General features: G+C 67.8%; 56 protein-coding genes and 1 riboswitch (2 of these 57 running past the window's edge). Of the genes, 18 read left to right on the top strand and 38 right to left on the bottom strand.

Annotated features, from left to right (window positions below; all coding sequences use genetic code 11):
• The 5 genes from ung to ACU5AX_RS10765 form a co-directional block, all read left to right on the top strand.
• Positions 1–137 carry the end of a uracil-DNA glycosylase gene (ung, locus tag ACU5AX_RS10785; protein ID WP_198353892.1) on the top strand. The gene continues 580 nt to the left of window position 1, outside the view, so the window shows 137 of its 717 coding nt (coding positions 581–717); its start codon lies off the left edge, out of view; it ends in the stop codon at positions 135–137.
• On the top strand, positions 134–436 hold the full coding sequence (locus ACU5AX_RS10780; RefSeq protein ID WP_446690881.1) for an alkylphosphonate utilization protein: 303 nt from the start codon (positions 134–136) through the stop codon (positions 434–436). Before ung ends, ACU5AX_RS10780 begins: the two co-directional genes overlap by 4 nt.
• Positions 437–475: 39 nt before the next feature.
• On the top strand, positions 476–730 hold the full coding sequence (locus tag ACU5AX_RS10775; protein ID WP_446690880.1) for a type II toxin-antitoxin system Phd/YefM family antitoxin: 255 nt from the start codon (positions 476–478) through the stop codon (positions 728–730).
• Complete coding sequence (locus tag ACU5AX_RS10770) at positions 727–993, top strand: Txe/YoeB family addiction module toxin (protein WP_446690879.1); 267 nt, start codon at positions 727–729, stop codon at positions 991–993. The genes ACU5AX_RS10775 and ACU5AX_RS10770 overlap by 4 nt, the downstream gene beginning before the upstream one ends.
• Before the next feature lie 468 nt (positions 994–1461).
• Positions 1462–1902 (top strand): hypothetical protein, encoded by a 441-nt coding sequence (locus tag ACU5AX_RS10765; protein WP_446690878.1) that lies wholly within the window; start codon positions 1462–1464, stop codon positions 1900–1902.
• A gap of 6 nt (positions 1903–1908) precedes the next feature.
• On the opposite strand, the gene thiC is transcribed toward ACU5AX_RS10765, so the two are convergent.
• The 9 genes from thiC to ACU5AX_RS10720 all read right to left on the bottom strand — a co-directional run bounded on the left by thiC (position 1909) and on the right by ACU5AX_RS10720 (position 10195).
• Positions 1909–3756: a phosphomethylpyrimidine synthase ThiC gene (gene thiC / locus ACU5AX_RS10760; RefSeq protein ID WP_446690877.1), complete on the bottom strand. Its 1848-nt coding sequence runs from the start codon at positions 3754–3756 to the stop codon at positions 1909–1911.
• A 63-nt stretch (positions 3757–3819) separates the two neighbouring features.
• Positions 3820–3927, bottom strand: a riboswitch (TPP riboswitch).
• A 90-nt stretch (positions 3928–4017) separates the two neighbouring features.
• On the bottom strand, positions 4018–4995 hold the full coding sequence (locus ACU5AX_RS10755; RefSeq protein ID WP_446690876.1) for a ferritin-like domain-containing protein: 978 nt from the start codon (positions 4993–4995) through the stop codon (positions 4018–4020).
• Positions 4996–5020: 25 nt separating this feature from the next.
• Complete coding sequence (locus ACU5AX_RS10750; RefSeq protein ID WP_446690875.1) at positions 5021–6046, bottom strand: ferritin-like domain-containing protein; 1026 nt, start codon at positions 6044–6046, stop codon at positions 5021–5023.
• Positions 6047–6436: 390 nt separating this feature from the next.
• Positions 6437–7321 carry a MipA/OmpV family protein gene (locus tag ACU5AX_RS10745; RefSeq protein WP_446690874.1) on the bottom strand — a complete coding sequence of 295 codons (885 nt, stop codon included), beginning with the start codon at positions 7319–7321 and terminating at the stop codon, positions 6437–6439.
• A gap of 67 nt (positions 7322–7388) precedes the next feature.
• A complete protein-coding gene (locus ACU5AX_RS10740; protein WP_198353885.1) occupies positions 7389–7814 on the bottom strand; it encodes a DUF2141 domain-containing protein in 426 nt (141 codons plus the stop codon).
• Complete coding sequence (locus ACU5AX_RS10735; protein ID WP_446690873.1) at positions 7744–8571, bottom strand: sterol desaturase family protein; 828 nt, start codon at positions 8569–8571, stop codon at positions 7744–7746. The genes ACU5AX_RS10740 and ACU5AX_RS10735 overlap by 71 nt, the downstream gene beginning before the upstream one ends.
• A 98-nt stretch (positions 8572–8669) precedes the next feature.
• Positions 8670–9182: a GNAT family N-acetyltransferase gene (locus tag ACU5AX_RS10730; protein WP_198353883.1), complete on the bottom strand. Its 513-nt coding sequence runs from the start codon at positions 9180–9182 to the stop codon at positions 8670–8672.
• Positions 9183–9296: 114 nt separating this feature from the next.
• Positions 9297–9641 carry a DNA-directed RNA polymerase subunit omega gene (gene rpoZ / locus ACU5AX_RS10725; protein WP_198353882.1) on the bottom strand — a complete coding sequence of 115 codons (345 nt, stop codon included), beginning with the start codon at positions 9639–9641 and terminating at the stop codon, positions 9297–9299.
• Between the two features lie 80 nt (positions 9642–9721).
• A complete protein-coding gene (locus ACU5AX_RS10720) occupies positions 9722–10195 on the bottom strand; it encodes a hypothetical protein (protein ID WP_446690872.1) in 474 nt (157 codons plus the stop codon).
• Between the two features lie 38 nt (positions 10196–10233).
• On the opposite strand from ACU5AX_RS10720, the gene ACU5AX_RS10715 reads away from it, so the two are divergent.
• On the top strand, positions 10234–11415 hold the full coding sequence (locus ACU5AX_RS10715) for a phospholipase D-like domain-containing protein (protein ID WP_446690871.1): 1182 nt from the start codon (positions 10234–10236) through the stop codon (positions 11413–11415).
• 6 nt (positions 11416–11421) lie between these two features.
• Here the strand turns inward: ACU5AX_RS10715 and ACU5AX_RS10710 are convergent, their stop codons facing one another.
• Together ACU5AX_RS10710 and ACU5AX_RS10705 are read right to left on the bottom strand one after the other, a co-directional pair.
• Positions 11422–11907 (bottom strand): MarR family winged helix-turn-helix transcriptional regulator, encoded by a 486-nt coding sequence (locus tag ACU5AX_RS10710; protein WP_446690870.1) that lies wholly within the window; start codon positions 11905–11907, stop codon positions 11422–11424.
• Between the two features lie 67 nt (positions 11908–11974).
• Positions 11975–12589 carry a class I SAM-dependent methyltransferase gene (locus ACU5AX_RS10705; protein ID WP_446690869.1) on the bottom strand — a complete coding sequence of 205 codons (615 nt, stop codon included), beginning with the start codon at positions 12587–12589 and terminating at the stop codon, positions 11975–11977.
• Positions 12590–12723: 134 nt separating this feature from the next.
• Here ACU5AX_RS10705 and ACU5AX_RS10700 point away from each other — a divergent pair, with 134 nt between their 5' ends.
• A complete protein-coding gene (locus ACU5AX_RS10700; RefSeq protein WP_446690868.1) occupies positions 12724–13092 on the top strand; it encodes an antibiotic biosynthesis monooxygenase family protein in 369 nt (122 codons plus the stop codon).
• Here ACU5AX_RS10700 and ACU5AX_RS10695 read toward each other — a convergent pair.
• Complete coding sequence (locus ACU5AX_RS10695) at positions 13089–15362, bottom strand: CDC48 family AAA ATPase (protein ID WP_446690867.1); 2274 nt, start codon at positions 15360–15362, stop codon at positions 13089–13091. The genes ACU5AX_RS10700 and ACU5AX_RS10695 overlap by 4 nt on opposite strands.
• A gap of 299 nt (positions 15363–15661) precedes the next feature.
• Here ACU5AX_RS10695 and ACU5AX_RS10690 point away from each other — a divergent pair, with 299 nt between their 5' ends.
• Positions 15662–16546 carry a LysR substrate-binding domain-containing protein gene (locus ACU5AX_RS10690; protein ID WP_198353876.1) on the top strand — a complete coding sequence of 295 codons (885 nt, stop codon included), beginning with the start codon at positions 15662–15664 and terminating at the stop codon, positions 16544–16546.
• Between the two features lie 60 nt (positions 16547–16606).
• Here the strand turns inward: ACU5AX_RS10690 and ACU5AX_RS10685 are convergent, their stop codons facing one another.
• On the bottom strand, positions 16607–17068 hold the full coding sequence (locus ACU5AX_RS10685) for a peptidylprolyl isomerase (RefSeq protein ID WP_446690866.1): 462 nt from the start codon (positions 17066–17068) through the stop codon (positions 16607–16609).
• A 109-nt stretch (positions 17069–17177) separates the two neighbouring features.
• Here ACU5AX_RS10685 and mgtE point away from each other — a divergent pair, with 109 nt between their 5' ends.
• A complete protein-coding gene (mgtE, locus tag ACU5AX_RS10680) occupies positions 17178–18584 on the top strand; it encodes a magnesium transporter (protein WP_446690865.1) in 1407 nt (468 codons plus the stop codon).
• An 81-nt stretch (positions 18585–18665) separates the two neighbouring features.
• Positions 18666–19070, top strand: a complete 405-nt coding sequence (locus ACU5AX_RS10675; RefSeq protein ID WP_446690864.1) for a DUF1489 family protein — start codon at positions 18666–18668, stop codon at positions 19068–19070.
• Between the two features lie 28 nt (positions 19071–19098).
• On the opposite strand, the gene ACU5AX_RS10670 is transcribed toward ACU5AX_RS10675, so the two are convergent.
• The 7 genes from ACU5AX_RS10670 to ACU5AX_RS10640 form a co-directional block, all read right to left on the bottom strand.
• Entirely contained in the window at positions 19099–19797 is a 699-nt protein-coding gene (locus tag ACU5AX_RS10670) for a GIN domain-containing protein (protein ID WP_446690863.1), read from the bottom strand.
• A 43-nt stretch (positions 19798–19840) separates the two neighbouring features.
• Positions 19841–20563, bottom strand: coding sequence for a head GIN domain-containing protein (locus ACU5AX_RS10665; RefSeq protein WP_446690862.1), 723 nt, complete (start codon positions 20561–20563; stop codon positions 19841–19843).
• Between the two features lie 64 nt (positions 20564–20627).
• Positions 20628–21359 carry a head GIN domain-containing protein gene (locus tag ACU5AX_RS10660; protein ID WP_446690861.1) on the bottom strand — a complete coding sequence of 244 codons (732 nt, stop codon included), beginning with the start codon at positions 21357–21359 and terminating at the stop codon, positions 20628–20630.
• 127 nt (positions 21360–21486) lie between these two features.
• Positions 21487–22020 (bottom strand): CarD family transcriptional regulator, encoded by a 534-nt coding sequence (locus ACU5AX_RS10655; RefSeq protein ID WP_198353870.1) that lies wholly within the window; start codon positions 22018–22020, stop codon positions 21487–21489.
• Between the two features lie 250 nt (positions 22021–22270).
• Positions 22271–22612: a ferredoxin FdxA gene (gene fdxA / locus ACU5AX_RS10650; RefSeq protein ID WP_198353869.1), complete on the bottom strand. Its 342-nt coding sequence runs from the start codon at positions 22610–22612 to the stop codon at positions 22271–22273.
• Positions 22613–22690: 78 nt separating this feature from the next.
• Positions 22691–23041 carry an RNA-binding S4 domain-containing protein gene (locus tag ACU5AX_RS10645; RefSeq protein ID WP_446690860.1) on the bottom strand — a complete coding sequence of 117 codons (351 nt, stop codon included), beginning with the start codon at positions 23039–23041 and terminating at the stop codon, positions 22691–22693.
• The gene (locus ACU5AX_RS10640; protein WP_446690859.1) at positions 23034–25508 is read right to left on the bottom strand and encodes a helicase-related protein; all 2475 of its coding nucleotides are present in this window, start codon (positions 25506–25508) and stop codon (positions 23034–23036) included. The genes ACU5AX_RS10645 and ACU5AX_RS10640 overlap by 8 nt, the downstream gene beginning before the upstream one ends.
• Positions 25509–25759: 251 nt before the next feature.
• Between ACU5AX_RS10640 and ACU5AX_RS10635 the strand changes: the two genes are divergently transcribed.
• A complete protein-coding gene (locus tag ACU5AX_RS10635; protein ID WP_446690858.1) occupies positions 25760–27253 on the top strand; it encodes a M23 family metallopeptidase in 1494 nt (497 codons plus the stop codon).
• Positions 27254–27516: 263 nt separating this feature from the next.
• On the opposite strand, the gene ACU5AX_RS10630 is transcribed toward ACU5AX_RS10635, so the two are convergent.
• From ACU5AX_RS10630 to ACU5AX_RS10615, 4 genes are all read right to left on the bottom strand, one after another.
• The gene (locus ACU5AX_RS10630) at positions 27517–29193 is read right to left on the bottom strand and encodes an ATP-binding protein (RefSeq protein ID WP_446690857.1); all 1677 of its coding nucleotides are present in this window, start codon (positions 29191–29193) and stop codon (positions 27517–27519) included.
• Positions 29194–29266: 73 nt separating this feature from the next.
• Positions 29267–30037, bottom strand: coding sequence for a TIGR02186 family protein (locus ACU5AX_RS10625; RefSeq protein WP_446690856.1), 771 nt, complete (start codon positions 30035–30037; stop codon positions 29267–29269).
• Positions 30034–30948 (bottom strand): sulfite exporter TauE/SafE family protein, encoded by a 915-nt coding sequence (locus ACU5AX_RS10620; RefSeq protein WP_198353863.1) that lies wholly within the window; start codon positions 30946–30948, stop codon positions 30034–30036. The genes ACU5AX_RS10625 and ACU5AX_RS10620 overlap by 4 nt, the downstream gene beginning before the upstream one ends.
• Positions 30949–32076: 1128 nt before the next feature.
• Positions 32077–33453, bottom strand: a complete 1377-nt coding sequence (locus ACU5AX_RS10615) for a glycosyl transferase family protein (protein WP_446690855.1) — start codon at positions 33451–33453, stop codon at positions 32077–32079.
• A 121-nt stretch (positions 33454–33574) separates the two neighbouring features.
• Between ACU5AX_RS10615 and ACU5AX_RS10610 the strand changes: the two genes are divergently transcribed.
• Complete coding sequence (locus ACU5AX_RS10610) at positions 33575–34369, top strand: DUF72 domain-containing protein (protein ID WP_446690854.1); 795 nt, start codon at positions 33575–33577, stop codon at positions 34367–34369.
• A 16-nt stretch (positions 34370–34385) separates the two neighbouring features.
• On the opposite strand, the gene ACU5AX_RS10605 is transcribed toward ACU5AX_RS10610, so the two are convergent.
• Genes ACU5AX_RS10605 through ACU5AX_RS10580 form a run of 6 tightly spaced genes read right to left on the bottom strand, consistent with a single transcriptional unit; the run spans position 34386 to position 40096 of the window.
• On the bottom strand, positions 34386–35297 hold the full coding sequence (locus ACU5AX_RS10605) for a ParB/RepB/Spo0J family partition protein (protein WP_446690853.1): 912 nt from the start codon (positions 35295–35297) through the stop codon (positions 34386–34388).
• Positions 35294–36073 (bottom strand): ParA family protein, encoded by a 780-nt coding sequence (locus ACU5AX_RS10600; protein ID WP_332837966.1) that lies wholly within the window; start codon positions 36071–36073, stop codon positions 35294–35296. The genes ACU5AX_RS10605 and ACU5AX_RS10600 overlap by 4 nt, the downstream gene beginning before the upstream one ends.
• Positions 36070–36675, bottom strand: a complete 606-nt coding sequence (rsmG, locus tag ACU5AX_RS10595; RefSeq protein ID WP_446690852.1) for a 16S rRNA (guanine(527)-N(7))-methyltransferase RsmG — start codon at positions 36673–36675, stop codon at positions 36070–36072. The genes ACU5AX_RS10600 and rsmG overlap by 4 nt, the downstream gene beginning before the upstream one ends.
• Positions 36672–38510, bottom strand: coding sequence for a tRNA uridine-5-carboxymethylaminomethyl(34) synthesis enzyme MnmG (gene mnmG, locus ACU5AX_RS10590; RefSeq protein WP_446690851.1), 1839 nt, complete (start codon positions 38508–38510; stop codon positions 36672–36674). The genes rsmG and mnmG overlap by 4 nt, the downstream gene beginning before the upstream one ends.
• 57 nt (positions 38511–38567) lie before the next feature.
• Positions 38568–39854: a tRNA uridine-5-carboxymethylaminomethyl(34) synthesis GTPase MnmE gene (gene mnmE / locus ACU5AX_RS10585; RefSeq protein ID WP_446690850.1), complete on the bottom strand. Its 1287-nt coding sequence runs from the start codon at positions 39852–39854 to the stop codon at positions 38568–38570.
• Complete coding sequence (locus ACU5AX_RS10580) at positions 39851–40096, bottom strand: DUF6489 family protein (protein WP_446690849.1); 246 nt, start codon at positions 40094–40096, stop codon at positions 39851–39853. The genes mnmE and ACU5AX_RS10580 overlap by 4 nt, the downstream gene beginning before the upstream one ends.
• Positions 40097–40178: 82 nt before the next feature.
• Between ACU5AX_RS10580 and ACU5AX_RS10575 the strand changes: the two genes are divergently transcribed.
• A complete protein-coding gene (locus tag ACU5AX_RS10575; protein WP_446690848.1) occupies positions 40179–40880 on the top strand; it encodes a dienelactone hydrolase family protein in 702 nt (233 codons plus the stop codon).
• 39 nt (positions 40881–40919) lie between these two features.
• Here ACU5AX_RS10575 and ACU5AX_RS10570 read toward each other — a convergent pair whose 3' ends face one another.
• The 4 genes from ACU5AX_RS10570 to hemE all read right to left on the bottom strand — a co-directional run bounded on the left by ACU5AX_RS10570 (position 40920) and on the right by hemE (position 44969).
• Positions 40920–41609 (bottom strand): TerC family protein, encoded by a 690-nt coding sequence (locus ACU5AX_RS10570; RefSeq protein ID WP_446690958.1) that lies wholly within the window; start codon positions 41607–41609, stop codon positions 40920–40922.
• A 172-nt stretch (positions 41610–41781) separates the two neighbouring features.
• Positions 41782–43038, bottom strand: coding sequence for a transcription termination factor Rho (gene rho, locus ACU5AX_RS10565; RefSeq protein ID WP_198353853.1), 1257 nt, complete (start codon positions 43036–43038; stop codon positions 41782–41784).
• A gap of 337 nt (positions 43039–43375) precedes the next feature.
• Complete coding sequence (locus tag ACU5AX_RS10560; RefSeq protein ID WP_446690847.1) at positions 43376–43822, bottom strand: CopD family protein; 447 nt, start codon at positions 43820–43822, stop codon at positions 43376–43378.
• A 127-nt stretch (positions 43823–43949) separates the two neighbouring features.
• Entirely contained in the window at positions 43950–44969 is a 1020-nt protein-coding gene (gene hemE / locus ACU5AX_RS10555) for a uroporphyrinogen decarboxylase (protein ID WP_446690846.1), read from the bottom strand.
• A gap of 471 nt (positions 44970–45440) precedes the next feature.
• Here hemE and ACU5AX_RS10550 point away from each other — a divergent pair, with 471 nt between their 5' ends.
• Positions 45441–46262, top strand: a complete 822-nt coding sequence (locus tag ACU5AX_RS10550; RefSeq protein WP_198353849.1) for a pyruvate, water dikinase regulatory protein — start codon at positions 45441–45443, stop codon at positions 46260–46262.
• Positions 46263–46335: 73 nt separating this feature from the next.
• Here ACU5AX_RS10550 and ACU5AX_RS10545 read toward each other — a convergent pair whose 3' ends face one another.
• Positions 46336–46497, bottom strand: a complete 162-nt coding sequence (locus ACU5AX_RS10545; protein WP_198353848.1) for a DUF1674 domain-containing protein — start codon at positions 46495–46497, stop codon at positions 46336–46338.
• A 59-nt stretch (positions 46498–46556) separates the two neighbouring features.
• On the opposite strand from ACU5AX_RS10545, the gene ACU5AX_RS10540 reads away from it, so the two are divergent.
• The 4 genes from ACU5AX_RS10540 to purH all read left to right on the top strand — a co-directional run bounded on the left by ACU5AX_RS10540 (position 46557) and on the right by purH (position 52093).
• Entirely contained in the window at positions 46557–47864 is a 1308-nt protein-coding gene (locus ACU5AX_RS10540) for an RsmB/NOP family class I SAM-dependent RNA methyltransferase (protein ID WP_446690845.1), read from the top strand.
• 68 nt (positions 47865–47932) lie between these two features.
• Positions 47933–48589, top strand: coding sequence for a ribulose-phosphate 3-epimerase (rpe, locus tag ACU5AX_RS10535; protein ID WP_198353846.1), 657 nt, complete (start codon positions 47933–47935; stop codon positions 48587–48589).
• A complete protein-coding gene (locus tag ACU5AX_RS10530; RefSeq protein ID WP_446690844.1) occupies positions 48586–50322 on the top strand; it encodes a heparinase II/III family protein in 1737 nt (578 codons plus the stop codon). Before rpe ends, ACU5AX_RS10530 begins: the two co-directional genes overlap by 4 nt.
• Before the next feature lie 208 nt (positions 50323–50530).
• Entirely contained in the window at positions 50531–52093 is a 1563-nt protein-coding gene (gene purH, locus ACU5AX_RS10525) for a bifunctional phosphoribosylaminoimidazolecarboxamide formyltransferase/IMP cyclohydrolase (RefSeq protein WP_446690843.1), read from the top strand.
• 28 nt (positions 52094–52121) lie between these two features.
• Here purH and ACU5AX_RS10520 read toward each other — a convergent pair whose 3' ends face one another.
• The 3 genes in view from ACU5AX_RS10520 to nhaA are tightly spaced (each overlapping or abutting the next) and all read right to left on the bottom strand, a layout consistent with a single transcriptional unit that may run on beyond the window.
• Entirely contained in the window at positions 52122–53381 is a 1260-nt protein-coding gene (locus ACU5AX_RS10520; RefSeq protein ID WP_446690842.1) for an MFS transporter, read from the bottom strand.
• Positions 53329–54333, bottom strand: a complete 1005-nt coding sequence (locus ACU5AX_RS10515) for a histone deacetylase family protein (RefSeq protein ID WP_446690841.1) — start codon at positions 54331–54333, stop codon at positions 53329–53331. The genes ACU5AX_RS10520 and ACU5AX_RS10515 overlap by 53 nt, the downstream gene beginning before the upstream one ends.
• Positions 54330–55331: the 3' portion of a Na+/H+ antiporter NhaA gene (gene nhaA, locus ACU5AX_RS10510; RefSeq protein ID WP_446690840.1), read on the bottom strand. It continues 198 nt past the right edge of the window; the window shows 1002 of its 1200 coding nt (coding positions 199–1200); its start codon lies beyond the right edge, outside the window; it ends in the stop codon at positions 54330–54332. The genes ACU5AX_RS10515 and nhaA overlap by 4 nt, the downstream gene beginning before the upstream one ends.

Here is a 55331-nt window from a genome sequence, read left to right as displayed (position 1 = left end):
CCTCTCCGCTATCCGCCTACACCGGCTGGTTCGGCAGCGGCCATTTCAGCAAGGCCAACGCCTTTCTCGAATCCCACGGCCGCGGCCGGATCGACTGGGCGCTGCCGCCCGTCGATGCTGAGGAAATCGTATCATGAGCGACGACGATTATGTGTTCGACGAGGATAGCGGCGAGTGGGTGCCGGCGCGCGACCTCGCGGCGAAGCAGGCGGCGGCGGCCGAGGTCGAGGTGCGCGACGCGATCGGCAACCGGCTCGCCGATGGCGATCAGGTGACGCTGATCAAGGACCTGGACGTCAAGGGCGCCGGCCAGACGCTGAAGCGGGGCACGCTGATCAAGTCGATCCGCCTGACCGGCGATCCGCAGGAGATCGACTGCAAGTTCGACGGTATCAAGGGACTGGTGCTGCGCGCGGAGTTCGTGCGCAAGCGGTGAATCTTGACATTGGACAGATAATTGTACAACTAGAGTATTATGCAGGCCGTCAGCTATTCGGAAGCGCGAGAGAATCTGAAGGCAATGATCGACAAGGTCGTCGCCGACCGCGCGCCCTTGGCAATCACCCGCCAACGCGGTGAAGGCGCAGTGCTGATTTCAGCGAGTGAATGGGCGGCGATCGAGGAGACGCTGTACTTGTTGCGCTCACCGGCCAACGCCAAACGCCTGCTGGACAGCATCGCCGAACTGGAAGCAGGCGGCGGCGAGATACACGACCTCATCCAGCCGTGAAGGTCCAGTTCTCGTCGCGATCGTGGGCCGAGTATCTCGACCTCCATGCTCATGACGCGAAGCTGTTCGCCAAACTGAATGCGCTGATCGAGGAGTGCCGGCGCCATCCGTTCAAGGGCACCGGCAAGCCGGAACCGCTGGGCGGCAACCTGTCCGGCTGGTGGTCGCGCCGGATCAACCATGAGCATCGGCTGGTGTATCGCGTCGCGGGCAGCGGCGACGAGCAGGTGCTGCAAGTGGCGCAGTGTCGGTATCATTATTGAAGCCGGCGCTCTGACCGCCGGCATCGTATTAATTCGGTTCGTTGTCGTTCACAGGGATGCGGAAGGCTTGCCCTTTAGGCTTGCAGATCCGCGTCCCGTTCCGAAGCGTGATGCACTGACGGAAGATATAGGTCTTTCCGTCGTCACGCATTGCCTTATCGGCCATGGAACGTCTCCATCAGAAGAGTGGGGGTTGACCCCTCCGTCGGAGCGTGCGATTCGAGCCCTCTCACAGGATGCTTCGCGTCGCTCCGACGGAGAAGTTTCGGGAAGGTCGGCCGTAAGGTCGGCCTTCTTCGTTTCCGGCACTGCCGGACCGGCATTTAGCTATCGCACCTCCTCTGATTCTGCGTTCCCGATCGTTCCATACGGCTAACAGCACTCGCATGCAACACTCTGGACTCCGATTTATCTTGCCTGAGTGCACTTTTTAAGACTTATTTAACCGGTATCTGCAAAGGCGAGGCCATGGATGAGTTTCTGCGTCTTGCATATGAGCGGCGGGAGCGGCTTCGGAGGGAGCTTGCCCTCGTGGAAAACCTCATAACCGAGCATGAGCGGCTGGAGTCCAGCACTCGGCGGCTAGGCTCCGATAATTATCAACTGGAGTTGGTGCCGCCATCGAGTCCAAGGCGTCGTCGTGCCGCTGTCGATAACAGCGCGCTCTTTGATGCTGCCGAACGGCTGATCCTTGCCGAGGAAAAGCCTCTCTCCAGAAGCCAGTTAATGACCCGCCTAGAGCGGGATGGCTTTGAATTTCCTGGTACCGACAAGGCTAAGGTCTTCGGGACCAACCTCTGGCGGTCACGCCGCTTCATCAGTTTGAAGGGGCTGGGTTATTGGCCGGAAGCGCATCCGCTTCCGGCCGCATATCGTGGTATCGAACAGCGATCGTCGATGCTGAAGTAGCAGAAACTACTCCGCCGCCGGCAGGTAAACCTCCCCACCCTTCTCGCGGAACGTCACGCTCATCTTCGCCATCCCCGCCTCGGCCTCCTCGGCCGCGACGAAGCTCTCTACCGGCGCATTCTGCTTCGCGGCAAAGTCCCGAACTTCCTGTGTGATCTTCATCGAGCAGAATTTCGGCCCGCACATCGAGCAGAAATGCGCGGTCTTGGCGCCTTCCGCGGGCAGCGTCTGGTCGTGATATTGCTCGGCCGTCTCCGGGTCCAACGACAGGTTGAACTGGTCGCGCCAGCGGAATTCGAAGCGGGCGCGGCTCAGCGCGTCGTCGCGCAGCTTCGCCGCCGGGTGGCCCTTGGCGAGATCGGCGGCATGGGCGGCAAGCTTATACGTCACCACGCCGACCTTGACGTCGTCGCGGTCGGGCAGGCCGAGATGCTCCTTGGGCGTGACGTAGCAGAGCATCGCCGTGCCGTACCAACCGATCATCGCCGCGCCGATGCCGCTGGTGATATGGTCGTAGCCGGGCGCGATGTCGGTGGTCAGCGGCCCGAGCGTGTAGAAGGGCGCCTCGCCGCACGCCTCCAGCTGCTTGTCCATATTCTCCTTGATCTTGTGCATCGGCACGTGGCCGGGGCCTTCGATCATCACCTGCACGTCCTGCTCCCAGGCGCGCTTGGTCAATTCGCCGAGTGTGTAGAGTTCGGCGAACTGCGCCTCGTCATTGGCGTCGGCGATCGATCCGGGGCGCAGGCCATCGCCGAGCGAATAGGCGATGTCATAGGCCTTCATGATCTCGGTGATCTCGTCGAAGCGCTCGTAGAGGAAGCTCTCCTTGTGGTGCGCCAGGCACCATTTCGCCATGATGCTGCCGCCGCGGCTGACGATGCCGGTGACGCGCTTGGCGGTCAGCGGCACGTAGGGCAGCCGCACGCCGGCATGGATGGTGAAATAGTCGACGCCCTGCTCCGCCTGCTCGATCAGCGTGTCGCGGAAGATCTCCCAGGTCAGGTCCTCGGCGATGCCGCCGACCTTCTCCAGCGCCTGATAGATCGGCACCGTGCCGATCGGCACCGGGCTGTTGCGGATGATCCATTCGCGCGTGTCGTGGATGTTGCGGCCCGTCGACAGGTCCATCACCGTGTCGGCGCCCCAGCGGATCGCCCAGACCAGCTTGTCGACTTCGGTCGCGACGTTGCTGGCGACCGCGCTGTTGCCGATATTGGCGTTGATCTTGACCAGGAAGTTGCGGCCGATCGCCATCGGCTCGGATTCGGGGTGGTTGATGTTGTTGGGGATGATCGCCCGGCCGCGCGCGACCTCGTCGCGGACGAATTCGGGGGTCACGTAATCGGGGATCGCCGCGCCGAAGCTGTTGCCGTCGCGGACATAGTCGCGGAGCATCTCGCGGCCCAGGTTCTCTCGGGTCGCGACATATTCCATCTCGGGCGTGACGATGCCGCGGCGGGCATAATGCATCTGGCTGACGTTGGCGCCGAGCTTGGCGCGCAGCGGACGGCGCACGGCATTGGGGAATTGCGGCACGCCGCCCGAACGGTCGGGGCCGAGCTGGCCATTGTCCTCCGGCCTGACCTCGCGCGCGTCGTAGCTCTCGACGTCGCCGCGCGCCTCGATCCACTGGCGGCGCAGCTGCGGCAGGCCGGCCATGATGTCGATGCGGGCGTTGGGATCGGTATAGGCGCCGCTGGTGTCATAGACGCGCAACGGCGGCTCGCCACTCGACGGATCGAGGTGGATTTCGCGCATCGCGACACCCAGCGCGCCGACGTGGATCTTCTTGGATCCCCGGATCGGGCCGGTGGTGACGCCGATCTCGGTACGGGCGGGAATGTCGGCCATGGTGCGCATCTCCTTGCTATCGCAAGGAGCGGCTTCGATGCACACCGGTCCCCCGGACCGGCTCTTCGACATCTGCGCCCTCCCTACGCCGGTGTCAGCCGGATCAGGTTCGGCGGGTCGGAGGCTCCTGCCTCCCTCTCAAGCGCGGATCGGCGCTCCCCCGGGGATGGGGCCTTGTACGCGCGTCGCGGGCGCACGCCAAATGAAAAGGGCCGCGCGGTACGGGGGCGGCCCTTCGCATCGTCGCGGCGGTAGCGCGGATCAGCCGTTGCTGGCCGAGGTGCGGATGTTGCCGTTGATCCCGCTCGGGAAGAAGCCGCCCGAGCTGACCTGCGCCTTGTTGAGGTAGACGATGTTGAGCACCTGGCCGGTCGAGCGGCTGAAGGCGATCGCATTACTGTCCGCCGGCGTGATGTTCGCCACGGAAGCGGTGCCGATATCCTGGTCGAGCGTGGTCGATCCGTCCAGGCTGTCCCGTGCCTTGCTGATCGCCGTCGCGCTGGCGAAGATCGCGGTGGCGTCGACGCCCTTGCGGTACAGCACCGAGCGGATCAGCCCGGCATGATAGGCCTCCGCCGCCAGGATGCCGGCCGCCGCCTCGAGATAGATCTTGCTGTTGATCAGCGGCGAGGCGCCCTTGTAGGCGGTGACGCCGACGTCCTCGAGCAGGAAGGCGGCGAGCAGGAAGTTGACGTCGTTGGCATAGGGATTGAACGTGTCGTTCGGCCCGGCGAGACCGGCGGCGCGCGCCGCCAGGGTGAAGGCGCCGGTCGCGTCGCCGCCGATGTTGATCGCCGGCATCGCCACCTGCGCGCCGTTGAGCGCGCTGCGCAGGAAGTTGACGTGTGCCGCCTCGTCCGCTGCGATCTCACGTGCATATTGCGCGACCAGATCGTCGCTGAAGGTCACCTTGGCGCCGCCGGTGACGGTGCCGAGGGTGCCGACGCCGGTCGTCGACGTCGCGGCAAGACCGGTGCCGTACGCGGCATAGCTGTAGAATTGCGCCTCGAGATATTCGAGGTTGAGCGCGAAATTGAGCACGTCGATGTCGGAGGCGGCACTGGTCGCGGACGGCGTCGGCGTCGGCGTGTTACCGGTGCTGCTGCCACCGCAGGCGGCGAGCAGCGACAGGCCGCCGGTCGCCGCAGCAGCGCCGCCGGCATAGCGCAGGAAGGTGCGGCGTTCGGCGCGGCGGGCTTCGATCGCATCCAGCACGGCGTTGGTCGAGAAGTCGGTCATTGCGATTACTCCACTGTGCCGGTCGTCAGGCCGAAGCCGCGCTGGTCTTGATCGTGCCGTTGACGCCGTTCGGGAAGAACCCGCCCGACGAGACCGCCGCACTGTTGAGATAGACGATATTGAGCACCTGCGCCGCCGAGCGCGAATAGGTGATGCCGTTGGCGTCGGTGGGCACGATGTTCGACACGTTGAGCGTCGTCGTCGTGCTGTCGGCATTGGTGATCGTCGTCGTCGCCGTGGCGATCCCCTGATCGATGTCGGTGCCGCCGTCGAGGCTGTCGCGCGCGTCCGATATGCCGCCTGCCCAGGTGATCAGATTGGCGTTCGGCGTCTGGATGCCCTTGCGGTACAGTTCCTGGCGGATCGTCGCGGCATGATAGGCCTCGACCGCGTGGATGCCGGCGGCCGCCTCGATATAGGTCTTGTTGGTGATCAGCGCGATTGAGCCCTTGTATGCGGTGACGCCGACATCCTCGAAGATGAAGGCGCCGAGCAGGAAGTTCTCGACGCTGGCATAGGGATCGAAGGTTTGGCCAGTGGTGATGATCTTCGCCGCCACTGCGGCCTTGGAAAAGGCGCTGTTGGGACCGACCGACAGATCGATCGTCGGCATGGCGACCGCCGACGAACCGAGCGCCGAGCGCAGGAAGGCGACGTGCGCCGCCTCGTCCGCGGCGATTTCGCGCGCGTAGCGGCCGATGATCGGATCGGCGAGGCCGCCGGACGTGCCGGCGAAATCCACCGCATGCCCGCCGGTCACCGCACCCTGCGTGCCGGTTCCGGTCAGCAGGCTGTTGTCGAGGCCGACGCCGTTGGCAGCGAAGCTGTAGAATTGCGCCTCGAGATATTCGAGGTTGAGCGCGAAGTTGAGCACGTCGGCATCGGTCAGCGTCGTGGTCTGCGCCGCCGCCTCGTTGGCCAGGCCGAGCGTCGCGGCACCCGCCGCGCCGACCGCCACCGCGCCGAGCGCGGACTTGAAGAAGGCGCGCCGTTCCTCGCGCCGCTGGGCCCGGGCGTCGAGCGCCTGAGTCAGATCCATGCTGTCGGTCATTACTCGGGTTCTCCCCTTCACGCCTGACACGGCAATGCGCCGCCGTCGCGCACTGCCGTTCCTGATCGGCGACGACACGTCAAGCCTGCTGGTCCGTCATGCCGCCGCCCCCCTCCTCCTGCGTGCATGGGTCCTCCCGCCATGGCCGGCGGGAGAACCCATCGGCGCGCGCGACCGACGGAGGGGGGAATGCCGTCGCAGGCTCCGGATGCAGGACGAATGCCGCTGAACCGACGGTGTCGGCCCGGTATCCGCTCTGCATGATGCAAGTACGCTTCGATCCGGGCAAAGGATGCCTGCGGCGACGCCCATAACGCGACCGGCCGAGCGGTCCCGCGGTGAACCGTGACGGTGCGGCCGACACGGCGGCAAGCCGCGCCGGCCCTTGGCTTAGAAGGTGTAGGCGAGGCCGACCGCGCCCAGCCACTGATTCTTCGACCCGGCGATGCGGGTCACCGGACTGTTGCCGAAATCGTTGAGCATCCGGCGATAGGTGCCGCCGGCGACCAGCTTGACGCCGTGCAGCAGATTGCCGGTCAGCGAATAGGTGCCGAGCGCGCCAACGCCCCAGTTCTTCCATCCGCCGCGCGGACTGTAGGTGGTGAAGCCGCTGGCCACGCTCTGTGCCGGCGTGATGCCGAAATAGGTCTGGGCATAGCCGCGCTCCGCCCGCTCGGCGGAGGCGAACAGGCCGACCGCCGCCTTCAGGCTGAGCGGGGTGAAATAATTCACCGTCGGTTGCCAGATGCCGGCATCGTGAACGCCGCTGACGTCGTGGCGATAGCTCACCGACACCGACAATTTGTCGTACGGGCTGGTGATCACGCCGGTCTTGCCGATGCCGACATAGCCGCCGAGCTCGATCGCGGTGTCAAGCTTGCCGAGCGCGCGGATGCGCGGATCGTCGATCTGCGACAGCGTGGTGCGGTTGAAATTGACCAGCGCGATCGGGCCGGCCTGGATATCCCATTTCGGCCCCGGCGGGTTGGGGATCAGGTCGACGCTGACCCGATTGCCGGCGAGCGTGAAGGCGAAGCCCTTGACCGAGCCGATCGCCGCCGGCGCGCCGGTCCAGCGATAATGGTTCGAGCCTTCGTAATCGGGCAGGTAGACCGCGACGACACCGGCGGTGACCGTGTCGCGATCGAGGTCGATGTCCGCCGCCGGCTGCGTCACCGCCCCGGTATCGGCGGGGGGCAGCTGGGTATCCTGCGCGAAGGCAGGCGTGGACAGCAGGGCGAGAAGCGCCGCGGGCGCGATCAGCAAACGGGACAAGACCCAAACTCCGGTATGTTACGGCCGCGAAACGCCGCGACACACCGGAACGATCCCGTCCTTTTGACTAGAGGATGTAGCGCATCCGTATCTGTTGCCGATCTGCATCACTCGCGATGGTGAAGCGCGCCGCGGCAAAGCGGGGCGCACCGAAGCGGATCGGCGGATTGCGCGAGAAGCCGAAGCCTTCGCGCGGGATGCCGGCGATCGTGTCGAGCTTGGCGTTGCCATTCTCGTCATGGATCACCGCGATCGCATAGCTGCCACGCGGCAGGCCTTCGAAGGTGAGGGCATGGACGCCGGCGGACACCGAACGGGTCACCGCATCGGCATCGTCGACGCAGGCGGGGAAATTGTCGGGGTCCGCGGTCAGGCAGACGCGGATCAACCCCTTGGCGGAGCGGAGCTGATCGACCGCGACGTCAAGCCGCGCGACCGGCGCCGCGCCGATCAGGCTCGCCGCCGCCATGGCGCCGCCGATCCGTGCCAGCATCCGGCGCGATCGCGTCGCGGCGGCGCGCCGCCTTGGCATGGGCCCGATCGAAATCGCCGACGCCGCGGTCGGTGCCGCACAGACGATCCCAGAAGCGGAAGTAGAGACCATAGTTACACCCGTACAACTCGTGGTGACGCTGGTGATGACTTGCCGTGATGAGCCAGCCCCCGAGCGGCCCGCGCCACATGAACTTGGGAAACACTTCCCATCCCATGTGGTTGGTCACCCCCATTACCGTCATGACGCCGAGCACGAAACCCAAAGCGCCGACGTGGATCGGAATCACGAAGACCAGTAGCGGAATTGCCACAGCGCCGGTCACCGCCTCGATCGGGTGGAAGGCCATCGCCGCCCAGGCGGTCGGCGGCCGACTGTCGTGATGCACCGCATGTGCCATGCGGAACACCGCCGGCCGATGCATCCAGCGATGCGTCCAATAGAACCAGCTGTCGTGCGCGACGAGATAGGCGAGCACCGACACCGGCACGTACCATAAGGGCCGCGCATGCACGTCGCTGTAGATCCGCGTCCAACCATGATGCTGCCAGCCCCAGGCGACGATCCCGGCCGGAATGCCGTAGATCGCCGCGGAGGCAAGGCTCCAGCCGATCTCGCGGCGCATCTGCGTATCGAGGCCATGGTACAGGCCCGGATGCCGTACCCGCGTCGCGGCGGCGAACGCGCCCGAGACGATCAGATACCGGACGCCGACGATCGCCGTCATCGCCAGCGCGGAGAGGAGCAGGACGAGCATGCGCCGCTTCTACAGCAACCGCCCCGACAAGTCGCGTTCGATCGCGAGCCGGCGGGGCCGGGGCAAGGCGCCGCGTCGATCCCCCGCCCCCAGGCGGATCACCGTTCCAGCACGACGACGGTGCGATCGTGATAGGCCGCGTCGCGTATCGGCCGATAGCCGACCCTATCGGCGAGGCGCAGCGAGGCGGCGTTGTCGGGTGCGATGATGCACGTCGTCCGGGCGATGCGTCCCGCATCACACCAACCGAGCACCGCGTCGAGCGCCTCGTGCGCCAATCCGCGACCATGGACCTCAGAGGCCATGACCCAGCCCATTTCCGGTACGGCGAGTGGCGGCACGAGGTCGCGACGCGATTCCAGCAACCCGACCTCGCCGATCACCCGGTCGCCGGCGCGGTTCCGCACCACCCACGATCCATAGCCGAACATCGTCCAGGTGCCGACCGAGCGGAGCAGGCGGATCCACACCTCTTCGCGCGGGCGCGGACGGCCGCCGATGCCGCCGAACACCGCCGGGTCGAGCCACATCGCCGCCAGCGCATCAAGGTCGTCGCCGCGATGGCCTTCCAGGACCAGACGCGGCGTGTCGAGTCGGGGCGCATGGCTCATGACCGAAAGATGTCCGCTCGGGCCCGATCTGTCGAGGGACGGCGGATAGGAAAAGGGGGCCGCGGCATGCCGCAGCCCCCCTTCGATCAGCCGGCCCGTATGCAGGCGGCGGGATCAGCCGTCGTAATCGGCGCCCAGATTCTGGTTGCGGGGCGGTGCCGCCGCGGTCAGGCGCAGCGCCTCGGCCGAGGCCGACAGCGATCCGATCGCATCCGCCTCGTCCTCGTCGTCGATCTGGACGCGCTGCAGGCTGCCGACCACCGATTCCTCGAGCTGGTCGGGACGCACCGTCTCCTCGGCGATCTCGCGCAGCGCGACCACTGGATTCTTGTCGCGATCGCGGTCGAGCGTCAGCTCGGCGCCGCCCGAAATCTGTCGCGCGCGCTGCGCGGCGAACAGCACGAGATCGAAGCGGTTGGGGACCTTGTCGACGCAATCCTCGACGGTGACGCGCGCCATGGACGCTTTCCTTCGCAAGTTTCGATGATGGAAAGCGTGCCCGTTAGCAGCGCCGGCCGGCGAAGTCAAAGAAACCGCGTTCAGGCCGGTTTCCAGCAGGGCGCGAGCGCAGCAAGCCGCGTGTCGACCCAGGCGGCGAGCGGCGTGTCGAGGTTCGATTCGAACGTGGTCAGGCCGCCCATGTCGCCATAGCTCGCCTCGACCGTCACGCTATAGCCCACGCCATCGAGGACGATGTCGGTGGGGCTGTCGGGCGACACCGCGTGCGGCATCGGCATCGCCTCGACGTCCGCCGGCAGTCGCGCCGCGGCGGGACAGGCCCGCGAATCGGTCAGGAACGTGTGCGTCGCGACGTGTCCGCCGCCCCGGTTCCTACGGATCAGGCGGAGGCGATCGATGGGATGCCGCCCCGCCACGTCGCCGACGGTGGTACGGACCACCACCACCTCCTCGCTCGGCCCGCTCAGGGCGGGGCTGCGCCCGATCCGCAACCAGGGATGGTCGAACCCCGCCGCGTTGGGTACGGCCGCCTGCACCATCATCGCGATCAGCATCGTTGATCTCCCACCCTCGCCTTGCCGGGACCCGCACCATGGCCGATCCGCCCGACGCTCCCGACGCCCAGCCAATCTTCACCGTCGACGGCAACCGACTGACCCTGCTCGACACCGGGCCGCGCCGGCTCGACGCGCTGCTCGCGCTGATCGACGGCGCGCGATCCTCGCTGCGCATCCTCTATTACATCTATGCCGACGATGCGACCGGACGGCGGGTCAATGCCGCGCTGATCGCCGCCGCACGGCGCGGCGTACGCGTCGCGTTGATCGTCGACGGCTTCGGCAGCCACGACGATCCCGCCTTCTTCGCGCCGCTACGCGACGTCGGCATTTCGGTTTGCCGCTTCCTGCCGCGCTTCGGCCGTCGCTATCTGTTGCGCAACCACCAGAAGCTCGCGCTCGCCGATGCGGAAGGCAGCGCGCGGATCATCGTCGGCGGCTTCAACGTCGAGGACGATTATTTCGGCACCCCCGCCGATCAGGCGTGGCGCGATCTCGGCCTGCTGGTCGAGGGACCGGCGGCGGCGCGGCTGGCCGGCTATTTCGACGCGCTGCACGACTGGACGCAGCAGGATCGCGGCAAGCTGCGCCACCTCAACCGGGCGCTGGCGCGCTGGAGCGAGACGAGCGGGCCGATCCGCTGGCTGATCGGCGGGCCGACGCGGCGGCTGTCGCCTTGGGCGCGCGCCGTCCGCCACGACATGCGCCATGGCCGGCACATCGACATCATCGCCGCCTATTTCACCCCGTCGCCGACGATGCTGCGCCGGCTCGACCGCGCCGGCCGCCGCCAGGCGACGGTGCGGATCGTCACCGCCGCCAAGTCGGACAATCAGGCGACGATCGCCGCGGCGCGCTTCACCTACGCCGGCCTGCTGCGCAAACAGGTCGCGATCTACGAATATCAGCCGACCAAATTGCACACCAAACTCTACGTGATCGACGACGCGGTCTATGTCGGCTCCGCCAATTTCGACATGCGCAGCCTGTTCATCAACCTCGAGCTGATGCTCCGGATCGAGGATGCGGCCTTCGCCGACCATGTCCGGGGCTATGTCGACGGCGAGGTCGCGCGATCCGAGGCGATCACCCCCGACCGGTATCGTGCCGCGACCGGCTGGTTCCAGCGGCTGCGCCAGTTCGGCGCCTATCTGTTGATCGCGGTGGTCGATCCGTCGCTGTCGCGCGGCCTCAACTTCGGCATCGACGAGGACTGACGCGCCTCACCGTCCCAGCGCGGCGACCTCCGCCCGCTCGGCCTCGGGGATCAGCGCTTCCAGCACCGTCCAATAGCCGGTCACCGCCTCGCGGCCGGCAGCGGCATAGGCCTCGGCCATCCGGTCGCGCTGTTCGGCGTAGAGCTCCGCCTCCAGCGCCTCGCCCGCCGGGGTCAGCCACAGCAGCCGGCTGCGCCGGTCCTGCTCGTCCTGCCGCAAGTCGACCAGCCCGCGATCCAGCAGGTCGCGCATCACGCGGCTCAGCGACTGTTTGGTGATGCCGAGCAGCGCCAGCAGGTCGCGCACGCTGATCTCCGGCCGCCGCCCGACGAAGTAGAGCATGCGATGGTGGGCGCGACCAAGCCCGCGTTCGGCGAGCTTGCAATCCGCCGCACGCACGAAGCGCGCGTGCGCGATCATCATCAATTCCATGCCGCGCCGGATCGCGGCGTCGTGCAGGAACAAGGCGGGCCGTTCGACAAGTCCATCCATAACGGACGGATAACACTGATCTAGGGCAGAATGAAATCCAGCAATACTGACGGAAAAAAGGACCGGATCAGCCCTTCCACGCCCAATACAATTGCGCCGGCGGCACGTTCCACCATTCCATGTCGTGATCGATGTTGGCGAAATGGGGGGTCAGGAAGTCCTTCACCTTGGGCGAGAACTGATAGACCAGGAAGGCGCCGCCGGTGCGGATCACGCGCTGCGTCGCCGCCGCAATCGCCGGGCCGACGCCGGCCGGCAGGGTCGAGAAGGGCAAGCCCGACAGCACATAGTCCGCCTGCTCATGGCCGTGTTCCCGGACGATCCGCTCCACGTCCGCCGCCGAACCGTGCACCGCGACGAAGCGGGAATCGGTAATCGTATGGTCGAGATAGCGGATGAAGTCGGCATTGGTGTCGATCGCGATCAGCATCGCGTCGGGCGCCATCCGCTCCAGGATTGGGCGGCAGAAGGTGCCGACGCCGGGGCCGTATTCGACGAACAGCTTGCACGCCGACCAGTCGACCGGGCCCAGCATCTTGCGGATCAGCCGGTCCGACGACGGGATGATCGATCCGACCATCACCGGATGCTTCAGGAAGCCCTGGAAGAACATCGTCACGGGACTGGGAACACCCGCCGGGCGGGTACGCGAGCGCCGGGCGGCGGTGATCGGACTGTTCATCGGCTTCCTTGGTCTCGTAGAAGGTCCCGGGCGACGCGGGCGAGGCGAAACCTTCCGTTGCCACGAATTTGAAACACGTTGCAAGACCACAGGTTGCGCCGGGCTCAACCGCGGCGTCGCCCGATCGAGGGGAAATGATGATGGACGAGCGGCGGGGGCAGGTCGCGGTGATCTTCGTATCGCGCCGCAACGGCCTGGACGAACAGGGTTATCGTCTGGCCGCCGAGAGGATGGAGACGCTCGCCGCGGCGCAGCCCGGCTATCGCGGCGTCGACGGCGTGCGCGACGCCGCCGGTCACGGCATCACGGTCAGTTATTGGGCGGACGAGGCGGCGGCGATCGCCTGGCGCGACCATCCCGATCATATGGCGACGCGCGCGGCGGGGCGGCAGCGCTGGTATGACGATTATACCGTCACCGTCGCCTCGGTGACGCGCAGCTATCGCGGACCGGCGATCGCCCGCCATGCCCTCCCGGCCGGGGAGGGCGACAGCGACCTTTAGCCGTCCTTGCGCTGCGGAAAGGCGAAGCCGATCGGCTGGATCGCGGCGGCATCCTGTTTGATGCGCGCGGCAATCTCGGCGTAATCCTTCTCCATCTCCGGCGTCACGCTCGCCCGCGCCTCGCCCAGCGCCTCCTCGAAGTCGCCCTGATACACCTCGCGCGCGTTGACCGAGCGGCGCAACGCGATCAGGCCGGCGCGGCGCACGACGTCCTCGAGATCAGCGCCGGTGAACCGATCGGTCCGTGCCGCGATCGCGTCGAGGTCGACGTCGCCGGCCAGCGGCATCTTCTGCGTCTGGATTTCGAGGATGCGCCGCCGCCCGTCCTGCGACGGCACGCCGACATAGATCAGCTCGTCGAACCGCCCCGGCCGCAGCAGCGCGGGATCGACCAGGTTCGGGCGATTGGTCGCGCCGATCACCACCACCGACTGCAGCTCCTCGAGCCCGTCCATCTCGGCGAGGATCGTGTTGACCACCCGCTCGGTCACCTGCGGTTCGCCCAGCCCGCCGCCACGCGCCGGCACCAGCGAATCGAGCTCGTCGATGAAGATCACCGTCGGTGCGACCTGCCGCGCGCGCTGGAACAGGCGGGCGATCTGCTGCTCGCTCTCGCCATACCATTTGGACAACAGGTCGCTCGACTTGGTGGCGATGAAATTCGCCTCCGCCTCGCGCGCCACCGCCTTGGCGAGCAACGTCTTGCCGGTGCCCGGCGGCCCGTAGAGCAGGAAGCCCTTGGCCGGACGGATGCCAAGGCGGCGGAACGCGTCGGGATTCTTGAGCGGCAGCTCGACGCCTTCCTTCAGCCGCTCCTGCGCCTTGTCGAGACCGCCGACATCCTCCCAGCGGACGCGCGGTGCCTCGACCATCACCTCGCGCATCGCGCTCGGCTGGACGCGTTTCAGCGCCTCGAGGAAATCCTCGCGCGTCACCGACAGCGTATCGAGCACCTCGGCCGGGATCGTCCGCTCCTCGAGGTTGAGGCGCGGCATGATCCGCCGCACCGCCTCGATCGCCGCCTCGCGGGTCAGCGCCGCGAGGTCGGCACCGACGAAACCATAGGTGGTACGCGCCAGTTCGGCGAGGTCGACCTTGTCGCCGAGCGGCATGCCGCGGGTGTGGATGCCGAGGATCTCGCGCCGGCCGCGCTCGTCCGGCACGCCGACGACGATCTCGCGGTCGAACCGGCCCGGCCGACGCAGCGCCTCGTCGATCGCCTCGGGCCGGTTGGTCGCCGCGATCACCACCAGATTGGCGCGCGCCTCTAGCCCGTCCATCAGCGTCAGCAGCTGCGCGACGACCCGCTTCTCCGCCTCACCCTGCACATTGCCGCGCTTGGGCGCGATCGAATCGATCTCGTCGATGAAGACGATCGACGGCGCGCTCTTCGCCGCTTCCTCGAAGATCTCGCGCAGCCGCCCTTCCGACTCGCCATAGGCCGAACCCATGATCTCCGGCCCGTTGATCAGGAAGAATTGCGCGTCCGATTCGTTGGCGACAGCGCGGGCAAGGCGCGTCTTGCCGGTGCCCGGCGGGCCGTAGAGCAACAGGCCCTTGGGCGGCTCGACGCCCAGCCGCTCGAACAATTCGGGGTAGCGCAGCGGCAACTCGACCATTTCGCGCAGCTGATCGATGGTCGACGCCATGCCGCCGATATCGTCATAGGTGACGTCGGCGCGGCGGGCGTCGCGCGGCTCCTCATATTCGGGCCGCAGCTCGATTTCGGTATTCTCGTCGATATGGACGACACCCTTGGGGCTCGCCGATACGACGCTCAGCCGGATCTCCTGCAGCGCATAGGCCGGGGCGTTCATGAACTGCTGGATGCCCGGCGGCATGTTGGTGACGCGCTGCTGTCCGGCGGTGGCGACGATGTCGCCTTGGCACAACGGCCGGCCGAAGAAGGTGCGCTTCAGCGCGGTGGTCGATCCCTGCAGCCGCAGATTCTGCTGCGCCGGAGCGAAGACGACGCGCGTCGCGGGCTTTGACTCGGCCTTGCGCACCTCGACGAAATCGCCCGCGCCGACGCCGGCATTGGCGCGCTGCAGACCGTCGATGCGCAACACGTCGATCCCCTCGTCCTCCGGATAGGGACCGACCGCGCGGGCCGGCGTCGACTGTTTGCCGACGATCTCGATCACGTCGCCTTCGCCGATGCCCAGCGCCGCCATCAGGCTGCGCGGCACATGCGCGAGACCCCGGCCCGAATCCTCGGGGCGGCTGTTCGCCACCTGGATCTTGCGCTGGAGGGTTTCGGCGTCGGCCATGAGCAGTCCTTTGTCTCGCGAGCGGTTCGAAGCGCGCGAGGTAGGAAGCCGGTTCCGCGGATGCGAGCCCCCGCGTGCTCGCCGCGAACCGCGGCCGGCAGGCGTGTCGGACAAAAAAAGGGCCGCGTCCCGAAGGAGCGGCCCGTGAAAGTTTTAGGAGAGGATGCCTGAAAGGCCCGCTCCGTTTGCCGTCCGTGTGCTCATGTTGCAAGTGCGAAGAAAGCCACTTATGATTGCATCTGTTGCAATCGCGGTTAGCAAAGTGTTGCTACGCCGCGGCCGGGAGGATGTCGGAAGGAATGCGCAGGCTGCCGCCACTGGGGGCGATCGAAGCCTTCGTTCAGGTTTCGCGGCTCGGCTCGGTCAAGGCCGCAGCCGCCGAACTGGCCTTGTCCGCACCGGCGTTGAGCCGCCGCGTCCAGTCGCTCGAGCGGTTCGTCGATCGGCCCCTGTTCGAACGGCGCCATCAGGCGATGGTCCTCAACACGGATGGCGAACGGCTGCTCGGACAGCTTGCGCCGCTGCTCGATGCGCTGTCGGACGCGGTCGAGACGCTGACCGGCACCACGGAGGTGCTGCGCCTGCGCCTCGGCGTGCTGCCGCTCTATGCATCGCAACGACTGTTCCCGCACCTCGGCGGCTTGCGCGCGGCGCATCCGGAACTGCATCTCGACATCGACACCGCCGGTCATGGCATCGCGCGTCTCGGCGAAGGGCTCGACGCGGTGATCGCGCTGGCGCGGGAGATCGATCCCTCGCTTTATGCCAAGCGGCTCGATCGCAATTCCGTCTATGTGATCGGCGCGCGGACCTTGCTCGACGGCCCGAATCCCGTCACCCGGCCGGAACAGCTCGCCCGGCTGACCGCGCTGATCCATCGCGAGATGCCGGAGACGATCTCTGCCTGGCGGGACGCGATCGGCATTTCCGATGTCGAGCCGCTTGCCACCGACTATTTCGATTCGGGCGTGCTGATGCTGGAGGCGGCGGCGCAGGGGCTTGGCGTCGCCTTCATGCACGAAAGCCATTTCCGCAACGCCAACGACCCGCGGCTCGTCCGGCTGTTCGATATCGAGGTCGACAGCCCCTACAGCCATTGGTTCGTCTGCCGCCCCCGCGCCTTGCAACAGCGGCCGGTGCGGCTGTTCCACGATTGGCTGATCCGCACGCTGGGCGTCGAATAATCGGTCGGACGCCCCGTGGAATGGGTCACCCCGGCCGTACCGCCGGGGTGACGGGGACGCTTATTCCGCGCGTGCCTTGACGATCTTGCCCGGGTTCGCGGGCGGCTCGCCCTTGGGCAGTGCGTCGATCAGCTCCATGCCGTCGGTCACTTCGCCCCAGACGGTATATTGGCCGTCGAGGAAGCGCGCGTCGTCGAAGCAGATGAAGAACTGGCTGTTCGCCGAATTGGGATCCATCGTCCGCGCCATCGAGCAGACGCCGCGCACATGCGGCTCCTTATTGAACTCCTGCTTCAGATTGGGCTTGCTCGACCCGCCGGTGCCGTCGCCGCGGCCGCCGTCGCCGCCCTGCGCCATGAAGCCGGGGATGACGCGGTGGAAGGGCACGCCGTCGTAGAAGCCCTCATTGGCCAATTCCGCGATGCGCTGCACGTGGTTCGGCGCCAGGTCGGGGCGCAGGCGGATCGTCACGTCGCCGCCGTCGAGGGTCAGCGTCAGCGTCTGGTAGTCGGTGTCGGCCATGATCGGCTCCTCTTGTTGGTGGCGGGGAGGTAGTGTCGCTTCTGCCCGCTGGCAAATCGGATACGGCAGGGTTAAGGGCGGCGACGGCGCGAACCGGAGGGAGGCGGCGATGAGCGAGCACGAACTTCCCGAGGTGGTCGACGAGGACGGCGAGACCGAACTCGACGAGGACGACCGGCTGCGCCCCGAATTCGTCGATGCGGTGCTCGACGCGGTCCGCGACCACAATGACGAGGAAGCGCGCGACCTCGTCGAGCCGCTCCACCCCGCCGACCTCGCCGACCTTTTCGAGATCGTGCCTGAGGAGGATCGCGGTCCCCTCGCCCGCGCGGTCGCCGACCAGCTGAACGGCGACGTCTTCGCGGAGATGAACGATTACGTCCGCGAGACGCTGATCGACGCGCTCGAGCCGCATCAGGTCGCGGACATCGCCAGCGCGCTCGATACCGACGACGCGGTCGCGATCATCGAGGACATGGACGAGGATGAGCAGCGCGCGGTGCTGCGCGCGCTCGATCCCGACGATCGCGCCGCGATCGAAGAGGCGCTGTCCTATCCGGAGGAATCCGCCGGCCGCCTGATGCAGCGCGAGCTGATCGCGGTGCCGGAGCATTGGACCGTCGGCAACGTCATCGACTTCCTGCGCAGTCACGAAGAGCTGACGACGGATTTCTGGGAGATCTTCGTCGTCGATGCCGGCCACCATCCGGTCGGCACCTGCCAATTGTCTTGGATCCTGCGCACGCCGCGCGGCATCGCCATGTCCGACGTGATGAAGCGCGAACAGACGCTGATTCCGGTCGACATGGACCAGGAAGAGGTCGCGCTCCGCTTCCAGAAATATGCGCTGATCTCCGCCGCCGTGGTCGACGACGACGAGCGGCTGGTCGGCATGATCACCGTCGACGACATCGTCCACATCATCCAGCAGGAAGCCGGCGAGGACGCGCTGCGCCTGTCGGGTGCGGGCGAAGGCGACATCAACGAGCCGATCCGGCTGACCGTGCGTAGCCGGATCTCGTGGCTGGTGGTCAACCTCGGCGCGACGATCCTGTCCGCCTCGGTGGTCAAATTGTTCGAGGGCGAGATCGGCCGCTTCGCGCTGCTCGCCGTGCTGATGCCGATCGTCTCCGCGCTCGGCGGCAACGCCGGCACCCAGACGCTGGCCGTGGTGGTGCGCGCGCTCGCCACCAACCAGCTGACCAGTTCCAACACGTTGCGCATGCTGTTCCGCGAGTTCCGCATCGCTCTGTGCAACGGCGGCGCGCTCGGCATGGTCGGCGCGGTCGGCAGCTACGTCATCTTCGGCAATGTGCAACTGTCGCTGGTCTTCGCACTGGCGATGATGATCAACAGCCTCGTCGCCGGGCTGGTCGGCGTGATCGTGCCGGTCGCGCTCGACAAGGCGAACGTCGATCCCGCCGTGTCGAGCGCGGTGTTCGTGACCACCGCGACCGACGTGATGGGCTTCTTCTCGTTCCTCGGCCTCGCCACCCTATGGGGCCTGGGCGGCTAAGCCGCGACGCCGGCCTCGACTGGTTTCCGAGCTGGCGCAGCGGCTTGCCAGCCCCCGTCCGCCGCCCCACATCCGCCCGTCATGGCCCTTCACCTTACCAAGGTCGCGTTCGGCGCGGCGAGCGTCGACCATCTCGCCGAACGATTGAGCCTGCGCGCGCAAGACGGCCCCGTCGTCCTGACCACGCGCTACCTGCCCAAGCGGCACGAGGAGGTGGCGGGCCAGGGCTCGCTGTTCTGGATCCTCAAGCATCAGCTCGTCGCGCGTTCGCCGATCCTCGGCTTTGGCGAGGCAGAGGGCGGCCGCGTCGCGATCCACATCGATCCGGCGCTGGTGCTGGTGCAGTCCCGCCCCAAGCGCGCGCACCAGGGCTGGCGCTATCTGGAAGCCGCCGACGCCCCCGCCGACCTCGGCGGCGACGCGACCGGGCTGGCTGCCCTGCCCCCGGCATTGGTCGGCAAGCTGACCGAACTCGCGCTGATCTGACTGGCTGCCAGCCCGATCGGATACCGGCCTAGTCGCCGGTCCCGCATTGGACGGTGCCCGACGGCTGACCGACCAGCCGGCACTTCGGCTTGCCTGCGACGGTCACGCTGCCCAGTCCGGCGTTCGATACCTGCGCCGAATAGCGCGCGCGCGCGGCGATCTGACCGAGCCCCTGATGGGTCGCGATCAGGTCGCCGACGTCGAGCTTCGCCGCGTCGATCGCGCCCGCCCCGCTCGCGGTCAGCCGGGCGGCGCCGGCGCGCCCGGCAAGCGCGATCCGCCCGTCGCCGACCAGTTGCGCGTTGAGCTGGTCGGCCTGCACCGCGTCGACGGTCAGGGCGCCGCCGCCGCCGACCGCCAGCTCGATCCGCGGCCCCTGCATCCGCGTCACCGTCACCTCCGCGCCGCCGGCGACCGACGCGGCGACCAGCGCCGGCGTCGACAGCTTGATCGTCACCGGCGCCGACGCCGTCGTGCCGCGCTCGCCCCATTGATTGAGGCTGGTGCGCCGGATCACCAGCGTGCCGCCCTCGGCGCGCAGGTCGACGCCATTGCCGTCGTCACCCGCGATCGTCGCCGCGGGCGAGGCGCCGGTGGTGATCGCCACCCGATACGCGCCCTCGATCCGTACCCGGTCGAAGCTGCCGACGCCGATCCGCCGCGTCTCGGCGGCGGCCGGGGCCAGCGCGGGAACGATCAGGGCGAGTGCGGCGAGCGGACGGATCATAACGCCTGCCTCGCATCCGGGCCGCGTTCCGGCAAGGCCCGGATCAGCGGCCGCAGCGGACCTCGCCCGAACCCTTTTTGTCGACCTGGCAGCGCGCCGCGGCGCCCAGGTCGACGTCGCCCGATCCGCTCATCGTGACGCGCGCCTCGCCCGTCACCGCGGCGCGGACGTCGCCCGATCCGCGCAGCGCGACATCCGCCCGCTGCGCCTTCAGCCCGGCGGCGTCGAAGGCGCCCGAACCGGCCACCGATACCGTGAGCTGCTGCACCGCGCCGGCGGCATGGACGTCGCCCGATCCGCGGATATCCACCTCGGCGCGATTGCTGGTCAGCGCGGCGATGTCGAGGTCGCCCGATCCCTTGATGTCGGCGGTGAAGCTGCCGCCCTCGATCCGGTCGACCGTCATCGTCCCCGATCCGCTCAGCGTCGCCGCGGTCAGCCGCGGCATCGTCACGAAGACCTTGGCGCCCTTGTTGCCCCAGCTGATCAGCGCCCGCTCGTGCCGGTCGATGCGCAACGTGTCGCCGTCGCGCACGATGCGCAAGCTGTCGAGCTCCTGGGCAGGCCCTTCCGCGCGCACCGAGAAGCCGGTGCCGACCCGCACGTCGACGTCGTCGGCGCCCGCCAGGTCGATGCCGCTGAAATCGGTGACCGTATAGGTGCGTGTCGTGCCGCCGCCGCTCGCCGCGACCTCGTCACCGCCGTGCCGGTCCTTGGAACAGCCGGCCAGCGCACCCGCCAGCATCAGGATCGCGATCGTCCGCACGTCTCATCTCCCCATGTGTATTGCCATAATAATACACATGGGGAGCGTCGGCAAGGGCAACCGGTCAGCCGCCGCAGCGCACCTTGCCGCTGCCCATCTTGCTGACGTGGCACCGGGATTGCGGCCCTAGGTCGACGTTGCCGCTGCCGACCATCGACACGTCCGCGCTGCCGGCGACGGTGGCGCGCACGCTGCCCGACCCCGCCATCGACACGCTGGCGCGGGCGGCGCGCAGGTTCGGCGCGGCGATGTTGCCCGACCCGCCCAGGTTCGCCTCCAGCTGCTCGACCGCGCCCGCCGCATGGACCGACCCCGATCCGCCCAGATTGATCTCGGCGGTGCGGACGCGCAGATCGTTGACGTCGATGTTGCCCGATCCGCCCAGATTGGCCTCCAGCGCATTGCCGCTGACCCGGTCGACCAGCAGGCGGCCCGATCCGCCCAGCGACAATTTCGCGACGGCCGGCATGGTGACGTGGACGGTGATCTGCCGCTCGAGCGGATCGCTGCGTCGCCCCTCGTAGCGCTGCCCGACGATCAGGTCGCGGCCCTTGCGCTCGACGCGGAAGTTGGCGAACGCCGCCGCCGGCCCCTCCGCGCGCACCGACCAGCCGCTGCCGGTGCGGACGTCGACATTCGCGGCGCCGTCCAGCGCGACGCCGTCGAAGTCGCGGGCCTGGTAGACCAACGTGTTGCCCTGCCGCTGCGCCGGCAGGCCGGGGCCGCGATCGCGCTCATAGGCGGCGGCGGCAGTAAGCGGCACCGCCGCGATGAGGAGCAGGGTCAGGCCACGCATCGTCCGAAATCCTCCGTCTGTTATATCTTCATAATACACAACGGATTACGCCCGTAAACGAAAAAGGCGGCCCTTTCGGGGCCGCCTTGATCCGTCGGAACGATGTTGGGGAATCGGGTCGGCCGGATCAGGCCGGCACCTTCTCCTTGTTGTAGATCGCGGCGGCGGCGCGAAGGATGTCCAGGATCTTCTCCTGCGCCTTGGGCTCGTCGATCTGCTCCATCGCCGCGAGCTCGCGCGCCAGGCGGCTGCACGCCGCCTCGAAGATCTGGCGCTCCGAATAGCTCTGCTCGGGCTGGTCGTCGGCACGGAACAGGTCGCGCACCACCTCGGCGATCGACGCGAGGTCGCCCGAGTTGATCTTCGCCTCATATTCCTGCGCGCGGCGCGACCACATGGTGCGCTTGACCTTGGGCTTGCCCTTCAGCGTTTCCATCGCCTCGCGCATCGTCTTGTCCGACGACAGCTTGCGCATGCCGACCGACTCGGCCTTGTTGGTCGGAACGCGCAGCGTCATGCGCTCCTTCTCGAAGCGCAGCACGTACAGCTCGAGGCTGCACCCGGCGATCTCCTGCTTCTGCAGCTCGATCACACGGCCGACGCCATGCTTCGGATAAACAACGTAATCACCGACATCGAAGGACAATGCCTTGGCAGCCATGAACGGGCCTTTCCTCAAGTCGCATCGCTCGCAGGAGAAAGCCGCCAGTCCGCGCAGGAACGCGTGGAGCCGAACGGCGCGAGGATGGTTGGTACGAACGTCTCCCGGCGGGCAGCGCGCTATGTCGCGCCCGTCGTGGACCCATTTAACATGTTCGCAACAAAATTACCAGTGGCGATGCGGCAGCGTCGCTGCCCCATCCCCCGGTGGCACATAATTTTCTCGCGGCGACCGCAGGTCGCGGTGCGGGTCAGTCGCCCTTGCCGGGTTCGGGCGAGAAGAACTGGTCGTACTTGCCCTCGACCCCCTTCATCGCATCGGCGTCGGGCGGGGTCTGGTCGAGCTTGCGGGTGACGTTGGGCCATTGCGCGGAGAAGGTGCTGTTGAGCTCCAGCCACTGTTCCAGCCCGCTTTCGGTATCGGGCAGGATCGCCTCCGCCGGGCATTCCGGTTCGCACACGCCGCAGTCGATGCACTCGGACGGGTTGATGACGAGCATGTTCTCGCCCTCGTAGAAACAGTCGACCGGACAGACCTCGACGCAGTCCATATACTTGCAGCGTATGCAGGCATCGGTGACGACGTAGGTCATGGGGACTCCCTCATGCGCCCCAACCCATGGGCGCCAGTATCACGAACGGCCGGCTGCTATGCCGCGTTCCCGCCCGCGTCAATCGGATCGCGCCGCCTGCGAGACGTTCGCACCGGTGGCGACGATCAGCTCCTGATAGCAGGCGCGCGCTTCCGGGGCCGGACCACGACGCGCCGGCAGCGACTCGACGCGCAGCACCCGCACCTCGCCGTGCAGCGCGAAGGTCAGGATATTGCCGACCCGGACCGGGGCGTGCGCGCGATCGATGACGCGGCCGTCGATGCGCAGATGGCCATCGCAGGCGATCGCCTGCGCGCGTTCCCGCGTCTTTGCCAGCCGGGCGAACCACAGGAACCGGTCGAGCCGCATCGCACCGCCCGATGCTGCCGGTTCGGTCCCCGCCCGATCAGCCCCCGCCCGCTCACCCATGGCGCATCAGTCCGGCCAGGGCCGCAAAGGCGCCGGTCGGCGGCGCCGCCGGTGCCGGCGCCCGCCGCGGCGCGCGCCGGCCACGCCATTCCCAGCCCGGCGTTCCGCCGCGCGTCGGTCGGAAGCCCAGTTCCGCCATCAACCGGTCCAGCGTCGCCGGCTCCAGCCCGATCGAGGTGGCCAGCGCCGTGTCCGGCACGAACGGTGCCCGCCCCTCGCGCGCGTCATGCGCCGCCCGCGCGATCCGCTCGACCAGGTCGACCCGCACCGCCTGGCCGGCGAGCGGGCGGAAGCCGCTGCCCAGCACCGCACCCGGCGTGCCGCGCGCCAGCACGGTCGCCCCCTCGCGCGCGACCGGCGGCACCGATCCGCGCAACGCGAGCAGCGCCCGCCGCCAGCGCGCCGCCGCCGGCTTGAGCAATCGCGGGTCGAACAGGTCGAGCGCACCGATCGTCACGCCCGCCTTGCGCAGCCGCTTGCGCGCCTCGCCATCCAGGGCAGTCAGCGGCTCGTGCAGCAGAATCCGCGGCGCCAGCCCGCCCGCCGCCTCCAGCTCGCCCGCGACGACGCGCAGCGCCGGCGTCGCCGCCGGGTCGCGCGCGATCCCCGCCAGCGCGACCAGCGCCGGCAGCTGCCGCGCGAGCATCGCCTCCAGCCAGCGCTGCAACCGCGCCTGCACCGCCTCGCGCTGCGCCTTGTCGAGACAGTCGAGATCGCGATCGAGCTTGAGCTGCGGCCGCGCCACCGACGGACCGGCGGCGAGCCGCGCGACGGCATGGCCGCGCCAGGCGATCGTCGCCGCCTCGGTCAGCGTCAGCTCGCCATCCGTCGCCGCGACCAGCGCCTCCGCACGCCGTCCGCGCTCGCCCGACAGCCGTTTCTCCGCCGCGGCGAGGAGCAGCCTTCGGTCGCCCGCCCGCGCACTCGGATCGACCGTAAAGCGGAAGCCGTCGAGCCGGCCGATCGCATGATCCTCGACCAGCACCTCGCCCTCGGGCCCGATCGTCACCGGCAACGCGCCGGCGTCGGCGCCGATCTGGCGGATCAGCGCGGTGGTGCGCTTGTCGACGAAGCGTTGCGTCAGGCTGGCGTGCAGGCCGTCGGACAGCCGCTCCTCGATGCTGCGCGTCCGCTCCGCCCAGACCTGCGGCTCGCCCAGCCAGTCGGGCCGGTGGGCGATATAGGCATAGGTGCGGATCGCCGCGATCCGTCCCGCGATCGTCTCGACGTCGCTCGCGATCGTGTCGAGCCGCGCGATCTCGTCGGCGAACCATTGGTGCGGCGCGACCATCCGCCCCTCGCTCAGATAGCCGAACAGCCGGCTGACGAAGCGCGCATGCGGATCGAGCCCGAGCTTGCGGAAATCGGGCAGGCCGCACGCCGCCCACAGCCGCTTGACCATCGCGGGGCTGCGCGTCCGGTCGCGCACCCACGGCTCGTCCGCCAGCCGCTTGAGCACGGCCAGATCGGTCGCCTGCGGCGCGGCGATCAACACCCCCGGCTCCGGCCGCCGCTCCAGGCTGGCGACCAGCGCGTCGATGCTGCCGAAATCGGGCTCGCCATTGCGCCAATAGAGATGCTCGATCGGCCGGAAGCGATGCTCCTCGATGCTGAGCACCTCTTCGGGCAGGAAGGCGCCCGGCCCGTCCTCGCTGATCGCGCCGAACGTGCCGTCGCGCTGGTGCCGCCCGGCGCGGCCGGCGATCTGCGCCATCTCCGCGACGGTCAGCCGCCGCTGCCGCCGCCCGTCGAACTTGTTGAGTCCGGCGAAAGCGACATGCGCGACGTCCATGTTGAGGCCCATGCCGATTGCGTCGGTCGCGACCAGATAGTCGACCTCGCCCGCCTGGAACATCGCCACCTGCGCATTGCGCGTGCGCGGGGAGAGCGCCCCCATCACCACCGCCGCGCCGCCGCGCAACCGCCGCAGCATCTCGGCGACGGCATAGACCTCCTCCGCGCTGAACGCGACGATCGCGGACCGTTTGGGCAGCCGGCTGATCTTCTTGGCGCCGGCATAGGTCAGCTTCGAAAAGCGCGGCCGGCCGATGATCTCCGCCTCGGGCACCAGCGCGCGGATCATCGGGCGCAGCGTCTCCGATCCCAGGATCATCGTCTCCTCGCGCCCGCGCCGGCGCAGCAGCCGGTCGGTGAAGACATGGCCGCGTTCGGGATCGCTGCCGAGCTGCGCCTCGTCGAGCGCGACGAAGGCGGCGTCGTGCTCGGGCATCGATTCCGCCGTGCACAGGAACCAGCGCGCATTGGGCGGGACGATCTTTTCCTCGCCGGTGACCAAGGCGACCTGGTCCGGCCCCTTGATCCGCACCACCCGGTCATAGACCTCGCGGGCGAGCAGGCGCAGCGGAAAGCCCATGATGCCGCTGGAATGGCCGCACATTCGCTCGACGGCGAGATGGGTCTTGCCGGTATTGGTCGGTCCGAGGACCGCGGTGACGGCACCTGTCATGCCGCCAACATCGGGGCTCTGCCGCCACTGCGCAATAACTTATCCGCACCTGCCGTTGTGGTGCGACGGGACGCACTCGCCCCCGCGCCTCGTCCAGCGCCCGCCCCGCCGCACCGCCGACACGCCCCGTCGCAGCGCAGCCCGCCGGAATCCCCGGTTAATTTGACTTTAGCATCTCGCCTGCACAACGCTGCGACCCACGCCGGGGGGAACGCGGCGCTGAGTTCTTGTAGGCATAGGGCGTCGCGCGCGTGTTTCTCCGCAACGAAACCGGTATCGAACTGGCCGGCGGCACCACCGCACGGGCCTTGCCCGGCATCCGCCCCCTCGCCGCGCCGCGCAAGCCGATCGACCGCTGGCTCGCCGCCGCGGCCGAGATCGACTGGATTCCCGATCTCGGCGCCCGGATCGGCAGCCGCGACTGGTGGCGTGGCCTCGCCACCTGCACCGCACTGGCCGCCGGCGCCTGGCTGATCGCACCCGGTATCGGCCGGCCGCTGCTCGGTGCCGTCCCCGCGCCGCTGACCGGCACCGCCTGGGAAGAGACGCGGGCGCAGGGGATCGCGCCGCTCGGCTGGGGCGCCGACACCGGCCACCGCATGGCCGCCAACGATCTCGTCGTGCCGCTCGCCGAAGCGCCGGAGCGGCCGATCGTCGAACTCAACGCGACGCTGGGTGACGGCGACGCGCTCGATCGCGTGCTGATGCGTGCCGGCGTCGGCCGCGGCGATGCGCAGCGGGCCGCCGCCTTGGTCGCCCAGACCACCGACCTCGACGATATCCAGACCGGTACGCGGATCGCGCTGACGCTCGGCCGTCGCCCGACCAAGACGGTGGCGCGGCCGCTGGAGAAGCTGGCGATGCGCGCCCGCTTCGATCTCAACGTCACGCTCAATCGTGCCGGCGACCAATTGGCGATGACGCGCCAGCCGATCGCGATCGATTCGACGCCGCTGCGCATCCACGGCCTTGTCGGCAGCAGCCTGTACCGCTCGGCCCGTGCCGCGGGCGCGCCGGCGCGGGTGGTCGAAAGCTATATCAAGGCGCTGGCGACACGGCTGTCGATCGGCCGCGACGTCCATGCCGCCGACAATTTCGACCTGATCGTCGAGCGCGAGCGCGCCGCCACCGGCGAGGTCCGGCTCGGCAACCTGCTGTTCGCCGGCATCGACCAGGGCCGGCGCACGCTCCAGCTCGTCCGCTGGCAACGCGGCAGTGACGGCGGTGCCGATGGCGACCATCCCACCTGGTTCGACGCCAAGGGACAGACCGAGCGCCACGGGTTCATGGGCATGCCCGTCGCCGGTCATGTCACCTCCAGCTTCGGTCTGCGCATGCACCCGCTGCTCGGCTTCATGCGGATGCACAAGGGCATGGACATCGGCGCGCGCTACGGCTCGCCGATCTATGCCGTGCTCGACGGCGTCGTCCAGTCGGCAGGCCGGTCGGGCGGCTACGGCAATTTCGTCAAGCTCGGCCACAGCGGCGGCCTCGCCAGCGGCTATGGTCATATGAGCCGCATCGCCGTGTCGCGCGGCGAGCGCGTCCATCAGGGCCAGGTGATCGGCTATGTCGGCTCGACCGGCCTGTCGACCGGACCGCATCTCCATTGGGAGGTCTGGCGCAACGGCCAGACGATCAATCCGCGCTCGATCTCCTTCGCCAGCACCGAGACGCTGTCGGGTGCCGAGCGCCGCCGCTTCGACGCCTGGGTCGCCCGCCTCCGGGCCGTTCACACGGGCTGACGAAGGGGCGGGCTCGGCGCTTCTACGCCCGTTGCCCCGTCACCCCGGACGTGTTCCGGGGCCCACGGTCGCGCAAATGCCCAAGCCGGTTGCCACGCGGAAGCGTAGACGCCGGAACAAGTCCGGCATGACGGAATGCTTTCCTACACAACCCGGTCTTGGTAGCCTCGACCTGGCTCTTTCTCAGCATTAGCAACATTCGCAATGCCGGCGGATCGGCAAACGCAACGTTCAGGCGTCAAAAGTGTCAAGACTCGCGGGTTTCAACGCCCCTGCGCGCGCCAACGCTGCACGGTGCGCTGCAGGATGCCGTCCTCGCCACCGGTCTCGCGCCACAGTCGCGAGAACAGCGGATCGCCCGACGCCGGCCGCTTGTCGTCGTCCAGCGCATCGAAGCTGACGCGGATCGGAACCGCGACACCCTCGCCGCAAACGATGCATTCGCGATTGCGCAGCGCCGGGATCGAATCGAGGAAACCGCGCGCGCCCTCCGGCATCGCCGCGCGCACAAAGGCCTGGTCGCGTTCGTTGTTGAGGCGCATCGCGATGATCGTACCGCACTGCGACAGCACGCCTTCCTCGAGATCGGAGGGCCGCTGCGTAATCAGTCCCAGGCTGACGCCGTATTTGCGTCCTTCCTTGGCGATGCGGCTAAGGATGCGACCGACCGCCGAGCCCCGTTCGTTACGGCCGCTCGGGATGTAGCGATGCGCTTCCTCGCAGACGAGCAGGATCGGCCGCTGCGGCTCGTTGCGCGACCAGATCGCATAGTCGAAGGTCATCCGGCTGAGCACCGCGACCACCACCGCGGTGATCTCCGACGGCACGCCGGACACGTCGACGATCGAGATCGGCCGTCCGTCGCCCGGCATGCGGAAGATCCGCGCCAGGAAGTCGGTCATCGTGTCGGCGACCAACATGCCGGAGAACATGAAGGAATAGCGCGGATCGGCCTTGATCTCGTCGATCTTGGTCTTGAGGCGCAGATAGGGTGCGGTATCGCCCGCCCGGTCCAACTTGCCCATGTCCGCCTGGATGAACTGGGTCAGATCGGACAACAGATAGGGGATGGGCGCGTCGACCGTCAGCTTGGCGATTTCCTGCCCCAGCCGATTCTTGCCGCGGGCGGCGAGCAGGCATTTGGCGAGGATGTCGGCGTCGAGCTGTCGATCGGCACCGCTGCTGGTCAGGAATACTTCGCAATGTTCCTCGAAGTTCATCAGCCAGTAGGGCATCGCCAGATTGCTGACGTCGAAGATCGCGCCGGTGCCGCGGAACGCCGCGGCATATTCGCCATGTGGATCGATCATCACGACATGGCCCTGCGGCGCCAGTTCGCAGATCCGGTGCAGGATCAGCGCGGCGCTGGTCGACTTGCCGGTACCGGTCGATCCGACCAGCGCGAAATGCTTGCCCAGCATCGCGTCGACGTACAGCGCGGCGCGCACGTCGCGGGTCGGATAGACGGTGCCGATCTGGATATTCGGCACGTCGGCGGCGGAATAGACCTGACGCAGGTCGGCGGTGGTGATCGGGAAGACCTCGCCGCCCGGGATCGGATAGCGGGTGACGCCGCGACGGAAGTTGTACAGCTTGCCGGTCAGCCGCTCCTCGTCGCCTTCGCCGAGGAAATCGATGTCGGCGCGCACCCATTCGTTGCTGCCGGGGTCGAGCGCCAGGGCGCGGATATTGGCGATCAGCCAGATGCCGCCGACCCGCATCTTGATCTGGCCGCCGACCTGACCGGCCGTGGCGACGACGGGGTCGGGATCCTGCGCGATGATCTCCAGCGCCGCCCGGTCGAGCAACACGCGGCTGCTCGCGCCCGCGATCGCGGTGACGCAACCGATCGGCGTCAACGTCGCCAGGCCGCCGATCGCGGCGGCCCCGCCCAACGGTACCGCATTGTCGAACGCTCGCGGTCCCGGCATCTCACTCATCACGACGCGCCTCATAGGTGTGCGATTGCAGGCTATGCCGACCAAGCGATTAAAATTGGGTGAGGAAGCCTGCCTAGACCCGGCGCGCGATCTGCCCGGCCGTCCAGCCGAGCAGCACCGACAGCGCCACCGCAGTCAGCCCGTACAGGATCGAGGACCGCTCCGCCGCACGCGCGACGAACCGCTCGAATCCCGATTTGCGAATATCGATGTCGCGCACCGCCGCCGCCAGCACCCGGCCGTCGCGGATCAGGAAGGTTTCCGCGGTGAACCGCCCGACCGGCACGCGTGCCGGGATCGTCAGCCGCGCGCGATACAGCACGCCGTCGGTGATCTCCACCGCCTGCGGCGCCTCGACATAGAGGCCGCCGCGTCGCTTGAGGTCGACCAGCCCACGCTGGAAGCGCTCTTGCACCGCACTGATCGTGCCCGCGCCCGGCGACAATTGCAGGCTGCCAAGGCCGAGTTCGTAGATGGCGCGGGTCCGCTCGTCGACGATTCGCTCGATCGGCCGTGAGGAGGCGAGCGCATAGAATGACGGGGCCGAACTGTACCGCTGGCTGTGGGCATTGACCCAGATACCGGCGACCTTCTCCTTCTCCCGCACCAACACCGGCTGGGTCGGCCCCTTGACCACCACGACGATGTCCGCCGGCGCCTCGCCGCGCGGCGTCCGGCCGCCGGGATAGAGGATCGCGCCGAACAGCAAGAGCTCGGCACCGGTGAAACTATAGGCGATCTCGATGTCGCGCTGCGAGACATCGGGCACCAGGACTGGTTTGTCGGCGGGTATCGTCTGCGCCATCAGCATGGGCGCGGCGAGCGCCAGCAAACGCGCCCTCATGTCAGCTCGACCGAGAAGAGATCCTCCGGCCGCCAGACCAAGCCGAGCAGGATGCGTGTACCGACCAGCAGCACCATGATCGCCAGCGCAAGCCGCAAATATTCCGGCTTCACCCGCGTCGCGAAACGCGCGCCGAGCTGCGCGCCGGTCACCGATCCGACCAGCAACAGCGCGGCGAGCACGATGTCGACCGCCTTGGTCGTCGTCGCATGGACCATCGTCGCGGCCGCGGTGACGAACAGTGTCTGGAACAAGCTGGTGCCAACGACGACATTGGTCGCCATGCCGAGCAAATAGATCATCGCTGGCACCAGGATGAAGCCGCCGCCGATACCGAGCAGGATGGTCAGGATGCCGGTCGAGAAGCCGAGCAGCAGCGGCGCCAGCGGCGAAATGTACAGGCCCGAGGCGTAGAAGCGCGTGCGCAGGGGCAGTGCGGCGACCAGCGGGTGATGGCGGCGCTTGCGCGGCCGTGGCCGGCCGCCGCCGCGGCTGGCACGGATCGCGCCGATCGATTCACGCGCCATGGTGAAGCCGATGAAACCGAGCATCAGCACATAGACGACGCCGATCACCGTATCGATCTGGCCGCTCTCCTGTAGCAGCCGGAAGATCCAGGCGCCCGCGAAGCTGCCGACGATACCGCCGGCGACGAGCACGCCGCCCATTTTCACGTCGACACCGCCACGTTGGAAATGGGCAAATACGCCCGACACGCTCGCCCCGGTCACCTGACTCGCCGACGAGGCTGCCGCCACCGTCGGCGGGATACCATAGATGATCAGCAGCGGCGTCGTCAGAAAGCCGCCGCCGACGCCGAACATCCCCGACAGCAGTCCGACTCCTCCGCCCAGCAACACGATCACCAGCGCGTTGACCGAGAGATTGGCGATCGGAAGGTACAGATCCATGCCCCTTCGTTATAGGCGCCAGGGCAGCGCCCGCGACCCCTAAAAGTCGCTTCCCAGCCCAATTGCTGGCCCGGACCCGGGCCGTGCCCGGCCGGCGATCCGCTGTCGCCAATCCGCCGCCAGACGCAGCCGACGCGGCCCGACCGGCAGCGTCATGGCGAGCGTCGGCCCCAAATCCAGCCGCGCCGCGTCGCGCTGCACCCCGCCCCAGGCGCCGAGACCCACGGCGATACCGGAACCGTGATCGGCCCCGGATGGGCGTCGTCAGCCGCAGCGATCCGTCGGCAAAGCCATCGGGGCGACGCCGACCGACGATGCCCGCTTGCGCATATCCCTCGATCGTCACGCTGGGGGTGACCGTCTGCGGTCCGACGCCGCCGATCACGCCGAGCGTCGCGCCGCCCCGCCCTTGGTCCAGCGCCATCCGATGCTCCGCGATCACATGCACCGGCCAACGCATCGGCTGCCAATCCAATCCCACTGCCCCCTCCGTGCCGCGGCTTGCCAATGCCGTTGCGAGCCGGGCGGACAGAGCGAGCCGTGGGCTCTCACTAACCCGATAGGTCAGCCGCACACCCGCCTGCGAGCCGCCGAGCAGGCTCCCCGATATCACGGGAGAAGAGTCACTTCGCGCCACCAGCCAGACACTTCCGGCCAGTCTCTTTTGCGATGGCAACGGCATACGCTGTTTAAATGGTGGTGTAGACGAAGCGAGGGACAGTGCATTCGGAAGCATGTCATCGGTCCCAGCCAATCTGTTCGCCTCGGTCGGTCTTGCCCGCGGTGCTGGCGTCGGCTCGTTCTCGGTCTCCAGCGGCCCTTGCTCACCGGACGACTCCGCCGTCTTGCGTTTATTTGACGGCCGATCAATCGCCACGCGGGGAGCCTTCTCCCTTTGCAGCGGCGCCTTGAGGCCTCCGTGGGCCATCGCGACCGCCGGTGGAGCGACGCCGATCCTCAGTTCGTCTTTCCGCTCGGCGGCGCCGATTGTGGGCATAGCTCTCTCGGGCGGGAGGTCCGTGTCGGACGGCGTCGGTGCTGCGTTTCCCGGTACGAACCACAATGCCAGCAGGCGTCCTGCCACCCACATCGTCAGAACCGCTCCGACGAACCACAGGGGTTGCCCCCTTACGCCGCGCCTGTTGCCGCCCACGACGGAAAGACATGGCTGGTCTTGTCCCACGCGACGTGCCGGCCGTTGAGCAGGAGCAGATATTGCACCATTGCGCGCGGCGCCGCACAGAGCGCGACCAGATTGGCCATCAGGAACCGCGGCAGGGCCCGGCCTCCTTCACGCCAGCCGTGACAGCTGGCGGTGCAGGTCACACGGACGGTCAGCCGCCACATCAGCAGGATCGCGGTTGCAATTGTCATCCAGGGGGCGAGCCTCTCGCCGCGAGGCGCGATCTGCATCGTAAGATGGAGAAGACCCGCCAGAATCCACAGCAGGGCCGCGCCGTAGGCCACGGCGACGATCGGCACCGATAGGACCGCGCGCCGATCCCGCATCCGCATCCAATTGTCGCACAGGGCAGAGGATCGTGCCCAGCCCATGCGGTCCCATCCTGCCAATACGATCCCGGCGATCCATCGCGCCTTCTGGCGAGACGCCGCCCGCAATGTATCCGGGAAATACGCCCGAACCGCGATCAAGGAGCCGTCATCCGGGTCGCGCAGGCGTGCGAAATGCGCGTTTCCGCCGAGCGCGGCGATCCGCAACCCCATCTCGTAGTCTTCGGTCAGGCTGCCCGCATCGAATGGCGCGCCGCCTCGCTCGTCCGCCAGACGAGCCATCATCGTCCGGGTGATCGCGCATCCGGTACCGGCGAGCGGCATCGCCGCGCCCATGCGATTACGCACCGGCTGATGGACTCTATGCGCATAGGCAAATTCGTCCGCATAATGGCCGGACACCAGCGATCCCCGGCGGATCAACGGCACCACGGGCAGCTGCACCACGTCATGGACGTCGATCAGCGTATCGAACGCCTCCAGTTCGCGTGGGTGGACGACATCTTCGGCATCATGCAGCACGATCGCCCAGGCCCGGAAATTTTGCTGCCGCTCGTCATCCAACAAGGCCTGCCACAGCGTGTTCAGGCACCCCGCCTTGGTCGTCGGACCAGGCTCGGCGCCGATGACCATCCGCACCCGCGGATCCCTGGCCGCGACATCGGCCACGGCCGCGATCGTCCGCGGGTCATTGGGGTAGACGCCGACATAGATGCGATAGCGGCGACAGTTATAGCGATCGAGCGCTGCCGTCAGCATCGCCCCGATCACCGCCGCCTCGTCCCAGACCGGCACGAAAATGATCATCGGATCCAACGACACCGGTGACTGTAGGACTAGAGCCGGGTCGCGCCCGGCCCCGCGCCGCAGTGCGAACCACAGGAACAGAAGATCGACGAGCGCATCATCGATTCCGCCGATCATGATCCCCGTGGCCGCAAACAGCATCGACTCCCGCGCCGCGACGTCGACGATCCACGTCAGCTGTTCCACACCCGAGTGCCCCCGCCCCCGTCACTGTGTCCGTGATGGATATATCAGAGGCGATCGGCGGTGTCGACCATCGCCACATCGCACACCAAACCGTCCTGAATCGCCGCTATAATCGCGCACCATGACAATCCGAATCGGTATTGGCGGCTGGACCTACGAGCCTTGGCGCGGCAGCTTCTACCCGGCGAAGTGGCCGCAGAAGCGCGAGCTCGATTATGCCGCAACGCGGGTCACCGCGATCGAGATCAACGGTACCTATTATTCCAGCTTCAAGCCGCAGAGCTTCGCCGGCTGGGCCAAGGCGGTGCCCGACGGCTTCGTCTTCACGCTCAAGGCGTCGCGCTATTGTACCAATCGCAAGGTGCTCGCGGAGGCCGGGGAATCGGTTCAACGATTCGTCAGCCAAGGCATTGTCGAGCTTGGCGACCGGCTTGGTCCGATACTCTGGCAATTCATGGCGACCAAGCGATTTGACCCGGACGACATGCGTGCCTTTCTCGCCCTGTTGCCGCGCAGCCAGGACGGCGTGACGCTGCGGCATGCCGTCCACGTACGTCATGAGAGCTTTGCCGACCCGGCCTTCGTCGCCATGGCGCGCGAGGCGAATGTCACCGTCGTCTATGCCGAATCTGCCGATCATCCCGCGATCGCCGACGTCACTGGCGACTTCGTCTACGCCCGACTGGAGAATGCGCAGGAGAGCGAACCCGCAGGCTATGATGCCGCCGCGCTGGATCGATGGGCCGCGACGGTGCGCAGCTGGGCGGCAGGTGGTCAGCCTGCCGGCCTGCCCTATGTCACAAACGACGCACCCGCGACCATCGCGCGCGACACATTCGTCTTCTTCATCAACGGTGCCAAAATCCGCGCCCCACATGGCGCAATGGCGCTGATCGACCGCGTCACGCCATGCTGACGAACTCGGCGGGTGATTAGATCGTATCGCCCGTCAGCCGCTGGCACACCATGTCGAGCTGGTCGAGCGTCGAATAGCCGAGCGTCAGCGTGCCGCCCTTGTCGTGATGGGCGATGCGGACGTTGAGACCAAGCAGGTCGGACAATTGCCGTTCGAGCGCAGCAATATCGGCATCCGGCTCCGCCCCCGCGGTGCGCTCTGCGTTGGCGGGGCGGCCACCCGGCCGTTCTGGTTTCGCACCCTTGGCGAGCTTCTCCGTCTCGCGGACCGTCAATCCACGGGCGACGACCTGCTCCGCCAGCGTCTCGACGTCGCGCGCGCCGAGCAGCGCCCGCGCATGGCCCATCGACAGCGACCCGTCGGTAACCCGCACCTGCACCGCATCGGGCAGTTCGAGTAGGCGCAGCAGATTCGCGACATGGCTGCGAGACTTGTGAACGATCTTCGCCAGCGCGTCCTGCGTGTGACCATATTCGCCGGCGAGCCGCTGATAGGCCTGCGCCTCTTCGATCGCGTTGAGATCCTGACGCTGGATGTTCTCGATCAGAGCGATTTCGAGCGTTTGCGCGTCGTCGAACTCGCGGACGACGACCGGCACCTCGTGCAGCCTTGCCCGCTGTGCCGCGCGCCAGCGCCGCTCACCCGCGACGATCTGATAATCGTGGCCGTGCGGGCGGACGACGATCGGTTGGATCAGGCCACGCGCCGCGATCGACGCCGCCAGTTCGTCCAGCGCCGCCTCGTCGAAATGACGCCGCGGCTGATCCGGGTGGGGCGACAGCGCGCTGACCGGCAGCATTCGTACACCCGATGGTATCGCCGCTTTGTTGCCCGGTGCGACCGGCGCTTCGCTCGCCATCTCGCCGAGCAAGGCGCTGAGGCCCCGACCGAGCCCACCCGGCCGATTCCGCTTGCCGCCGTCACTCATGCCGCAACCGCCGGCGCCGGCAAGCGGGCGATCAGTTCACGCGCGAGATCGATATAGGCCTGCGATCCCGAGCAGCGGTGATCGTAGATCAGCGCCGGCAGGCCATGGCTCGGCGCCTCGGACAGGCGCACGTTGCGCGGGATCACCGTGTCAAAGACAACGCGGCCGAGCACCGCACGCACATCGGCGGACACCTGGTCGGTCAGCCTGTTCCGGCGATCATACATGGTCAGCGCGACGCCTAGGATCGCCAGTCCTGGATTGAACCGTTCGCGGATACGCTCCACCGTGGTCAGCAACTGAGACAACCCCTCCAGCGCGAAGAATTCGCATTGCAGCGGCACGAGCAACTTGTCCGCCGCGACCATGGCGTTGATCGTCAGCAAGCCGAGCGATGGCGGGCAGTCGACCAGGATGATGTCCCACACCCCCTGGGCACGTCGCAGGGCGTGATCGAGCCGATGCGTCCGCGCATCGAACTCGACCAATTCGATCTCCGCGCCGGACAGGTCCACTGTAGCCGGCACGATATCAAGCCGCGGAACCTTGGTCGTCACCACGGCTTCGTCGATCTGTGCTTCGCCGATCAGCACATGATAACTCGATCGCTGCCGCTGCGCTTGGCCGATGCCAAGGCCCGTCGAAGCATTGCCTTGGGGGTCCAGGTCGATCAACAACACCCGCTTTCCCGTCGCGGCGAGTGCCGTACCGAGATTGATAGCGCTGGTGGTCTTACCCACCCCGCCCTTTTGATTGGCCACCGCGATGCAGGTCACGATTTGCGCTCCACCAAGAGGATCGACGAGTCTGCAGAGGTCAGGCTTTGTTTCACGTGAAACACCCATCCTCGATCACGCCGCAGCATCTGTAGCTGTTCTGGCTCGATCCGCCCACGCGGCAGGACCCAGCGCGTGTCCGATTTGGCGCAATGTGCCGCCGCATGCAAAAGCTTTTCGACCGACGCCACTGCCCGAGCGCTGATCACATCGAACTGGCCCTCAATCTGCTCGACCCTAGATGAGCGAACCGTCGCGCCAGACAGGCAGAGTTTCTCGACACATTCGTTCAAGAACAATGCGCGGCGGCGGCGCGGCTCGACCATCGTCACCTCGCCGTCGAACAGGATGGCCACCACCATACCTGGGAAGCCGCCGCCCGTCCCGACGTCAAGCCAGTCTCTCGCCCCCGACCCGGCATGATCGATCAGCTGCGCGGAATCGAGCGCGTGGCGAAGCCACAGCGTGTCGATCGTCGAAGGTGCAATCAGGTTCTGCTGAGCATTTTCCGCCCGCACCATGTCGAGGAAGGCACCGACTTGCGCGCACAGCGTCTCGCCGAACTTCGCCGCGATCCAGCCACGCGCTTCCTCTTCGGTCATGCCGCGGTCCTTTGCGCGTGCAGATAGATGGCCGAGAGTGCCGCTGGCGTAATACCCCGGATGCGGCCGGCCGCGCCCAGCGTCTCCGGCCGCGCCTTGCTCAGTCGGTCGACCATCTCGTTCGAAAGGCCCGGCACCGCGGCGAAGTCGATCGCCTGCGGCAGGGCAACGTGCTCGTCGCGGCGGAGCGCCGCAATCTCGTCGGCCTGCCGCTCAAGATAGGGGGCATAGCGCGCATCCTCCGCAATCTCCGATAGCACGTCGGTAGGGGCGATCTCATCGATACCCCGTACCAGCGCCGCCATCGTGACCCCGGGTATGCGGAGCCATTCGTAGGCGGATCGCCGGCTGCCATCCTGAGCGACCGCGAGGCCTTGGGCGGCGAGGCTCGACGCGGTGAAGGTCGACGCCAGCGCCGCTTCCGCCCGTGCCCGCGCCTCCAATCGCCGTTGACGATGGCGGCGTCGGTCGGCGCCGAGGCAGCCTAATTGTTCGGCCTGTTTGCCAAGTCGCGTCTCGGCATTGTCGGCACGCAGGGATAGTCGATATTCGGCACGCGCCGTCAACATCCGATACGGCTCGGTCACGCCCTGCAAAACGAGATCGTCGATCATCACGCCCAGATAGCTGGTGCCACGATCCAAAACGCAGGGTGCCATATCACGGGCATAAGCCGCCGCGTTGAGGCCGGCGATCAACCCTTGTCCCGCCGCTTCTTCATAGCCCGTGGTGCCGTTGATCTGCCCCGCGCAGAACACGCCGGGGATTGCCGCCAATGCCAGTTGCCGATCGAGCGCGCGCGGATCGCAATAATCATATTCCACGGCGTAGCCGGGCATAGTGATCCGCGCGCGTTCGAGACCGGCTATGCTCTCGATCATCGCCGCCTGAACATCGACGGGCAGCGAAGTCGACAGACCGTTGGGATAGACGATGGGGTCGTTCAGGCCCTCCGGCTCCAGGAACACCTGATGACCGTCGCGATCGCCGAAGCGATGGATCTTATCCTCGATCGACGGACAATAGCGGGGCCCCGGCCCCTCGATCGCGCCACCGAATAGAGGCGACCGGTCGAGTCCGGCGCGGATGACGTCATGCGTCCGCGTCCCGGTGCGCGTGACCGCACAGGCGATCTGCGGGTGGAGCCGCCGTGTCGTCATCGGAGACATCGTCCACGGCTCGGCGTCGGACGCCTGCTCTTCCAGGCTTGCCCAGTCGATGGTGCGCCCATCCAGTCGGGGTGGCGTGCCGGTCTTCAGCCGCGCCATGGGCAGGCCAAGCGCGCGCAATTGCTCGCCGAGCCGCTTCGCTGGCCGTTCGCCGACCCGGCCACCCTCTTCTCGATCATCGCCACGAAACATCCGGGCACCCAGGAAGGTGCCGGTGGCGAGCACCACCGTCCTGCCGGCAATCCGGCTGCCGTCGGCGAGTACGACTCCGTCAACGTGAGCGCCGTGGCCGATCGACAGGGCGTCGACATCACCCTCGATAATGGTCAGCCTCGGCTCGGCCGCAAGCAAGGTCTGGATGGCCCGCGAATAGAGGCGGCGATCGGCTTGGATACGCGGCCCCTGAACCGCCGCACCCTTGCTCCGGTTGAGCATGCGATAATGGATTGCGGCGGCGTCCGCTGCCCGCGCGATCAGTCCGTCAAAAGCATCGACCTCGCGGACGATATGCCCCTTGCCCAGCCCGCCGATCGCCGGGTTGCACGACATGGCGCCGATATGTCGCGCTTCGAAACTGACTAATGCTGTCCTCGCGCCACGACGCGCGGCCGCCGCGGCGGCTTCCGTGCCGGCGTGACCGCCACCGACAATTATGACATCGAACATGATGCGACGGGCCTAAGCGACGCACCGGATCACGTCAAAAGTGTTCCACGTGGAACATCACTTTCCGACACAGAATTGACCGAATAGCGAGTCGAGCATCGCCTCCGTCGCATCGACACCGAGGATGGTGGCGAGCAACCGGCTGGCGACCCGCAACTGCTCGGCGACCAGCACCGGATCGTCTTCCGGTGTCGCTATCGCTTCGAACGCCTGTTGCAGCGCCGCCCGCTCCTGAGCCCGGAAGGAAATTGCATCAATCCGCGGGACCAAGGCATCGGCACGCGCATGGATGATCGACCACAATGAGCCGATCGTCGTCGGTTGATCCTGCCGCACCGCAACATCACGATCGGCTGGCATTTCCACTCGCCCCGCTTGGTCCGCCCGCGCATGGACACGGACAGCATCCGCGCGCGGCGGGGCGTCGTCGCCCAGCCACAACAGAATGTCCGCCTGCTCGATCGCATCGCCCGCCCGCGTCACGCCGATCCGCTCTATGGGATCGACGGTCTCGGTCAGTCCCGCCGTGTCCGTTAGCCGATAGGCCAGCCCATCTCTGACCAGCGCCACCTCGATCCGATCGCGCGTCGTGCCCGCGATATCGCTGACGATCGCGACGTCGCGCTGGCTGAGCAGATTGATCAGCGTCGATTTGCCGCTGTTCGGCGGCCCGGCCAGCACCACCAACAGGCCGTCGCGCAACCGCTCCACTGGCGGTTCGGCGATGACGGACCGCCATTCGTCGGCGAGCGTCCTCATCCCGTCGATGACGGCGACCAATGCCACATCATCCCCGGCAACATCGTCCTCATCGGCAAAGTCGAGCTGCGCCTCGACCCGCGCGGCGAGCGCGCTAAGTCGCGTCAGCCAGGCACGTACCTGTCGGCTGACCACCCCCTCCGCAGCCGAGATCGCCGCAACGCGCTGACGTTCGGTTTCGGCGCTCAACAGATCGGCCAAGCCGCGCGCTTCCGCCAAATCGATCCGCCCGTTACTCAGTGCGCGGCGAGTGAACTCGCCCGGCTGCGCCGGTCGTACATTCGATTGCCGGCCCAATGCCGCCAGCACTGCCGCAACCACTGCGCGCCCGCCGTGGCAGTGCAGCTCGACCAGATCCTCGCCCGTCGCACTGGCCGGTCCGGGGAAACACAAGATCAGTGCACGATCGAGCAAGGCACCCTTGTCATCCCGGAGCGATCGCAGCCGCGCCGTCCGCGCCGGCGGCAGGGTCCCGGCCAGTGCCGTCAAGGCCGCAAAGGCTGCCGGTCCACTGACCCGGATGACCGCGATGCCGGCCGGTGGCGCACCGCTCGATAGCGCGAAGATCGTCAGGTTTGAGGTCACCCGCCCGCCTTGCGCGCTGCACCACTCGCCTGTTCGAACAATTGCCGCCACATCGACAGACCCGCCTCCCCCATCGGTGTCCAGCTCTTCATCATGCCTTCGAGCAATTCCGGCTTCACCTGACCGTTCATCGTGTCGAGCAGCATCGCGACATAGCGGTCATGCAACGGCGTCAGGTCCGGCAGGCCCAAGGCACGGCGCGCCTCTTCCGGGGTCAGGTCGATGTCCACCGTCACCTTCATCGTCGTGCCTCCATCGATCCTGCTTGAGCTGCCGTCATCGGCTCTGCATAGCCGCCCAGGACCATCCGCGCGAGAGGACCCCATGACCAAGACCATCCAGATCGAGACACTCGACCACGACGGCCATTTCCCGGCCTATGTCGCCGAGCCGGAGGGCACGCCCAAGGCCGCGATCATCGTCATTCAGGAAATCTTCGGCATCAATGCCGGCATTCGACGCAAGGCCGATACGCTGGCAGAGGCCGGCTATCTGGCGATCGCGCCGGAACTGTTCTGGCGCTTCGCCCCGGGCGTTGAACTCGATCCCGACGTGCCGCACGAGATGCAGCAGGCGCTCGAACTTATGGGCAAGTTCGATCAGGATGCGGGGATTCGCGATATCGAGGCGACGATCCGTACCGCACGCGGGCTGCTGCCCGAAGGCGGTAAGGTCGGCGCGGTCGGCTATTGCCTCGGCGGCCGCCTCGCCTTCATGACCGCGGCGCGCACCGACATCGACGCCAGCGTCGGCTATTATGGCGTCGGCATCGACGGCCTGCTCGCCGAGAAGCATGCGATCGCCAAGTCGGTGCTGCTGCACGTGCCGCAGGAGGATCATTTCGTCGACAAGGATGCGCAGGCGCGTATGCACGAGGGGCTGGACGATCACCCGAAAGTGACGCTCTACGATTATCCCGGCGAGGATCACGGCTTCGCCACGGAGTTCGGTCAGCGCCGCTCCGACGCCTCGGCCAAGCAGGCGGACGAGCGCACCGCGCGCTTCTTTGCCGACCATCTCGGCTGATACAAAAAGGGGGGCTACGGCCCCCCTTCCCGTATCGGATCATCGGAACAGCGTGGTCAGTCCGACATTTGAATCGACCACGCCCTCGTAGATCATCTTGCCAGCGACGTAGACGATCACCGCCAAGCCGATATAGGCGATCCAGCGGTAGCGCTCGATATATTTGGCGATCAAATTGGCCGCGATGCCCATCAACGCCACCGACAGCAGCAGCCCGATGATCAATATGCCGGGATGCTCGCGTGCCGCGCCGGCCACCGCAAGGACGTTGTCGAGGCTCATCGACACGTCGGCGACGGCGACGGCCCAGGCGGCGCCGACGAAGCTCTTGGCCGGGCGCACCCCGGCGGCTTCCGCGTCATGATCGGCCGGCTGACGCAGTTCGCGCCACATCTTCCACGCCACCCACAGCAACAGCACGCCGCCGGCGAAAATCAGGCCGATCAAGCCGAGCAGCCAGCTGACCACCAGCGCAAAGGCGATGCGCAGCACCAGCGCGGCGATGATGCCGATCAGGATGACCTTCTTGCGCTGTTCGGCCGGAAGCCCCGCAGCAAGGGCACCGACGACGATCGCATTGTCGCCCGCCAGCACCACGTCGATCATCAGCACCTGCACGAACGCGGCGAGCGCGGCGGGCGAGGTGATGTTGGAGAAATCGTTGACGATGTGCTGCCAGATCTCGCCGGGCGACCCCGGCCCGGCGGCCGCAGCGGCGGCGCTCAGCATGGCGATGACGGACACTGGTTCACTCCCGGTTGATGAGTGCTCCATGAACGAAGCGGCGCGCGAAAGCTATGCAGCCTCCACGCGCCGGATGTGATCGGTCGGGTTGCCCAAGGGCACGCGCCGGCCGGGGCCGGTGCGAGTCCTGCCGCGGCGTGCGGCAGGCCGCAGTCGGCTATTGGTTCATGCTGTCGAAGAAATCCTCGTTGGTCTTCGAATTCTTCATCTTGTCGAGCAGGAACTCCATCGCGTCGATCGTGCCCATCTGCATCAGGATGCGGCGCAGCACCCACTGCTTGCTGAGCTTGTCCTTGTCGACGAGCAGTTCCTCCTTGCGGGTGCCGGACTTGCCGACGTCGAGTGCCGGGAAGACGCGCTTGTCGGCGACCTTGCGGTCGAGGACGATTTCCGAATTGCCGGTGCCCTTGAACTCTTCAAAGATCACCTCGTCCATCCGGCTGCCGGTATCGATCAGCGCGGTGGCGATGATCGACAGCGAGCCGCCCTCCTCGATATTGCGCGCCGCACCAAAGAAGCGCTTCGGCCGCTGCAGCGCATTGGCGTCGACACCGCCGGTCAACACCTTGCCCGACGACGGCACCACGGTGTTGTAGGCGCGACCCAGGCGCGTGATGCTGTCGAGCAGGATCACCACGTCCTTCTTGTGCTCGACCAGGCGCTTGGCCTTTTCGATCACCATTTCGGCGACCTGGACGTGACGCTGCGCGGGCTCGTCGAAGGTCGAGGAAACGACCTCGCCCTTCACGCTGCGCTGCATGTCGGTGACTTCCTCGGGCCGCTCGTCGATCAGCAGGACGAGCAGGAACACCTCGGGATGGTTGTCGGTGATCGCCTTGGCGATGTTCTGCAGCATCACCGTCTTGCCGACGCGCGGCGGCGCGACGATCAGCGTGCGCTGGCCCTTGCCCTGCGGGGAGACGATATCGATGACGCGCGCCGACTTGTCCTTCTGCGTCGGATCGGCGGGATCGAGCGTCAGCTTCTTTTCGGGGTAGAGCGGCGTCAGATTGTCGAAATTGACGCGGTGGCGGACGGCATCCGGATCGTCGAAATTGACGCTGGTCAGCCGGGTAATGGCGAAATAGCGCTCGCCGTCCTTCGGCGCGCGGATCTCGCCCTCGACCGTGTCACCGGTGCGCAGACCCCATTTGCGGACCTGATTGGGCGAGACATAGATGTCGTCGGGACCGGCGAGGTAGTTCGCCTCGGGCGAGCGCAGGAAGCCGAAGCCGTCGGGCAGCACTTCGATCGTGCCGAGGCCCATGATCTGGTCGCCATTCTCGGCCTGGACCTTGAGGATCGCGAACAGCAGATCCTGTTTGCGCAGGGTGGAGGCGCTCTCGACCCCCAATTCCTCGGCCATGCTGACCAGCTCGGCGGGGGTCTTTTTCTTTAAATCTTTAAGATGCATGGAAAATTTTCCGGATGCGTAGGCAGGGGGGAGAGAAGCTTGGCGAGGGCGATGGAACCGCGAAAAGATGCCGAAGCTTGAGGGGAGACCGCATCGCCACGGCAGGACGCCGTGTAATACGTGATTTACGAGGTAAGAGCGTCCGACGAGTGCGTCAAGCGCCGTCGTGACGGCTTAGCTACGTCATTGATGAACGAGCAAAAGTCGGTGAGTCTTGACAGAATTGACGCCTGAATGCGCTAAAGACCGCTCCTCCGATGTAAGAAAATTCCAACGATGAGAAAGACCTTGTCGTGCGTGATGGTAGCGACGCCCCTCGTTGTAGGACAGCGCTGAATCAGAATGGCTTCACGAAGGCGAGCGCGACGATCACGATGGCGAGCAGCGCCGGCACTTCGTTGAGCATGCGCAGCGTCCTGCCGCTCAGCCGCATCTCGCCCCGTGCCAGGCGCCGGGCATAGCCGACCGCCCAGCCATGATAGCCGGAGAGCAGGATCACCAGCAGCAGCTTGGCATGCAACCAGCCGCCGCCCCAATGCTGGCCGACGGTGGCGAGGGTCAGGCCGAGCACCCACACCGCGATCATCGCCGGCGTCAGGATGATCCGCCGCAGCTTGCCCTCGCGGTCCACCCACAGGGCGGCCTCATCGGCATGACCGGCGACCAGCGCCTCCTGGTGATAGACGAGGTAGCGCGGCAGCATGAACATGCCCGCCATCCAGAAGATCACGACGATGACATGCGCGGCGACGAGCCAGAGGTAATGCGCCTGTAGCCAGTCCATTGATCATGTTCCCTGATCGTCCTGCCGGACCCGTTCCGGCATCCACGCCTCCGCGCACGCGGCGGGCCCGGTGTATGCGGCGCGGTGGATGCCGGAACAAGTCCGGCATGACGATGGGGCGGGACGTTCAGGCCCCCCTCACCCGCGCGAGCAGTTGCTCGACATGGGCGATCGGCGTGTGCTGGCCGATGCCGTGGCCCAGATTGAAGACGTGCGGACGGTCCGGAAAGGCGGCCAGAACGCGATCGATCCCGTCGTCCAAGGCTGCGCCGCCGGCGAACAGCGCCAGCGGATCGAGATTGCCCTGTACCGGCATGCCATCCGGCAACACCGCATCGGCCCAGGCGGGATCGACCGTCTCGTCCAGTCCGATCGCGTCCACCCCCGTCTCGCGGGCATAGGCCGGCAGCTTGCCGCCGATCCCCTTGGGAAAGCCGATGATGCAGGCGCCGGGGCAGCGGTCGCGCAGACCGGCGACGATCGCGGCATTGGGCGCGATCACCCAGCGTTCGAACTGCGCCGGGCTCAGGCTGCCCGCCCAGCTGTCGAACAGCTGCACCGCCTCCACCCCGGCCTCGATCTGCCGGGCGAGGTAGTCGATCGTGGTCGCGACGATCTTATCGATGATCGCGCCGAACGCGACCGGATCGCGATAGGCGAAGGCACGCGTCTCGCTCTGGTCCTTCGAACCCTGGCCCGCCACCATATAGGTCGCGACCGTCCACGGCGAGCCGGCGAAGCCCAGGAAGGTGGTCGTCGGCGGCAATGCGGCCGCGACGCGTGCGACGGTGGCATAGACCGGGTCGAGCCGCGCCGGCGCGCGCACCAAGGCATCGAGAGCATGGTCGACCAGTGGCGGCATCAGCCGCGGTCCCTCCCCCGGGCCGAACGTCAGATCCTGGCCGAGCGCCCAGGGCACCATGAGGATGTCGGAAAAGAGGATCGCGCCGTCGAAGCCGAACCGGCGGATCGGCTGCACCGTCACCTCGGCCGCTGCGACGGGATCGGTGGCGAGCGCGAGGAAGCCGCCCTTCTCCGCCCGCAGCGCACGATATTCGGGCAGATACCGGCCCGCCTGACGCATCAGCCAGATCGGCGGCACGGGCTGTCGAAAGCCCTTCAGCGCCGCCAGCAGCGGCTTGTTCACAACGTCGGTCAGGGCCTTCTTCCTATATAAGAAGATTCAAAGAAAGGATGATGAAGTGGTTGGCACGTGGGTAACGGGATAAGCCGTTTCGTCCCGTAATCACCCACAGCTTGACCGGCAAGGATCGCGGATTCCCGTGCGATTCGGATCGGCCGACCCCGCTTTCCACAGGCTGTGGATAATTCCATGCCTTGTGGATGCGGGTGTGGATGGAATGCGCGTTGTCCACGGGGCGAGCGGCGCTTGGCGGGGTCGGCGAGTTGCCCTATCCGTTCTCCCCATGTTGTCCACAGATCGGTGCCGGTCCGGCGATCGGCATCGCCATCCTATCGCCCGTCATTCCCGCGCAAGCGGGGATTCAGACACGCTGACGGTCGGGAAAGAAGCGCGACGGCCGCGCGTCTGGATCCCCGCCTGCGCGGGGATGACGAAGGTGGCGGAGCGCTGCCCACCTTTCGAGGCACTGCACCGATGATGCGCCTCCACCTCCACCTGCTGTCGGACTCCACCGGCGAGACGCTGGAGAACATCGCCAAGGCCGCGCTCGCCCAATATGACGACGTCGAGACCGTGCGGCATTTCTGGCCGATGGTGCGGACCGAGGCGCACCTCGAGCGCATCCTGCAGGAGATCGCCCAGAATCCCGGGCTGGTCATCTACACGTTGGTCAACCCGATGACGCGCCGCAACCTGGAGCAGCGTTGCCTGGCGCTCGGCCTGCCGGCGGTGGCGCCGCTCGATCCGGTCAATGATGCCTTGTCCGGGCTGCTCGGCCAGCAGGCCAAGGCACGCCCCGGTCGCCAGCACGCGCTCGACGCCGCCTATTTCGCGCGCGTCGATGCGATCCAATGGACGATCGCGCACGACGACGGCATCGCGCACGAGGATTGGGAAGAGGCGGACATCGTCCTCGCCGGCGTATCGCGCTCGTCGAAGACGCCGACGTCGATCTATCTCGCCAACCGCGGCTGGAAGACCGCCAATATCCCGATCGTCGTCGAAAGCCCGCCGCCGCCGCTGCTGTTCGCGCTGCAGCGGCCGCTGGTGGTCGGGCTGACGACCAGCGCCGACCGGCTGATCCAGATCCGCCGCAACCGGCTGCTGTCGCTCAACCAGCAGCCCGACACACCATATGTCGAGGAACAGGCGGTGACGCGCGAGATCGCCTATGCGCGCCGGCTGTTCGCCAACAACGGCTGGCCGGTGATCGACGTGACCCGTCGTTCGATCGAGGAAACGGCGGCGGCGATCATCGCACTGGCGAACGAGCGACGATCGGCAAAACCGGCCTGAACGTCTTTCGGCACGGCCGGCAGCCGCACGGAGCGCTGGCGGACAGGGTCCGCCCCCCGCAGCGCGGAGCGCCTCAAAAATCGATCGCGATGCCCTTGAGCTCCCAATCGCCGTAGCGCGTCGGGTCCTGCCCCAGCGGATCGCTCTCCGGCCGCTTCGACGCTTCCGGCTTGGGGAGCGGCGGGCTTTTCGACAGATAGGCGGGCGGCTTCACATGCGCGGGGCGTTGGCCCATCGGGCGTCTCCGGTCTAAGGGCAGAGCCTTACATCGGTATTTCGATCAGGAACGCAAGTTTGGCGCGACCCGCATCTCCCAAGGCTTCGACCCACGGCAAGACCGCCGAACCGCTCGGCACCGCGACCCGACGCGCCGCGCTGCGGCTGCTCGATGCGGTGCTCCGCCGTGGCGAGCCGCTGGAATCGGCCTTGGTCAGCGCGACGCGGCACGTCTACGGACCCGATCGCGGCCTCGCCCATGCCATTGCGGCGGAGGTGCTGCGGCGGCTGCCCGATCTCGATGCGCTGATCGACAGCGTCACCGAACGCCCGCTGCCCGACGACGCCAAGGCGCGGATGGCGCTGCGTATCGCGCTGGTCCAGGCGCTGGTGCTCGGCACGCCGCAGCATGCCGCGATCGCCACGGCGCTGCCGCTGGTCGACGGCGGCCCGCGCAAATTGGTCCATGGCGTGTTCGGGGCGATCATGCGTTCGGGCGTGTTGCTGCCCGAGCGGCCGGCGTTGCCCTCCCCGGTCGAGGCGCGCTGGCAGCAGGCTTGGGGCGACGCGATGGTCGAGGGCGCGGAGGCGGCGATCGCCGCGCCGCCTCCGCTCGACCTGACGCTCGCCGATCCGGCGGAGACGGCGCATTGGGCGGAGACGCTCGGCGGCGTCAGCCTGATGCCCGGCCATGTCCGGCTGGTCGATCCCGCACCGGTCGCCGATCTCCCCGGCTATGCCGAGGGGCGCTGGTGGGTGCAGGATATCGCCGCGTCGCTGCCCGCCCGGCTGCTCGCCGCGCGCGGGGGGGCACGGGCCGTCGATCTCTGCGCCGCTCCCGGCGGCAAGACGTTGCAGCTCGCCGCCGCCGGGATGCAGGTCGCGGCGGTCGACGTCTCGCCGGCACGGATCAAGCGGCTGCGCGAGAACCTCTTCCGCACCCGGCTGAAGGCGGAGGTGATCGCCGGCGATGTGCTGCTCTGGGCGCCGGAGGCGCCGGTCGACGCCGTGCTGATCGATGCGCCGTGCAGCGCGACCGGCATCTTCCGCCGCCATCCCGACGTGCTGTATCGCGCCCATGACCGGGTGATCGCGGAGATGGCGCAATTGCAGGCACGCATCTTCGCGCGTGCGGCGGATTGGGTGAAGCCGGGCGGCCATCTCGTCTATGCGACGTGCAGCCTGGAACGCGCGGAGGGCGAGGACCAGCTTGCCGCCTTCCTCGCCAAGCGGCCGGATTATGCGATTGACCCGCCCGAGGCGTCTTCGCTGCCCGACGGCGTGCCGGTGGCGGAAGGCGGCTATGTCCGCACCCTGCCGGGGATGCTGGCCAACCGGGGTGGCTGCGACGGATTCTTCGTCGTGCGCTTGCGGCGGGCGGGGTGAACCATTCCCCTTCCGCAGTCGGGGGGAGTAACGGTTGTAATCGTCACCCCGACGATTAGAGAACACCCATGCAGCCGGTTCGCATCGCCCCATCGATCCTTTCCGCCGACTTCGCCAAATTGGGGGAGGAGGTCCGTGCGATCGATGCGGCGGGGGCCGACTGGATCCATATCGACGTCATGGACGGGCATTTCGTCCCCAACATCACGATCGGTCCGGCGGTGGTGAAGGCGCTGCGCCCGCACACCGACAAGCCGTTCGACGTCCATCTGATGATCTCGCCGGTCGACACCTATCTCGACGCCTTCGCCGAAGCGGGCGCCGACACGCTGACCGTCCATCCGGAGGCGGGGCCGCACGTCCACCGCAGCGTCCAGCACATCAAGTCGCTGGGCAAGCGCGCCGGCGTCGTGTTGAACCCGGCAACCCCGGCCAAGATGCTCGACTATCTGATCGACATGGTCGACCTCGTGCTGGTGATGAGCGTCAATCCCGGCTTCGGCGGGCAGAGCTTCATCGACAGCCAGCTCAAGAAGATCGCCGCGATCCGCAAGATGATCGACGCCACCGGCCGCGCCATCGATCTGGAGGTCGACGGCGGCGTCGACGCCGGCCATGCGCGCCGGTGTGTCGAGGCGGGGGCCGACGCGCTGGTCGCGGGCACCGCGGTGTTCCGTGGCGGCCCCGACGCTTATGCCGCCAATATCGCGGCCCTGCGGGGATGATCGACGACCTGCCGCCCAATCTCGCCCCGGATGGTATCGAGGAAGGCCGGCGGCTGATGCGCGTCGGCGGCGACCGCGGGCTGAGCCTGGCGGAGCGGCTGAGCGAACGGTTCCACCGCCTGACCTGGCGGACGCCGATCCACAGCATGCGGCTGAAGGGGCGCTATCCGCTCAAGCTGATCGCGGTGCCCGACGACCCGCTGATCGGTGACGTCCGGCGCGGCCAGGCGCTGCTGCGCGGCGAGATCGCCTTTCGCGGCGAGGCGCATCCGATCGAGGGGCTCGATTTTCGTAGCCGCGACTGGACACGGCCGTTCGCCGACCACGTCCATGGCTTCGGCTGGCTGCGCGACCTGTCGACGGTGGCGACACGGGCACAGGGCGCCCCGATCGCCGAATATCTGATGGCGCGCTGGCTGGCCGATTATGCCGACAAGGTCGATGCGCTCGCCTGGCGGCCGGACCTGTGGGGGCGGCGCATTCTGGCGTGGACCGCGCATGCGCCGCTGATCCTGTCGTCGACCGATCTGGTCTACCGGTCGAGCGTGCTCAACACGCTGGCCCGCGGCAGCCGGCATCTCGATCGCGGTGCGGACAAGGCCGCACCCGGCGCGCCGCGCATCGCCGCCTGGTGCGGGGTGGTCACGGCGGGGCTGCTGATCCCCGGCGGCGAGCCGCGCAAGGACTTCGGCGAGGCGGGACTGGCGCGCGCGTTGCAGACCGGTCTGACCGACGATGGCGGCTCGGTTTCGCGCAGCCCGGCGATGCTGCTCGACACGATCCAGCTGATCACCATGCTGCGCGAAGTCTATGCGGCGCGGCGCGAGGAGCTGTTCGCGCCGGCGCAGGAGGCGCTGGGGCGGATGGTCGCGGCGCTGCTCGGCGTCATGCACCCCGATCGCGCCTGTTCGAGCTGGCAGGGCAGCGGCCCCGGTACGGCCGATCAGATCGCCGCGGTGATCGAGGCGAGCGGCGTGCGTACCCGTCCGCTACGCCAGGCGCGCGACTGGGGCTATCAGCGGCTGGCGGCGGGGACGGCGGTGCTGATCGTCGATGCCGCGCCGCCGCCGGTGGCCAAGCTGGTCGAGGGCGGCTGTGCCTCCACCCTCGCCTTCGAATTCTCCGACGGGCCGGCGCGGATCGTCGTCAATTGCGGTGGCGGGCGCGCCGCGCTGGCCGCCTTGCCGCAGAGCCTCGCCGAAGGACTGCGCACCACCGCGGCACATTCGACGCTGACCGTCGGCGATTCCAACTCCACCGCGATCCATCCCGACGGCACGCTGGGCCGCGGCGTCGTCGAGGTCGAGCTGAGCCGGCAGGAATCCGACGCCGCGAGCCGGATCGAGGCGAGCCACGACGGCTATGTCCGCCGCTGGGGCTTCGTCCACCGGCGCCAGCTGATGCTGACCGGCGACGGGCGCGAGCTGCGCGGCGAGGATGCACTGCTGCCGCAGGGTCGCAAGCGGCGCAGCGGCAGCACCGGCTTCGCGATCCGCTTTCACCTCGGCGTCGGGGTCGAGGCGTCGGCGACCGCCGACGGGCTGGCCGCGATCCTGCGCCTGCCGGGCGGCGCGCTGTGGCAGTTCCGCTGCCGCGGCGGCGCGCTGGCGATCGAAGAGTCCTTGTGGATCGACGGCGAGGGTCGCCCGGTCGCGACGCAGCAACTGGTCGTGACCGGCGAGGCGCCGGCCGGCGGTGCCAATGTCAGCTGGGCGCTGAAGCGCGCGATCTGATGCAAGCAGCATGACGTCATCCCCGCGCAGGCGGGGATCCAGATACATTGACGCTGCGGATCGAGTCGTGAGGCTAGCCAGTCTGGATTCCCGCCTGCGCGGGGAATGACGGGCGTCGAGTGTGACCACTCCACAACTCGGACCTGTTCCCGCACGCCATCCGCCGCTAGGGAACGCGCGCGCGATTACCCCTTCCCAAAGGACCCCCATGTCGACGATTCCCATCCGCCGTGCCCTGTTGTCCGTCTCCGACAAGACCGGCGTCGTCGATCTTGCGCGCGATCTCGCCGCGAAGGGCGTCGAACTCGTCTCGACCGGCGGCACCGCCAAGGCCTTGCGCGAGGCGGGGCTGACCGTTCGCGACGTCAGCGACCTCACCGGCTTTCCGGAGATGATGGACGGCCGCGTCAAGACGCTCCACCCGATGGTGCACGGTGGCCTGCTCGCGGTGCGCGACGATGCCGACCATGCTGCGGCGATGCAGGAGCACGGCATCGGCGCGATCGACCTCGTCGTCGTCAACCTCTATCCGTTCGAGGCGACCGTCGCGCGCGGCGCCGATCGCGATACGGTGATCGAGAATATCGACATCGGCGGTCCGTCGATGGTCCGCTCCGCCGCCAAGAACCACGCCTATGTCGCTATCGTCACCGATCCCGCCGATTACGCGAGCCTCGCGAGCGGCGAGACGACACTCGATCAGCGCCGTGGCTTCGCCGCCAAGGCCTTCGCCGCCACCGCCGCCTATGACGGCGCGATCGCCCGCTGGTTCGGCACGGTCGACCAGGACGAGGTCTTCCCGCCGGTGCTGCCGCTGACGCTGACGCGTGCCGCCTCCCTGCGTTACGGCGAGAACCCACACCAGTCCGCCGCCTTCTACACCGCCAATGACGGCGTGCGCGGCATCGGCCAGGCGCGGCAGGTGCAGGGCAAGGAGCTTTCTTACAACAACCTCAACGACGCCGACGCCGCGCTCGAACTGGTCGCCGAATTCCGCGACGCCGCGCCGACCTGCGTCATCGTCAAGCACGCCAATCCCTGTGGCGTCGCCACCGCCGACACCCTGGAAGCCGCCTATGCGGAGGCCTTCGCCTGCGACACCGTGTCGGCGTTCGGCGGCATCATCGCGGTCAACCGCCCGCTCGACGGCGCGACCGCGCGGTCGATCGCCGGCATCTTTACCGAAGTCGTCGTCGCCCCCGATGCCGACGAGGAGGCGCTCGCCGCCTTCGCCGCCAAGAAGAACCTTCGCCTGCTGCTCACCGGCGAGTTGCCTGACCCGCATCGCGCCGGGCTGTTCGCCAAGGCGATCGCCGGCGGCTGGCTGGTGCAGGATCGCGACGCGGGTGTGCCGGGCGATCTCAAGGTCGTGACCAAGCGCCAGCCGACCGCGCAGGAACTCGCCGATTGCCGCTTCGCCTGGACGGTGGCCAAGCACGTCAAGTCGAACGCGATCGTCTATGCCAAGGACGGCGCGACCGCCGGCGTCGGCGCGGGCCAGATGAACCGGCTGGAATCGGCGCGGATCGCGGCGTGGAAGGCGAAGGATGCCGCCGACAAGGCCGGCTGGACGAGCCCTCGCACGATCGGTTCGGCGGTGGCGTCGGACGCCTTCTTCCCCTTTGCCGACGGGCTGCTCGCCGCAGTCGAGGCGGGGGCGACGGCGGTGATCCAGCCCGGCGGATCGATCCGCGACGAGGAGGTGATCGCCGCGGCGGACGCCGCCGGTCTGGCAATGGTCTTCACCGGCATGCGCCACTTCCGCCACTGATCGGGAGCGCCCCGCCGGCGGCGGGGGCTCAGGCCTCAGCCGCCGTCACTGGGGGGAGCTCCGGATCGGGCAGCGGCGGGACGCGGGCAAGCCAGGCGGCGCCGGCGAGCGCGATTCCCGCCAGCGCGGCGCAGAAGACGGTGACGCTCGGCCAGCCGCCCCGGCTCCACGCGACGCCGCCGGCGGAGCCGAGCACGCTCGAACCGAGATAATAGAAGAACAGGTACAGCGCCGCCGCCTGGCCGCGATTGCTGCGCGCGCGGCGGCCGACCCAGGCGCTGGCGATCGAATGCGCGCCGAAGAAGCCGATCGTGACCAGGGCGATGCCGCCGATCACCAGTGCGAGCGGCCGCGCCGCACCGATACCGAGGCCGGCGATCAGCACCACCACGGGCAGCCAGAAGATGCGGCGGCGGCCGATCCGTCCGGCCAGCCCGCCGAACCAGGCCGAACTTGCCGATCCGAGGATGTAGAGCAGGAACACCGCGCCGACCGCCGCCTGGCTGAGCCCGTAAGGCGGTGCCAGCAGGCGGAAGCCGGCATAATTGTAGACCGTGACGAAGATGCCCATCAGCACGAAGGCCTCGCCATAGAGCACTGGCAGCGCGCGATCGCGGAGCAAGGCGGCGAGCCCGCCGGCGGTGCGCGCGCCGGGAACGAAGCCGCGCGACGCGGGGGCGAGGCGGCGGAACGCCTCCGCCATGACCAGCCCGGCGACGCCGACGGCGGCGAGCGCCCAATGCCAGCCGGCGCGATCGGCGACCAGGCTGGCGACGAGCCGGCCGCCCATGCCGCCGATCGCGCTGCCGGCGATATACAGGCCCATCGCCGCGCCGACCGAATCGGCGTGCACTTCCTCCGACACATAGGCCATCGCCACCGCGGGCACGCCGGCAAGCGCGACGCCGGTGAGCAGCCGCAGGGTCAGCAGCCCGCCCCAGCCCGGCACGATCGCCGCGGCGAGGGTCAGCGCGCCGGCGGCGAACATCGCCGCCACCATCATCGGCCGTCGCCCGATCCGGTCGCTGAGCATGCCCGCGCCCAATATGCCGATCGCCAGCGGCCCGGTCGCCAGCGACACCGCCAGCGACGCCCCCTCCGCACTCAGTCGGAAATCGCGCGCGAACAGCGGCAGCAGCGGCTGCACCGCATAGAGCAACGAGAAGGTCGAAAAGCCGGCGAACAGCATCGCCAGCGTCAGCCGGCGATAGGCCGCGCTGCCCTGGCGGTGGAGGTCAGAAGCCGGAAAGAAAGCCGGCGACATTGTCGCCGAGCGCGTCGACGGCATAACCGCCCTCCATGATGATCGCCGTCGGCCAGCCGAACGCGGCGATGTCCGCGGCGATCCGGCGATAATCCGGCGTGGCGACGCGGAAGGCGGAGATCGGATCGCCTTCCCAGGTATCGGCACCGAAGCTGACGATCAGCAGGCCGGGGTCGAAGGCCGCGATCCTCGCCAGCGCCTCGCCCTGCGCACGCCGGAAGTCGTCGCCGTCGGTGCCGCGCGGTAACGGCCGGTTGAACGTCGTCCCCTGCCCCGCCCCCTCGCCCGTCTCGTCGGCATGGCCCCAGTAGAAGGGGAAATCGGTCGCCGGATCGGCGTGCAGCGAGGCGTAGAAGACGTCGCCGCGATCCCAGAAGATGTCCTGCGTGCCGTTGCCGTGATGATAGTCGATATCGAGGATCGCGACGCGCGCCACGCCTGCGTCGCGCGCCGCCTGCGCGGCGACCGCGGCATGGTTGAGGTAGCAATAGCCGCCGCAATAATCCGCGCCGGCATGGTGGCCGGGCGGGCGGCAGAGCGCGAAGGCGGCGCCCTCCCCCGCCAGCACCATCCGCGTCGCCGCGATCGCCGCCTGGCTGCTCCAATAGGATGCGGTCCATGCCTCCGCAGTGATCGGCGTGACCGTATCCATCGCATGCGCGCCGAGCAGCGCGTCGACCCGCGTCAGCTTCAGTGGCCGGCGACGCGCCACCGGAAAGGCATAGGGGATCGCCTCCCCCGGCCGCCCCGCCTCGCGCCAAAGCTGCGGCACCTGCTGCAGCATCGCGCAATAACCAGGCGGATGGACGGCATGGATCGGCGCCATGCCCGCGTCCGTCGGCCGTTCCGTCGGACCGACCGCGGCGAGGATATGGGCGATGCGCCCGGCGACCTCCGCATGCGGGGCCAGCGCGCCATTGTGGAATTCGTGAACCGGCGCATGGGCCGCCTGATCCGGATGGTAGAAGATTCTCATGCCATGCGCCTGCCTGCCCGTGCCAATACCGCCATCCCCGTGATCCCCGACAGCAGCGACCCGGCCAGCACGCCGATCTTGACCCGGTCGAGCAGCGCCGGATCGGCGAAGGCGAGGCCGCCGATGAACAGGCTCATGGTGAAGCCGATCCCGGCGACCAGCGCCATGCCATAGAGCTGACGCCATGACACGCCATGCGGCCGGCGTGCGATGCCGAGCCGATCGGCGGCCCACAGGCTGGCGAAGATTCCGGCCTGCTTGCCGAGGAACAGGCCGAGCGCGATGCCGAGCACCAGCGGTTCGGCGAGCGTCGCGAAACCGACCCCCGCCAGCGACACGCCGGCATTGGCGAAGCCGAACAGCGGCACGATCAGGAACGCGACCCAGGGCGCGAGGCCGTGTTCCAGCCGGTGCAGCGGCGAGTCATGGTGCTCGGGTGCGCCCGGCGAGGGCTTCAGCGGGATCAGCGCGGCGGTGGCGACGCCGGCGATCGTCGCATGGATGCCGGAGACGAGGATCGCCAGCCACAGGGCGGCAAAGCCCAGCAGATAAAGCCACAGTCGCATGACGCCCCGCCGGTTGAGCACGTACAGCCCGGCGAGCAGCAGCGCCGCGATCGCCAGCGCGCCGACGCGGATCTGTTCGGTATAGGCGACCGCGATGATCGCCACCGCGCCCATGTCGTCGACGATTGCGATCGTCGCCAGCAGCAGCTTGAGCTGCGGCGGCACGCGCTTGCCGAGCAGGGCGAGCACGCCGATCGCGAAGGCGATGTCGGTCGCGGCGGGGATCGCCCATCCCGGCTGCAAGGCGCGTGCGCTGCCGGCCATCGCGAGGAAGACCAGGGCCGGTACCACCATGCCCGCGCTCGCGGCGACGAACGGCAGGCGGCGATCGTCGGGGCTGGCGAGGCGGCCGTCGACCAGCTCGCGCTTGATCTCCAGCCCGACGAGCAGGAAGAACAGGGCCATCAGGCCGTCGTTGATCCACAGATGCAC

Source organism: Sphingomonas benefaciens (assembly GCF_052907485.1).
The sequence above is the reverse complement of the archived record's forward strand: the minus strand, read 5'-3'. Positions and strand labels throughout refer to the sequence as shown.

What these genes read in the sequence shown, in the direction of transcription:
- rpoZ (WP_198353882.1), bottom strand. Translation starts at nt 9,641, where the DNA reads ATGGCGCGCGTCACCGTCGAGGATTGCGTCGACAAGGTCCCCAACCGC.
- rpe (WP_198353846.1), top strand. Translation starts at nt 47,933, where the DNA reads ATGCAGCCGGTTCGCATCGCCCCATCGATCCTTTCCGCCGACTTCGCC.
- ACU5AX_RS10550 (WP_198353849.1), top strand. Translation starts at nt 45,441, where the DNA reads ATGATGCGCCTCCACCTCCACCTGCTGTCGGACTCCACCGGCGAGACG.
- ACU5AX_RS10610 (WP_446690854.1), top strand. Translation starts at nt 33,575, where the DNA reads ATGACAATCCGAATCGGTATTGGCGGCTGGACCTACGAGCCTTGGCGC.
- ACU5AX_RS10515 (WP_446690841.1), bottom strand. Translation starts at nt 54,333, where the DNA reads ATGAGAATCTTCTACCATCCGGATCAGGCGGCCCATGCGCCGGTTCAC.
- ACU5AX_RS10720 (WP_446690872.1), bottom strand. Translation starts at nt 10,195, where the DNA reads ATGCTGATCGCGATGATGGTGCAGGCGGCCGTACCCAACGCGGCGGGG.
- ACU5AX_RS10710 (WP_446690870.1), bottom strand. Translation starts at nt 11,907, where the DNA reads ATGGATGGACTTGTCGAACGGCCCGCCTTGTTCCTGCACGACGCCGCG.
- ACU5AX_RS10750 (WP_446690875.1), bottom strand. Translation starts at nt 6,046, where the DNA reads ATGACCGACAGCATGGATCTGACTCAGGCGCTCGACGCCCGGGCCCAG.
- ACU5AX_RS10735 (WP_446690873.1), bottom strand. Translation starts at nt 8,571, where the DNA reads ATGCTCGTCCTGCTCCTCTCCGCGCTGGCGATGACGGCGATCGTCGGC.
- ACU5AX_RS10715 (WP_446690871.1), top strand. Translation starts at nt 10,234, where the DNA reads ATGGCCGATCCGCCCGACGCTCCCGACGCCCAGCCAATCTTCACCGTC.
- ACU5AX_RS10655 (WP_198353870.1), bottom strand. Translation starts at nt 22,020, where the DNA reads ATGGCTGCCAAGGCATTGTCCTTCGATGTCGGTGATTACGTTGTTTAT.
- fdxA (WP_198353869.1), bottom strand. Translation starts at nt 22,612, where the DNA reads ATGACCTACGTCGTCACCGATGCCTGCATACGCTGCAAGTATATGGAC.
- mgtE (WP_446690865.1), top strand. Translation starts at nt 17,178, where the DNA reads ATGAGCGAGCACGAACTTCCCGAGGTGGTCGACGAGGACGGCGAGACC.
- ACU5AX_RS10755 (WP_446690876.1), bottom strand. Translation starts at nt 4,995, where the DNA reads ATGACCGACTTCTCGACCAACGCCGTGCTGGATGCGATCGAAGCCCGC.
- ACU5AX_RS10560 (WP_446690847.1), bottom strand. Translation starts at nt 43,822, where the DNA reads ATGGACTGGCTACAGGCGCATTACCTCTGGCTCGTCGCCGCGCATGTC.
- rho (WP_198353853.1), bottom strand. Translation starts at nt 43,038, where the DNA reads ATGCATCTTAAAGATTTAAAGAAAAAGACCCCCGCCGAGCTGGTCAGC.
- ACU5AX_RS10530 (WP_446690844.1), top strand. Translation starts at nt 48,586, where the DNA reads ATGATCGACGACCTGCCGCCCAATCTCGCCCCGGATGGTATCGAGGAA.
- ACU5AX_RS10625 (WP_446690856.1), bottom strand. Translation starts at nt 30,037, where the DNA reads ATGAGGGCGCGTTTGCTGGCGCTCGCCGCGCCCATGCTGATGGCGCAG.
- ACU5AX_RS10570 (WP_446690958.1), bottom strand. Translation starts at nt 41,609, where the DNA reads ATGCTGAGCGCCGCCGCTGCGGCCGCCGGGCCGGGGTCGCCCGGCGAG.
- ACU5AX_RS10730 (WP_198353883.1), bottom strand. Translation starts at nt 9,182, where the DNA reads ATGAGCCATGCGCCCCGACTCGACACGCCGCGTCTGGTCCTGGAAGGC.
- ACU5AX_RS10705 (WP_446690869.1), bottom strand. Translation starts at nt 12,589, where the DNA reads ATGAACAGTCCGATCACCGCCGCCCGGCGCTCGCGTACCCGCCCGGCG.
- ACU5AX_RS10675 (WP_446690864.1), top strand. Translation starts at nt 18,666, where the DNA reads ATGGCCCTTCACCTTACCAAGGTCGCGTTCGGCGCGGCGAGCGTCGAC.
- rsmG (WP_446690852.1), bottom strand. Translation starts at nt 36,675, where the DNA reads ATGACCGAAGAGGAAGCGCGTGGCTGGATCGCGGCGAAGTTCGGCGAG.
- ACU5AX_RS10700 (WP_446690868.1), top strand. Translation starts at nt 12,724, where the DNA reads ATGATGATGGACGAGCGGCGGGGGCAGGTCGCGGTGATCTTCGTATCG.
- ACU5AX_RS10520 (WP_446690842.1), bottom strand. Translation starts at nt 53,381, where the DNA reads ATGCCGTCGACGCGCTCGGCGACAATGTCGCCGGCTTTCTTTCCGGCT.
- ACU5AX_RS10780 (WP_446690881.1), top strand. Translation starts at nt 134, where the DNA reads ATGAGCGACGACGATTATGTGTTCGACGAGGATAGCGGCGAGTGGGTG.
- ACU5AX_RS10630 (WP_446690857.1), bottom strand. Translation starts at nt 29,193, where the DNA reads ATGAGTGAGATGCCGGGACCGCGAGCGTTCGACAATGCGGTACCGTTG.
- ACU5AX_RS10545 (WP_198353848.1), bottom strand. Translation starts at nt 46,497, where the DNA reads ATGGGCCAACGCCCCGCGCATGTGAAGCCGCCCGCCTATCTGTCGAAA.
- ACU5AX_RS10575 (WP_446690848.1), top strand. Translation starts at nt 40,179, where the DNA reads ATGACCAAGACCATCCAGATCGAGACACTCGACCACGACGGCCATTTC.
- ACU5AX_RS10685 (WP_446690866.1), bottom strand. Translation starts at nt 17,068, where the DNA reads ATGGCCGACACCGACTACCAGACGCTGACGCTGACCCTCGACGGCGGC.
- ACU5AX_RS10640 (WP_446690859.1), bottom strand. Translation starts at nt 25,508, where the DNA reads ATGACAGGTGCCGTCACCGCGGTCCTCGGACCGACCAATACCGGCAAG.
- ACU5AX_RS10765 (WP_446690878.1), top strand. Translation starts at nt 1,462, where the DNA reads ATGGATGAGTTTCTGCGTCTTGCATATGAGCGGCGGGAGCGGCTTCGG.
- purH (WP_446690843.1), top strand. Translation starts at nt 50,531, where the DNA reads ATGTCGACGATTCCCATCCGCCGTGCCCTGTTGTCCGTCTCCGACAAG.
- mnmG (WP_446690851.1), bottom strand. Translation starts at nt 38,510, where the DNA reads ATGTTCGATGTCATAATTGTCGGTGGCGGTCACGCCGGCACGGAAGCC.
- ACU5AX_RS10670 (WP_446690863.1), bottom strand. Translation starts at nt 19,797, where the DNA reads ATGATCCGTCCGCTCGCCGCACTCGCCCTGATCGTTCCCGCGCTGGCC.
- ACU5AX_RS10775 (WP_446690880.1), top strand. Translation starts at nt 476, where the DNA reads ATGCAGGCCGTCAGCTATTCGGAAGCGCGAGAGAATCTGAAGGCAATG.
- ACU5AX_RS10620 (WP_198353863.1), bottom strand. Translation starts at nt 30,948, where the DNA reads ATGGATCTGTACCTTCCGATCGCCAATCTCTCGGTCAACGCGCTGGTG.
- ACU5AX_RS10660 (WP_446690861.1), bottom strand. Translation starts at nt 21,359, where the DNA reads ATGCGTGGCCTGACCCTGCTCCTCATCGCGGCGGTGCCGCTTACTGCC.
- ACU5AX_RS10580 (WP_446690849.1), bottom strand. Translation starts at nt 40,096, where the DNA reads ATGAAGGTGACGGTGGACATCGACCTGACCCCGGAAGAGGCGCGCCGT.
- ACU5AX_RS10690 (WP_198353876.1), top strand. Translation starts at nt 15,662, where the DNA reads ATGCGCAGGCTGCCGCCACTGGGGGCGATCGAAGCCTTCGTTCAGGTT.
- ACU5AX_RS10740 (WP_198353885.1), bottom strand. Translation starts at nt 7,814, where the DNA reads ATGCTGGCACGGATCGGCGGCGCCATGGCGGCGGCGAGCCTGATCGGC.
- ACU5AX_RS10645 (WP_446690860.1), bottom strand. Translation starts at nt 23,041, where the DNA reads ATGGGTGAGCGGGCGGGGGCTGATCGGGCGGGGACCGAACCGGCAGCA.
- thiC (WP_446690877.1), bottom strand. Translation starts at nt 3,756, where the DNA reads ATGGCCGACATTCCCGCCCGTACCGAGATCGGCGTCACCACCGGCCCG.
- ACU5AX_RS10605 (WP_446690853.1), bottom strand. Translation starts at nt 35,297, where the DNA reads ATGAGTGACGGCGGCAAGCGGAATCGGCCGGGTGGGCTCGGTCGGGGC.
- ACU5AX_RS10695 (WP_446690867.1), bottom strand. Translation starts at nt 15,362, where the DNA reads ATGGCCGACGCCGAAACCCTCCAGCGCAAGATCCAGGTGGCGAACAGC.